Source organism: Streptomyces sp. NPDC003635, assembly GCF_053587635.1.
The window spans coordinates 1-54803 of sequence record NZ_JBSFOK010000047.1 but is presented as its reverse complement, the minus strand read 5'-3'; the positions used below and the strand labels follow the sequence as shown (position 1 = coordinate 54803).

The window sequence follows — 54803 nt, the reverse complement described above, 5'->3', positions numbered from 1 at the left end:
ACATGACTTCAGCGCAAAAAGGCCTAACTGCGCCCATATGAACCAGCACAGTCGCCCGGAGGGCCGCGCCGCATGACCACCGCACCGCCGTCGGGCTGCGCACGTTCACCACTCACGGCACCGCGTGTGCGTCAGCTGAGTTCGGAGAATCCCTAGGGTTGGTCCACTCCAGTAGGCAGGTCAGCACCGTTCCGGTGATGAGCAGACGGCGGTGGTGATCAGGGTGAGCTTGGCGTGCAGGCTCCAGGTGCGGCGTCCCGTCGTACGGCGCCGGTGGCGGTGGCGCAGAACTTCCAGCAGCACCGGGAAGCCGATTCCGCCCAGGATGACGGCCACGGCGATCGGCAGAGTGACCCAGGGGTCCTGGGCGTAGCGGGTGAGGCTGTCTGCGTGCAGCCCGAAACCGGCGTTGTTGAACGCCGAAACGGCGTGGAAGTAGCCGAGGTACACGGCGCTGCCGATGTCTTCGCCGTAGTCGTACCGGAAGCGCAGGGACAGCACTGCGCCCACCGCCACCTCGACGATCAGCGTGGTTCCGGCGACGCCCAGCAGGACGCGCCGCACGTCGCCGATACCGAGGCTCTTGGTCTCGGCCTGCGCGGTGAGCTGCATGCGCAGACGCAGTCGGCCCGAGATCAGCACCGCCAGCAGGGACGCCATGGTCATGATGCCGAAGCCACCGATCTGGATCAGTGCCAGGATCACGCCCTCACCGAAGCCGCTCCAGAACGTTGCCGTGTCCACCACGGCGAGACCGGTCACGCACACCGCTGAGGTCGCCGTGAACAGCGCGGTCACGAAACCGGGAGGTACCCCTGCTCGGCGGCCAAGGGCAGAGACAGCAGTCCCGCGCCCATCAGGACCACCACCGCGAATGCCAGGACGACTGCACGGGCCGGATGCGCGCCGAGCAGCGACCACCGTGACCGCCGGTGCCACCACCACTGCCCCCTCCCCGTCTGCCGACGGCATGTGTCCCCTGGTCGCCAAGGGCGACTACTGGTCAAGATCCCGGCCGCACGCCCTACCCACAAGTCCGAACGACAGCACACTTGCGCGACTCGGTCAGGCCGCGCGGGCTGTCAGGGGCGTCGGCCCCACGTCATCAGCAGCCCGGGACCCAGTTCCGCGAGCCCGGGTGAGGTCAGGTAGTTCAAGGCCTCCGCCACGGTCGCGGCGTCCACCCGGCCCGTCTCCTCGATCGCGGGGCGCATCCGTTGCCACGTCTGGGACCAGAAGCGGGCCAGTGGGCCGTCGGGGATCAGGGGCGGGCAGTACAGTTCCGCGGCTACGTCTGTCAGGCCCTCCTCCCGCAGCGCGTGGGGGTAGGCCGGTACGCCGGAGATGTCCGTGCCGATCGTCGTGCGGAGCGCTTCCCACATCGCGTCCATCGTGCGCCGGTAGGGGGAGGAACCGTCGCGGCTGTCGGGCAGTTCCGCCGCGTCACCCAGCAGGATCCGGCCGCCCGGGTTCAGCAGGCCCGCCAGCCGCGAGATCAGGCGACGGCGCTCAGGCAGGTGCATCAGGACGAACCGGGCGTGGATGACGTCGAAAGTGCCCAGGTCCAGGGTCTCGTCCGTGAGGTCCGCCGTGACCACCCGCAGGCCGGGTTCCGTGAGTCCGGTCAGCGCGCTGGTGTCGCGGTCCAGGGCGACCACTTCCGCCACCCCCGCCTCCCGCAGCAGCCAGTGCGCAACCGTTCCCGTGCCCGCTCCCACCTCCAGGCAGCGCAGGCCCGGTCCGGCGCCCAGCGCCCGCAGGCGGTGGGTGGTGACGGGGTCGTAGACCAGCGCGGCATCGTCGATCCGCTCCGCCTCGCGCGGGTGCCCGGCGTCGAACAGCGCCTCGCCGTACCGGCCGTGCCCGGCGGTCGCGTCATCGTGGGCCGAACTCGGCTCGCCCTGTCCTGCGTCCGTGCCACCGTGGGCGGAGCTCAGCGTGCCGTGTCCTGGGTTCGCGCCACCGTGAGCCGAGGGATCCGTCGAGTGCATGATCCGACGCTAGAGGCGCTGTCCCGGCCCGGCCATCCGGGGCCGTACGGGGTGCGGCCGACTGCCCGGTCCGGCAGGGCCGCCTCAGCGACCTGGGCGGCTCCGATTGAGTGGACTCCCCTGAGCGGGTGCTGCATCCGGGCTCCGGCCCGGTAACCGATGGGTGACATTCCCCTCGGATCCCCCTGCATCAAATCCCCCTGAACCAGAAGAGGTGCCCCCGCCGTGCGCCGTCCCCCCTCCCGCCGCCTGTTCGCAGCGGCCCTGCTCGTGGCCTCCATGCTCACGCCCCTCGCGGTCACCCCGGCCACCGCGGTTCCCGTGGCCAGTGCCGACCGGTACGACGACAACCCCTCGCAGCACGGTCTGGGGCCCGATCTCACCGCCCGGCTGGACAAGGCCATCGAGGACGTCCGCCGCAAGACCGGCATCCCCGGCCTGGTCGTCGGGCTGTGGATGCCGGGCAAGGGGCGGTACGTCCGCGCGACCGGCGTCGCCGACACCGCCACCGGACGGCCGATGACCAGCGACATGTACGTGCGCATCGGCAGCGAGACCAAGACCTTCACGGTCACCGCGCTGCTCAGGCTCGTCGACGACGGCCTGGTCGGACTGGACGACCCGATCTCGAAGTACGTCAAGGGCGTGCCGAACGGTCGCAAGATCACCCTGCGTCACCTCGCCGAGATGCGCAGCGGCCTGTACCCCTACACCTTCGACTCCGACTTCCAGTACGACCTGCTGAGCGACCCGAACAGCACGTACACGCCCCAAGAGCTGCTCGCCTACGGCTACAAGCACAAGAACACCTCCGCCCCGGGCAAGCAGTTCCAGTACTCCAACAGCAACCTCATCCTTCTCGGCCTGGTGATCGAGAAGGTCACCGGTCGTCCGCTCGCCGAAGTCATCGACCAGGGGGTGCTCCGTCCGGCCGACCTGCGACACACGATCTTCCCGGACAGTGGCGAGATCCCCGACCCGCACCCGCAGGGCTACACCAACCAGACGCTGACCGGCGAGGTCACCGACTCCACCCACTGGAACCCCAGTTGGGCCTGGGCGGCCGGCGCCATGATTTCGAACCTGCACGACCTGCGGCGCTGGGCGAAGGTCGTCGCCACCGGCACCCTGCTGAGCCCGAAGACCCAGGCGGAGCGGCTCAGGACGCTGCCCACGGGCATTCCGGGCACCAGCTACGGCCTGGGCATCATGAACAGCGGCGGCTGGATCGGGCACAACGGCTCCATCCCTGGCTACGAGACGGTGACCGTGTACCTCCCCTCGAAGAAGGCGACCTTGGTGCTGATGATGAACACGGACATCCTCTACCAGGGCCAGGAACCGTCCTCGCTGGTCGCGCGGGCGATCACCGAGATCGTCACGCCCAAGAACGTGTACGACCCCGTCCACACCCGGTAGTTGCACCCGTCTCGACGCCGACAGCTGGGTCGAGGAGTGGACGGCGACGGCGGCGATGGTGAAGGCGGTGGACGGAGGCGGGCGCGGAGACTGGAACCGCTTCCGCTACCACCAAGCGGGTGACGACCGGCTGGACGACGTACTCGCCTGACGTACCGTCAACAGGCATGCGTGGCATGCCTGATCGGGCCTGACGGGTGATCTTCGTGCGAGTCGGCGACGCCCGGTCCGCCGCGCGGACGGGCCCGGCAAATACTCCGGCCATGAGACGAGCCCGTTCGACAGCCCGGTCGCGCCTTGTCGCGGCCACCGCGTTCACCGCCCTCCTCGCCCTCCTCGCACTGGGCACCCCTGCCACCGCGGGCAGTGCGACGGCCCACGGCGAGCACCATCGTCGGCCCTGCGTCGGCTCGGACGTGCCCGACGACGGTCCGGCCCGCGAGATCCTGCGCATCGCCCAGCAGGCCAAGACCGAGTTGGACCTGAAGTCGGTGATCCTGCGGGTCGGCGTCGACGGCCACGAGGTCGTCACCACCGCGCTCGGCGAGTCGATGACCGGCGTTCCCGCCGAACCCGCCATGCACTTCCGGAACGGCAACATCGCCATCAGCTACATGGGCACCGCGCTCCTGCGGCTGGTCGACCAGGGCAAGGTGGACCTGGACGACCCCGTCGGGCGCTGGCTGCCCGGCCTGAAGGACGGCGACAAGATCACGCTCCGGATGCTCGCCGCGTCCACCACCGGCCTGCGCGACTACGTCCCCGACCCGGGCTTCCAGGAGGCCGTCGCCGCGAACCCGTTCCGGCAGTGGAAGGCCAAGGAACTCGTGAGCATCTCCACCCGCCAGGAGCGGTGGTACGAGCCGGGGACCAACTGGAGCTACTCCCACGCCAACTTCGTCCTGCTCGGCGCCGCCCTGGAGAAGATCACCCACACCAGGCTGGACCATCTGCTCCAGCGCGAGATCATGGGCCCGCTCGGCCTGCGCGAGACCCGCAACAGCTTCACGCCCGACATCCCGACGCCCGTACTGCACGCCTTCACCTCGGACCGCGGGACCTACGAGGAGTCCACGTTCTGGAACCCCTCGTGGACCACGGCACCCGGCGCCGTGCAGACCACCGACATCTGCGACCTGGCCCGCTCGGCCGCCGCGATCGGGTCGGGCGAGCTGATCTCCCCCTCCTCCTACCGGGAGTTGCTGAACCCGGGGACGGTAGGCCTCGGCCACGAGACGGCCAAGTGCCCGGCCCGGACCTGCATCGCGCAGACCGAAGCGACGCACTTCGGCCTGGGCGTGCTCGTCCTGGGCGACTGGATCGCCCAACACCCGCTCTTCTTCGGCTACTCCGCCTCCATGGCGTACCTGCCGTCCGAGCGCCTGTCGATCGCGGTCTCCACGACGGAGGACCGCAACGCCGCGGACGGCCACACGGCCCACACGATCGTCCAGCGCATCGCCGCCGTGCTCAGCCCGGACCACCCGATTCCCGACTTCGGCTGACCCCATGGTTCGGGGGGCCCGCGGACACCGCTGCCTCGGCGACCGTACGAGAACCGGCGCCGGTACCTCGCGGCCGCAGGCCCCCCACCAGGCCGACGACCACCACGGCGATGCCGAGCCACACCCACGGCCCCGGCAGGCCGGTGCCCGACACGGCGCCCACCGCGGCCGCCGCGAGCGGGGCGATGCCGGTGAGCAGTCCGGCGCGCCCGGCGCCGGCCGAGCGAACGGTCGAGTACCACAGGACGAAGGCGACCGCCGTCACCATCAGCGCCAGGTAGGCGGCGGCCGCCCACTGGGAGACGGACACCTCCCGCACGGAAGAAGGCCCTTCCGCCGTCACCCCGATGACGGTCAGCATCACCCCGCCCAGCCAGGTCGCGTGCAAGGACACCCCCCAGGGGCCGTGCCGTCGCAGCACCGGCACCGCGAGCAACGTGAACGCGGCCTCACAGCCCAGGGCCAGCGCCGCCCAGGCCACCCCGGCGGCGTCGGTCCGGCCGGTCCCCTGCACCAGCACCGCGCCCGCCATGACCACCGGCGCGGCCAGCAGGATCCGCCGACTGGGCCCACGCCGCTCCAGCAAGGGGCCCACCACCCCCAGCACCAGCGGTACGCACGCCACCGCCACGGCGATCACAGCGGGCTCGGCATGCGCGACGCCCCGGACCACGGCCACGTTGAACAGCACCAGACCGGTGACCGCGATCCCGGCCAGCCACAGCCACTCCCGACCGCGTGGCCGTACCGGACGCACCCCGGCGAGCCGGGCGATGAGCAGAAGAATCGCGGTCGCGGCCAGGTAGCGGACGGCCTGCGTGGTGAACAGCGGGGCGTCGACGAGCGCGTGCGAGACGGTGACGCTGCTGCCGACCAGCGCCATGCCGATCATGCCGGGGACGAGCGGGGCGAACGAAGCGGAAGGTCTGTCCATACGTTCCACCCTGGCCGCACAATGGATGCCATGGGCAGGTCCACAGAGCCCCCGCCCGAGGGGTCCAAAACCCCGCACGCGACGGACGCGGCCGCCGTCGGCTCGGACTTCCTCCAGCTGGACATCGGCGCGGCCCCGCCCGGCGGACGTACCGACTGGCTGGCCGAGCGGCTGCGGTCGGCCATCGCCGACGGCCGGCTGCCGGTCGGCGCACGGCTGCCCGCCACCCGTGTGCTCGCCGAGGAACTGCGGGTCACCCGGGGCGTGGTCACCGAGGCCTACCGGCGGCTCGCCGAGTCCGGTCAGATCGCGGGCCGCGGCCGACGCGGCACGGTGGTGGTAGCGGCTCCCGCCGCGCCGCGCGGGCATCCCGGCGGTGCGACGGAGCCGGGTCCCGCGCTCTTCGGCTCGGCCGACCGCGAGGGCGTCGTCGACGTACTGCGCGGCCTTCCCTGCCGTATCGACCTCTCGCCCGGCGTTCCCGACCTCGCCGCCTTCCCGCGCGCCGACTGGCTTCGTGCCGAACGGGCGGTCCTCGCAGGTCTCACCCCGGCGGACTTCGGCTACGGCGACTCCCAGGGTGCGCCCGCGCTCCGCGGGGCCGTCGTCGGTTGGTTGGCCCGCAACCGCGGCATCCGCGCCGACCCGGACGAGGTGGTGGTCGTCGCGGGGGTGGCCCAGGCACTGAGCCTGCTCGGGCGGTTGCTGACGCGCGACGGGATCCGCCGTATCGCCGTCGAGGACCCCGGATCCCTCGGAGCGCGCCAGCAGTTGGAGTACGGCGGCCATACGACCGTCCCCGTGCCCGTGGACGAGGGCGGACTCGACGTCGCGGCGCTGCGGGCCAGTGGCGCCCGCGCGGTGCTGCTGACCCCGGCCCATCAATTCCCCACCGGAGTCGTCCTCGACGGGGAGCGCCGACGTGAACTGCTGAGCTGGGCCGCCGAGGGCGGGCTGGTCATCGAGGACGACTACGACGCCGAGCACCGCTACGACCGGCCGCCGGTACCGGCGCTGCGCTCCCTGTTGCCCGACGGCGTCTGCTACGCGGGCAGCGTCTCCAAACTCCTCGCGCCGGCGCTCCGGGTGGGCTGGCTCCTCGTACCGCCGGACCGACGGGACGCCGTCGTGACCGCCAAGCGGTACTCGGACCTCGGCAACGGCATCCTCACCCAGCTGGTGCTGGCCCGGCTGATGGACTCGGGCGAGCTGGAACGGCATCTGCGCCACGTCCGCCGGCGCCACCGGCGACGCCGGGACGTGATGCTGCGCGCCATCCACACGCACCTGCCCGGCGCCCGGGTCCACGGGGCGGCCGCCGGACTGCACTTGACGGTCACGTTCGACGCCCCGCGCCCCGACACCGAGCTCGCGGCGGCGGCCCTCGCCAGGGGCGTCAAGGTGCACCCCTTGTCCTGGCACCGGATCCGCCCCGGCTCGCCGGGCCTGGTCCTCGGCTACGCGGCGGGCCCCGCCCACGAGATCGACGAGGGCATCGCCGTCATCGGCGAGGCACTGCGCGCCGTGAACTCCCGCGCGTGACCCCCGCGGTGTCAGCGCAGGGCGCGGCCGATGGGGCCGGCCACGCTCGCGTGGGAGAGGTACTGGGCGATGTTGTGCGCCTTGTCCTTGGCGTTGGTGACTTCGGGCTGGTCGACCTTGCCCCATCGCTTGTCCCGCAGCGGACAGCCGATGGCGACGGCGTCCGCCGGGCTGAAGGCGTTCACCCAGGCGCGGACGTCGGTGGGCCGGTGCGGTCCGCGGGCCAGCAGGCGGCTGTTGACCGCGTCCATGCCCAGTGGGCTGCCGACGGTGACGAGCATGACCTGGCCGATCCCGGACGGGAGCCGGCCGAGCAGATCCATGCCGACGACAGTGCCCAGGCTGTGCGTGACGAGGACGAGGTCGCCTCGATCGGGCAGGGTCGCGGCCACGGCGTCCAGTACCGCCTCCCGAACGCGCGGCTCGCTCAGGTACTTCGCCACGTCCTGGAACACCGTGTCGATGGTCCACTCGTCGACGTCCGATCTGGCCGCCACCCAGCCGAGTGCGCGCCGGAAGGTGCGGACCGCGCCGTCGAGGCTCTCGTCGGCCGTGTACCCGTCCTCCGGCATGCCGGCCCGGGTCGCCGCCTCGAGCAGCATCTCCTCGTACGCCTCCGCGTCCTGCGCCGGTGGGGTGTGGGCGACGGATTCCTCCGTGCCCATCAGTGCGGCCAGCCGGTCGCCGTAGTACGGGAACCAGGCGTCGGCCGGGTCGACGGTGGGCAGGCCGGCATGGGTGAGGCCCTGGTTGAGGCCTCCGGCCCACTCGCGGCGAAGCGCCTCGGGGTCCTTGCCCTGCTGGCTCCTGCCGTGCAGGAACACCAGAGCGCGGGTGCCGCCGAAGGCGGTGTCACGGCCGCGGAGTCCGGTGCGGGCCGTGCGTTCCGCCGCGCCGACGCCGACGGGTGGTGTCATCGCAGGGGCTTGGTGCGCGAGCCCCGCCGCATCCTGGGGGGCGGGGCCGCCGAGCCCGGACTCGGGCCCCATCTCCGCCAGCAGCGCGCGTTGTGCGGGCGTCGGTCGCAGGGACGCAAGATGACGCAGGACGGAGCTGATGCGTACGCCCTCGTTCGCCACCCAGGACAGGGTGTCCTCGCCGTCGCTCGGCTGCCACACCCCGCCGTCCTTGCGCAGCGGCTGCCCGTTCGCGTCCGTCTCGGGCACTCCCATGTGATGGAGGGCCACGATCTCCCACTGGTCGTTGAAGACAGGGGAGCCCGAGTTGCCTGGCTCCGTGTCCGTTCGGTAGTGCAGGAAGTCGTCCAGCCGCGTGATGAGCTTGTTGTCGCGCAGCGCGATCTCCTTCAGCCGTCCGCTGGGATGGCCGATGATGTTCACCAGCTCGCCGACGACCAGCTTTCCGGTGCGGACACTGAGCCGGTTCCAGCCGAACACCTCACCAGGTGGTACGTCCCCGTCGGCCGGGGCGAGCGCCACCAGGGCGAAGTCCAGCGGCTCATGGGCGAGGAACAGGTCGTCCGGGGCGAGTTCGACCCGGACGACGTCGTCGGGAGCGTTGTCGACGCCGATCTGGGCGTCGAACTCCGCGAAGCAGGACTTGGCGAAGTCCGCCTCCGGCAGAACGTGGTGATTGGTCATCAGCAACCGCGGGGAAACCAAGAAGCCCGTTCCGAGGGGTAGTTCGCGGCCACCGCGGCGAAGAGTGAGACGTGCGACCGTTCTGGCCGCGCGGGCGCCGCGGGGCAGGAAGTTCGCCGCCTGGAGGTCGTTGGACAGGCCGATGATCCGCTCATGGGCCTGCGGGAGGTCCAGCGGTTCGGCGTGGATCTGGGCGACGACGGCCGCCGCGGGCACGCCGCCCCGGCTGAGGATGCGCTCGGCCCGGGCGGCCAGTGCCTGTGGTGTGTCGGGGAAGTGCACACCTTCCGCGGTCCGGGCTTCGGCCCGCTGGCGGGCCGCCGCCGACTCGCGGTATCGCCGCGCGGCGTCGGCGACTTGACGACGCTGTTCCTCTGCGGCCCTGTCGAGTTCCGGCACGTCTATCGTGGGCATGTCTTCCCACCTCCGTGGGCGTACGGGGTGTGCGGCGACGGCACGGGGCCGGGGACTCCGGCGTCGTGCCGCCGCCTGGATCTCTCAGCCGCCTAGACCATGCCGAGCCACACGCACGGGCCCCCGGGCGTGCAGCTCCATCCGCGTGCGTCGCGGCCGGCCGAGGTGGCGGGGTCGGCGACGTGGTGGCCGGCGGGGAACTGAGACTCCATGTAGTGTCCTGTGACTCCTTCGGGCTGGTCGACGGGGTCGTACGTCCCCACGACCACCAGATAGGGCTCGTAGAGATCCCACCTGCGCTCGATGGTGGACGCCTGGATGGGAAGTTCGAGGCGGATGCCTGCCGAGCCGCGAGACGCGGACGGCCGACTCCTGTTGGGCTCCTCGTTCATCCTGATGTCCTTTCAGCCGCCGCACCGGCGGTGGGCCGTGGGGCGCGCCGCCGGGACACGGAGGTCAGTCGAACAGTGAGCCGATGGCCGAGCCGGCCAGACCGAGCAGCGGCAGGATGGGCAGATTGGGCTCGACGCCGTTGGCATCGTCCCGCGGCCCGTCGCAGTCGGTGGGGGTTCGGTTGACTGCGGGCGTCTGGAAGGGCGTCCGGAGCGCGGTGACCGGCCCGGTGGCGGGCCGCCGCGGTGTGAGCTCGTCGTTCATGGCGCTGTCCTTTCAGTGTATGGGAACGCCCGGCCTACAGCACGGCGTCCAGGGCACCCCGAGCGGCCTTGCCCAGGGCTGACCACGGGATGTCTCCCCAACCCCAGTTGGCCTCGACGCCGTCGGCGTCCCCTCGGGGGGCCGGGCCAACGGGAGCCCGGTCGATCGCGGGGGTCTGGTACGGGGTCCGCAGTGCGGTGGCGGGTGAGGGAGAGCCCTCACGCCACTTCTCGGTTGCGGTCATGATGCTGTCCTTTCCGATCCGGATGCACCGGTGAGCGGGACGCGCGGCCTCGCTCGCCGACGCGCTGGGCGCTTCCTCGAGCCCTCAGCCCAGGAGGCTCATTGCCGTCTTCAGGATGTTGCCGAAGCCGAAGTCGGCCTCGACGCCTCCCGCGTCGTCACCGTCGGCGCCGCGGGCCACGGTGGGGTTCCGGTCGATCGCGGGCGTCTGGAACGGGGTGCGCAGAGCCGTGGGCCGCGTGGGCCTCTCCTCGAGGGTGAACTGCGGGTCGTGCATGGTTCTCTCCTCTCACTGGTGGGTTGGTCCGGCGCGCGATCGCCGCCGGACGTCTTGCGGTGCTAGCCGCCCATGCCCCGGCACATGTCGCGGGCCGAACCGGTCAGGTCCGCGCACATCGACCTGGCGGCCGCTGCTCCGTGCTCCTCGGCACCGTCGGCCGGCGCCTGCCACCGGTCGCGGTGCACAGCCGGGCTCTGCGGGGGAACCGAGGGTTCGGGGCGAGGTGGTGTCTCGTGCATGGTGTCTCCCTGGTGGATGAGGTACGGCGGTCAGAAGCCGCCGATGAACTTGTGGACGGGAGCGAGACTCACCGGGAGCTCGTCGCTGACGTCGTAGGTGAACAGGAACGAGAGCTTCGCCCTGCGGTCGTTCTCGGGGTCGAAGAAGGTGATGACGACGTCCTGGCAGTCGGAACCCGGGCGGCAGAACGGGCTCTTGGTGACCGTGATGGTGTCCAGGGAGTAGAGGTGCTCGTCGTTGGCTCCGGGGACCTGGTTGGCCGCCAGCATGCCTTCGGCCATCTCCTTGCCGACCTCGAAGGCGTTGGTGCCGGCGAAGTTCATCGCCCGGTCCGCGGAACTCTGTCCGAGGTTGCGGAACTGCCAGTAGATCTTGTCCAGGAAGGCGCGGATGGTCTTCGCCGGGTCGGGCGGGTTCTCGCCTTCGACCCTGACCCTGCGCTGCTCCAGGTCCTTCTTCAGCGCTGCCGTCACCGCCTGGACGAACACGTGCTCGTTCCACGTGTACAGACCCCGGCTCTTGACCTCCACCACCGGGACGACCTGGCCGGAGAACAGGCGCACCGTTCGATCGGTCAGCACGCCCGGCACCGAGACCCGTGAGACGTGTGCGGGGCTTTCCCGATCCTCGACCTGCCCGACGATGGCGTCACGGAACGTCCGGTAGACCGTGGACACCGGGGGGTAGGACAGCGTGGCGAGCATGTCCGTCAGCTGGGCACCCACGTCGTTCACGGCCTTCTCGGCGTTGCCGCGCACCGTGTCGGGCTGTGCCTCGCGGTCCGCGATGATCGGCTGGGTCCAGTCCATCCCGACCGGGGACTCCGCCTCCAGGGCGTAGATCGGCGTGGCGTCCATGTTCAGGGTCCAGGTGAGCTTGTCGCACGCCCAGGGGTTCTTCGCCAGATAGTCGTGGAGCTGCCGGGGGTCGTAGACGTTCGGCGCGACTTCCTGTTCTGGGTGTTCGGAGGTGGCGGGCCTGAACACATCCGGCATCTGCTGCCGGAAGCTGTCCCTGCGGGCCTCGGTGCGGTAGTCGAAGCCGATCGTGCCGATCGCGAAGATGAGCTGGCGCCCGTTGCCATTGCCGCTGGCGACCGCGCCCGTGCTCGCCGCCGTACCCGCGCTCGCGTTGCCTCCGCAGGTGCCGCCGCAGTCGGGGCAGGAGGGGCGTACGCCGTGCTCGACCGGGACCGGGACCGGTTGCGGCGTCGGCGGTGTCTGGGGGGCGGCAGCCTGGGGGACGGGCGGTGCCGGCGGCTGCGCTGCCGCTTGGACTCCGGTCGGGGGCACCGCCTGCTGAAAGGCCGGCGCCGCGACCTGCTGGGGCGCCTGTGGCATCGCCCCGGGCCAGGTGGCGGGCGGCTGGGCTGTGGCCGGGGCCGTCTGCGGGACCGGCGGGAGCGCCGGTGCCTGGGGCGGCTCGGGAGGTGGTGTCGGCGTGGGGGCGGCGGCGGGGGCCGCTCCGGTGGCGGGAGGCGGTGCCGCGGCCGCGGACAGACCCTCGGCCCCCTCCCCGGCGTGCGCGTGTACGGCGTTCGTGTCCATGACGATGGCTGTTCCTTTCGGTTCGGCGTGAGTCGTCCGGGTCGTCGAGGGGCCGCCGATGATGTTCACGGAGTCGCCCCGCGCTGTCCGCGGGACGAGCGAGCCCCCTTCCCTGATCAGTTCGAAAGCGCGGGCGGCGGAGAGGCGGCCGCCCAGCAGACGACGGCACTGCGGCGCGTCGTCCGGGGCACAGGGCGGTCGGCCAGCGGAGGCGAGGATGGCCCGGCCGGCGGCGAGCGGGTCCGGTTCGCGGCCCTCCGCGATCTGCTGCGCGACGAGCAGAGCGGCCACACCGGTCACCGCCGGGGTGGCGAAGCTGCTGCCGGTCAGCGACGCGAGCCGGCCGCCGGGTGCCGCGCCCTCGATGTCCCGGCCGGGGGCGAGGACGCCGTTCGTCCGGTATGCGGGCCCCCAGTTGTTGAGGTCCAGTGGCTCGCCGGCCGCGTCGGTCGCGCCGACGGCGAGCACGGACGGCGTGGCGGCCGGAGCCTGGAGGCAGTCGCAGCCGTCGTTGCCGACCGCCGCGACCACCAACACCCCGTTCTCCGCGCACCGTCGCAGGGCCCGCTCCAGCATGGCTTCCGCCCTGCCGTCCGCGCTGCGCTCGCCGCCGCTGATGTTGATCACATGGGCTCCCGCCTCCACGGCCTGTTCCACCGCCCGTGCGAGGTCGAGTTGCGGAACCCGGGCCACACCTCCGTTCGGGGACTCACGGAACACCGGCAGGACCAAACCGCGGCATCGCGGTACGAGACCGGTCACCGGAGATCCGGGCTGTCCGAACAGAAGGCTGGCCACATGCGTGCCGTGCAGCGACATCAGTCCGGAACCGGCGGCATCCGGCACCAGCGTGGGGAGGCGCGTGAGATCCGCTCCCGCGAAACACGGATGCCCGAAGTCGACGGGGCCGTCGAGCACGGCGACGCGAACCGCCGGGGTGCCCACAAGCCCGGTCTCACCGGGAACCGCGCGAAGTACCGACCGGACGTCCATCCGACCCTCCGTTCCCCGACCTCGTGATCCTTTCGGTTACGCATCAGGTTTCCCACAAAGATGTTCCGCAGATATTCGACGGAATATGAAATATCTATTGGAGGTGCATCTCGGGTGCGTTCGAGGAGCGTTAAGGATCCGTTTTCGATGTGTCGCGAAATTATTTGACCGAAACCGTTTTGATGATTCTTGAAGTACTCGATGTGGCGGCCATGCCTGGTCCGAGGGGGTCACAGCGGTTGCAGCGGAAAAACGCGTCGAGCACAGTGTTAGCTGTGATGAACGCAGTCCAGCTCGAAATCCTGGGGCCATTTGAATTACTCCGCGACGGGCGTTCGGTCACCGTCCCGGCGGGGGCTCAGCGTCTGCTCGGCCTCCTCGCCGTGCGCGGTGAAGGGATTCACCGGCGGGCTGCCGCGGAGCAGCTCTGGCCGGAGTGCACCCCGCTGCGGGCCGCGGCGAACCTGAGGTCGGCCCTGTGTCAGAGCCGGAAGATCGGCCCGCAGACCGTCGTGGTCTGCGACGGTCACCGGCTCGCCCTGTCGCCGTGCATCTCGGTGGACCACTGGGAGGTTTGCGGGATCGCCCGTCAGCTCCTGGAACCCGGGGAAGGCCTCCAGGCCCTGCCCGGAGACCTCGACCGGCTGGTCGAGGATCTCGGCCGGCCCCTGCTCCTGGGGTGGGACGACGAGTGGCTGATACTCGAACGCGAACGCTGGGACCAGATGCGTCTGTACGCGCTGGAACACCTGGCGCAGCATTTCCTCGCCCTGGACCGGTTCCTTGCCGCGCACCAGGCGGCCCTCGCCGCCACCGCGGTCGACCCGTTCCGCGAGACCGCCCACCGCATCGCCATCGAGGTCCACGCGGCGGAGGGCAATGTCGCCTGCGCGGTCAAGCACTACCTGGACTACCGCAGACTCCTGCAACAGGAACTGAGGGTCTCGCCGTCCCAGCGGATGACCGAGCTGATCCGGGAGTTGACGACGGCCTAGCCGGAACGTTCGCGATGTGGCCCCGAACTGCCTCAATGGCTGAAGCTCCGGGCCGGGCGATACGGTGGCTCCCACTAGCGGTCGGTGGGGACGAAGGGACTTGGCACGTGGCCTTGAGGGCGCTTCGCGCGGGATTGGAAGCCCTGTACGTCAGGCGTCTGGCGCGCAAGCTGGAGGGCAAGCCGCGTCCACGGCACGTCGCCATCATGCTGGACGGCAATCGTCGTTGGGCCCGTGGCGCCGGGCACGACGACGTGCGGGAGGGCTACCGCGTCGGCGGTGCGAAGGTCGGTGACTTCCTGCGCTGGTGCGACGCCGCGGACATCGAGCACGTCACCCTCTGGATGCTCTCCGACGACAACCTCCACCGGCCGCCCGCCGAACTCGGCCCCCTCCTCGAGATCATCGAGGAGACCGTGGCCAGTATCTGCGCGGCCGAGGAGAACTGGCGGATCGAGGTCATCGGCGCGCTCGACCTGCTGCCCGGGGACACCGCGCGCGTGCTGAAGGACGCCGTCGCCCGCACCAGCGGCCGGATCGGGCTCAAGGTCGACGTCGCCGTCGGGTACGGCGGCCGCCGGGAGATCATCGACGCCGTCCGGTCCGCCTTCGACAAGCACATCTCCGGCGGCGGCGACCCGCGCGACCTGGCCGAGAACTTCGACCTCCAGCACATCTCCGACAACCTCTACTCCCCGGCCGGCCCCGACACCGACTTCATCATCCGCACCTCCGGCGAGCAGCGCCTGTCCGGCTTCCTGCTGTGGCAGTCCGCCTACGCCGAGGTGCACTTCGTCGAGGTCCTGTGGCCCGCCTTCCGCCAGATAGACCTGCTGCGCGCGCTGCGGTCGTACGCCGTCCGGGACCGTCGCTACGGCAGATGACCTGAGCCGCGGCCGGCCTGGAGAACTCTCGGGCAGGCGACGGGGGTTTCGATCATGATGAGGGCAATACGTCGTGATCCAAAGGGAGTTGTGATGTCCGTCCGCGCTCTGGTCGTCGATCCGTCCGCACCTGCCGCCGTCCGGCTCGCCGAAGTCGCCGATCCCGTCGCCGGGCCGGGGCAGGTGCTCGTGGACGTCTCCCACGCCTCCCTCAACTACGGCGATCTCAACGACGCCCGCTCCGGGCGCGTTCCCGAGGGCGCGGTGCTCGGGTCGGACGCCGTCGGGGTCGTGGTCGAGGCCGCCGCCGACGGGTCCGGGCCGGACGTGGGGACCCAGGTGGTGGCGATGACCCCGGGTGCGTTCGCCGAGCGCGTCGCCATCGACGTGGCAGCGCTCGCCGTCGTGCCCAAGTCCCTCGATCCGGCACGGGCGGTGGCGTTGCCCGTGGCCGGGATCGCCGCCCTGCGCTCGTTGCGTGCCGCCGGGCTCGGGTCGGGCAAGCGGGTGCTGGTCACCGGGGCCTCGGGCGGTGTCGGCCGGTTCGCCGTCCAGCTCGCGGCGCGGGCGGGGGCGCATGTCATCGCCTCGGTGGGCTCGGCGGCGAGGAGGGCGGGGCTTGTCCAGTCCGGCGCGGACGAGGTGCTGGTCGGCATCGAGGGGCTCGACCGGCCCGTCGACATCGTCATCGACAGCGTGGGCGGGCCGCAGATGGTCGCCGCCTGGGATCGCCTCGCCCCCGGCGGCAGCCTCCAGAGCGTCGGCTGGACCTCCGGGGAACCGGCGGTGTTCCCGCCGTACGCGACCGTCGGCCCGGCCAAGTCGCTCACCTCGTACGTCAATGACGGCCCGGCGGGCGCCGACCTGGCCGTGCTCGCCGACCTGGCCGCGGAGGGCACGTTGACGGTGGAGATCGGCTGGCGGGGATCCTGGGAACGGTTCGACGAGGCCGCCGACGCGCTGCGCGGACGCCGGGTGGCCGGCAAGGCCGTCCTCGACGTGTCCCGGGACTGACACCGTTATGTTCGCGGCATGCAGACGACTCGGGTCTCCCGGCATGTGAACGCACCACGCTCGGCCGTCTACCGGGCGCTCCTGGACGGCGAAGCGGTCGAGCGCTGGCGGGTTCCGGACGGGATGACCTCCCAGGTGCACACCTTCGAGGCCCGGGTGGGCGGTGCCTTCCGGGTGTCGCTCACGTACGACGTGCCGACCGGCACCGGGAAATCGGACGCACACACCGACACCTATCACGGGCACTTCGCCGAGCTGGTGCCCGACGAGAAGGTGGTGGAGGTGCTGGAGTTCGAGACCGCGGACCCCGCCCTGGGCGGCACGATGACCATGACGACCACGCTCACCGACGCGGACGGCGGCGGCACGGACGTACACGTGCTGCACGAGGGGCTGCCGGACGCGGTGCCCGCCGCGGACAACGAGACGGGCACGCGGATGGCCCTGGCCAGGCTGGCCGGGCTCGTGGAAGGGGCTCCATGAACCCTGGCTCAGCGGGCGCCGGTCCAGTTGTGGGCGACGTCCAGGACGATCTTGTCGGTGATCACCTGCACGCGGAACGGGAGCCGCGCCCGGACTCCGAGCCCGATGAGCGTCTCTCCTTCGAAGCTGCCGGCGAACCGGGTGTCCCGGAAGGTGCGGTAGCCGGTGAGGTCGACCCCCGGCAGGGGCTTGTTCACGCGGCCCGGGTAGGTGGGAGCACCGGTCTCGGGGTCGTAGGCGGGCGCGGCCACCCGGACCTCGAGAACGGCACCACCGCCGACGGATATCGGACGGCCGGAGCCGTCCTGGTACAGCTGTTTCACGTAGCGGACCGAGTAGCCGAGTCCGGCCCGGCCCGCGCCGGGGAGGTCGACGACCATCCGGTCGAAGCAGGTGTGGCGGCCGGTCCTGACGTTCTTCACGGGCGTCGTGGTGGAGGTCGACCGGACCTCGGGCAGACTGCCCCAGCCGGTCGGACACACCGTGGTCTGCGCGGTGGCGGCCGAGGCGGTGGCGGCGGGCAGCGCCGGCACCCCCAGGGCGGCTGTCATCGCGAGGGCAACCCAGGATGTTCTGATTCTTCGCATTGCGTCCCCCGACGTGTGCGTGGTTCTGATATCAGGGGAGACAGCCGTCTTGGGTGAATGGTTGCGGTAGATCCCGAATCCAGCGTGGGCGCCTCCCGGCCGGGCCGCCACCGGAGTCCGGGCCGATGAATGCTCCACTCCGGATCGGGTACGCGGCCCGCACGACCGCCGCCTCTACCAGGGGACCTGTGATGGAGACTCCCGAGAACCGCTACACCGCCACCCCGGCCCGTAAGGCGCTGGACGCCCTGGCCGACAACCACGAGGACATCGACGCGCTGGACACGCTCGCCGGGAGCGACGTGCTGGTGCCCGTCCCGGACGACGCGAACGAGGAGGACGCGACCGACCCGGCCGCCGTCGCCCTGCCCGTGCTGGAGCAGCCGGACGGCGACCCCGTCGTTCCGGTGTTCACCTCGGAGCCCGCGATGGCCGAGCTGTTGCCCTTCGTCGGCCGCTACCGCCTGGTGCCGCTGGGCGCGCTTGCCGCGCAGTGGCCCGCGGACGAGCTGTCCCTGACCATCGACGCGGGCTCCCCGCACCCCCTCACGCTCACCTCCGAGGGCGTGCGCACGCTGCTGGCCAGGCCCTGAGCCGGGCCGGGACGGACCCGGCCACCAAGCGTCGGAAGGGGAGCGGCCGGGCCTCCCGGCGATGCTTCGCGCAAGGGCCGAGTGGCACCGACTCCGCTCGGCCCGCGCGGCCACGATCGCCGACCTCATGACGATAGGACCACGTGGGGTCCGCGTCGCTCCGACTTGCGCGGCGGCTGTCCGCAAAACGCGGCCGATCAGGTAGGAGGTACGCGCGTCCGCGCGGCGCTCCTCCAGCCGTACGCGGCGGATCGGTCCGCCGGTTCGCAGCGCCTCAGCGCGACGCGCGTAGCCCATCCACGCGGCGCATGCGGCCGATCAGCGCGGCGCGCGCAGTGTCTGCGACGGCGACTCCCCGAACCGCTCCCGGTAGCGCCGCGCGAACCGGCCGAGATGGGCGAAGCCCCACTGGTACGCCACGTCCGCCACGGTCGTCGACCCCGGCGCGGACGCTCTGAGCTGGCCGTGGACGCGTTCCAGCCGCACTTCACTGACGTACGCCATCGGCGGCACCCCGACATGCTTGTGGAACGCCTCCTGCAGCGTGCGCACACTCACCTGCGCGATGGCGGCGAGCCGGGCGGCGTCGTACGGCTCGGCGGGCAGCTCCTGTACCGCGTCCATGACCCGTTTCACCGCGGCCGGCCGCATCGGTGGCGGCGGGCCCTCCAGCTCCGCCCGGTAGGAGTGCCCCGCGGCGAGCAACAGGCCTTCGAGGAGGGTCTGTTCGAGCCGGCCGCGGATCAGGGGGCGGTGCAGCAGTCCGTACGAGACGTCCTTGTCCAGGAGGAACCACCGCACGAGCCCGGCCCAGCTGCGGCCGGCTCCCCGGGTGACGTCGATGAACGGCTCGAAGAGCGGCGGGTGCCGCACCGGTCTGCCCAACAGGCTTTCCAGGCTGTGCAGTACGGCCTCTTTGTCGATCTTCACGGTCAGTGAGTGGCAGTCCGGCGACCACTCGTCGATGCGGATGTCGTACCCGGGATCGAACAGGACGGCCCGCTGTGCGGTGGCGAACAGGTCCTCGCCGCCGCCCTGTTGGACTCCGAAACCGCCGAGCAGCGGCACGGCCACGTGGTAGACGTCCGGTTCGCCGAAGCTCATCCGCATGCCGGTGCCGAAACTGACGTCACCGACGACGAGGGCGCCGAGGTCGACGACGCTGAGTCTGGTGCGGAACTCCCTTGCGGGGCCCGTCACTTCGAGGCGGAGGTCGTAGTAGTGGGCCGCTATCGCCTCGTGGCTCTCCTCCACTGAGCGCGTCGAGTACGTGATGAACTCGGCGCCACCGTCGTCGTCCACGGCCAAGGCGGTCACTCCCGGTCCCTCCACAGGACTTTTTGGGAGTGATGATGCCCCGGCGGTCGTGATCTCGAACGACCCGCCGGGCCGCGGATCATGAGGGGAGCATGCGGGCGAGCACGCCCCGCTGGAGCGGCAGCACCTCGGCGTGCAGTTCGCGGCCTTTGGCGGTGAGAGTGACGCGGACTCCGCGCCGGTCCTCTCTGCAGGCCGTGCGCCTCACCAGTCCGTCCTTTTCCAGCCGCCCGATCAGCCGGGACAAGGCGCTCTGGCTCAGATGCACCCGCCCGGCGAGGTTCTGCACCCGGTAGTGCTCCGCCTCCTCGGGCGCGGCGGTGGCGAGGATTTCGAGCACCTCGAAATCGCTCGCCCCGAGCCCGTGCGGGTGCAGTACGCGATCTAGTTCGCAAATAGTTCGCGCATGCACCGAAAGGATCTCCCGCCACTTCTCTTCGAGAGCGGCCCCCGATATCCCTGTTGCCATGAGGGCACGGTAACACCACCCTTCAGAGTGGTTGCCTGTGCAACTAGTGCATGTGCAATCGGAACCTGTGCGTCAGCTCTCGGTGTCCTGCACGAGACCGATCAGGTTCCCTTCCGCGTCCTTGAGCGAGGCGATCAGACGGCCGCCGCCCACGTCCTGTACGTCCTGCAACGATTCTGCGCCAGCCTCGAGCAGAGCGGAACGCGTCACGCGGATGTCGTCGACGTGCCAGTAGGGGACCGGTCCCGTCATGCCCTTGGCGTGGCCGTTGGGGTCGAGGCCGACGTCCTGTCCGGCGTCCTTGTACCCGACGTAGTACGGCTCGTCCGCGTACGGCTCGGTGCCGAGCAGCGCGCCGAACACGGCCTTCGCCCGGGCGAGGTCCTTCACAGGGTAGATGATCGTCTGAACACCGGCGGTCATGGCGTACTCCTCGAGAGGTCTGGTCCGACGCGTCTTCGTCGGTGCTCTCACGCTAGGCCGGAGGGCCGAACCGGGGCTTCTTCAAAACTGACCGCTTGCTCCATCGGTGATCGCCGCCGTGACGCGAGAGCGCGCGCCCGGCCGGACAGCCGGGCGCGCGCTCTCGCGGCGGAGGAGGCCGGTCAGGTCGACTCGCGCTTGACCAGCTCGGTGGGGAGGATGACGGCGGCCGGGTCCTCGCCCCCGATCTGCGCCAGCAGCACCCGGACCATCTCGGTGCTGATCCGGTCCCAGGGCTGGCGGATGGTGGTCAGCTCGGGACGGGCGGCCAGGGCCGCGGGGGAGTCGTCGAAGCCGCCGACCGCCACGTCCTGCGGCACCCGGCGCCCGGCCCGCTCCAGGGCCGTCAGCACACCCTGCGCCATCAGGTCGGAGGCGACGAACACGGCGTCCATGTCCGGCGCCTGCGCGAGCAGCCGCTCGGCGCCCTCCTCGCCGCTGGCCCGGCTGTAGTCGCCGGAGACGATCAGCCGGTCGTCGATCTCCACGCCCGCCTCGGCGAGCACCTCCTTGTAGCCGGCCAGGCGCTCCACGCCGCCGGGGGTGTCCAGCGGGCCGGTGACCACACCGATCCGGCGGCGGCCGATCGACAGCAGGTGGCGCACCATGTCCCGGGCGCCGTCCCGGTCGTCCGCCGCCACGTAACTCACCTTGGAGGCCAGGCCGATCGGCTTGCCGCAGGCCACCAGCGGCACCCCGGCCTCCCGCAACCGCTCGGCGACCGGGTCACCGGAGTGGCTGGAGACCAGCAGTACCCCGTCCACGTGGCCCGCGGTGATGTAGCGCGTTATGCGCCGCCGTTCGTCCTCGGTGCCCGCCAGCATCAGCAGCAGCGGGATGTCGTGCGCCGCCAGCGCCTGGGTACAACCACGCAGCAGGACATTGAAGTTGGGGTCCTCGAAGAACCGCTCCTGCGGCTCGGTCAGCAGGAAGCCGACCGAGTCGGAGCGGCCGGTGATCAGCGAACGGGCATGCCGGTTGACGACGTAACCCGTCTTGCGGATCGCGGCGTTGACCGCTTCCGCGGCCGCGGGGCTGACGTAGTGCCCGCCGTTGAGCACGCGCGAGACGGTGCCCCGCGAGACCCCGGCCTCGCGGGCCACGTCATGGATCGTCGGCGGTCTGCGCCGGCCCCCCGTGTTGCTCATGGTCATGACTTTACGGCCCCGGACAGCAGATCGAGAGACCAGAAACGCTGGATGACCAGGAACAGCGCGACCAGCGGGAACACCGCGAGGAAGGCTCCGGTGATCACCAGCGTGTACAGCGCCGGGGTGTTGGCACCCTGCTCCAGGAGCGTGTACAGGCCGAGCGTGATCGGGAACCTCTCGTCGTCGCTGAGCATGATGTACGGCAGCAGGAAATTGTTCCAGATCGCCACGAACTGGAACAGGAACACAGTGACCATGCCGGGCACCATCATCGGCAGCGCGACCCGGGTGAAGATCCGCCACTCACTCGCGCCGTCCATGCGCCCGGCCTCGACCACATCGGCGGGCACGGCGGCGGCCGCGTAGATGCGGGCCAGGTAGACGCCGTACGGCGAGAGGATCTGCGGCAGCAGCACGGACCAGTAGGAGTCCGTGAGGTCGGCCTCGGCCAGCAGCAGGTACTGCGGGATGGCGAGGATGACCGGCGGCATCAGCACGCCCGCCAGGAGGATGTTGAAGAAGGTCTCCCGGCCGCGGAAGCGGTAGATCGCGAGCGCGTAGCCGCTGAACGCCGAGACGCACGTCGACAGCAGGGCACCGAGACCGGCGTACAGGGCGGAGTTGCCCATCCACCGCCAGTAGACGCCGTCCCGGTAGGCGTTCAGCTCCGAGAGGTTGTCGGTGAAGCCCGTCCCCGGCAGGAAGGTGAAGGTGGAGAACAGCTCGCTGCCGGACTTGGTGGAGGCGATCACCACCCAGGCCACGGGCAGCAGCGTGTAGAGCGCGCCGATCAGCAGCGTGATCGTCGGCAGCAGCGCGATCCGACTGCGCCAGGGGGGTCCCTGGGCGGTGCCGGGCGTGGTGCCTGCCGCCGGCTCGGCCTTGCGGACGGCAAGAGAACTCATCGTGCTGCCTCCTGCTTCTGACGACGGTTCGCGGCCCGCAGGAAGCCGAAGGACAGCAGCAGCGTGGCGAGGGCGATGATCACGGCCTGGGCGGCGGCCGCGTAGATGTCACCTCTGCCGAAGGCGTCCTGGTACACCTTCATCAGCGGACTCCAGGTCGTGGACACGGAGTTGGTGAGCGGTTTGAGGGTGGTCGGCTCGTTGAACACCTGGAGCGTGGCGATGATCGAGAAGAAGAAGGTCAGCACCAGCGAGGGCGCCACCATCGGGATCTTGATCCTCAGGGCGATCTGCAGCGGGGTGGCGCCGTCCAGCTTCGCCGCCTCGTACACCTCGGCCGGGATCGCCTGCAACGAGGTGTAGATGACGATCATGTTGAAGCCGGTGCCGCCCCACACCGCGATGTTGGACAGGGCGAGATAGAGCGGACCGCCGTCCAGCAGGTCCGGCTGCGGCAGGCCGAGCCTGTCCAGTACGAAGTAGAAGGGGCTGACGTCCGGCAGGTACAGAAAGCCCCACAGCAACGCCGCCACCACACCGGGAATGGCGTACGGCAGGAAGATCGCGAGCCGGGTGAAGGGGGCGAGCCTGACCTTGTCGGAGTCGAGCATCAGCGCGAACAGCAGGGCGAGGCCGAGCATGAGCGGGACCACGATGCAGCCGTAGCCGAGCACGCGCAGCGCGCCGTCGACCAGCTCGCTGTCGGAGAGAGCGTCGGTGTAGTTCTCCAGGCCGGCCCAGACCTCGGTGCGGGCACCGGAGCCGAGACCGAGCCCGGAGACCTTCACCTTGCGGAAGCTGAGCCAGATCGCGTAGCCGATGGGCAGCGCGAAGAAGAGCAGGAACAGGAGCGTCGCGGGAATGAGGAAGGCGTACGGGGCCCCCTTGACCCCGTACGACCTCCGGCGTGCGGGGGTTGTCACTCCGCGACCTCGAAGCCCTGCTTCTTCATGTCGGCGACCGTGTCGTCCTGCATCGTGTTCAGGGCGGCGACGAAGTCCGACTTGTCCTTGGCGGCCTTGCCGAACGCGTCCTTGAAGGTCGTGTAGGCGACGTTCACGTTCGGGCCCCAGGCGGACGGGGCGGTGCTCTTGGCTATCTCGGCGGCCTGGGTGTAGAAGTCGGCCTGGTTCGAGAAGTACTCCGGCGGGTTGGCGAAGGCGCCGGAGGTCTGGGCGTTGGTGGCGGCCGGGTAGATGCCGCTCTCCTTGGCGAGCGCCTGCAGGGCCGCGTCGTCGGTGTTCAGCCAGGCGGCGAACTTCGCGGCGGCGGCCTGGTGCGCGGAGTCGGTGGTGACGGCGGTGGAGGAGCCGCCCCAGCTGCCGGTGGTGTTCTCGCCCTCGGACCACTGGGGGAGCGGTGCCATGGCCCACTTGCCCTTGGTGTCGGGCGCGGCGGTGGTCAGCGTGCCGGGGGCCCACACGGCGGAGACCCAGGCGATCTGCTTGCCGGTGTTGAGCGCCTTGTTCCAAGCCGGCGTGTACATCGGCTGGTTGTCGATGGCGCCCTCCTTGACGAGGTCACCCCAGAACGTGGCGACCTTCTGGGTCGCCGCGTCGTTGATGCCGACCTTCCACTGCTCTCCCTCGGTGGTCCACCACTGGGCGCCGGCCTGCTGGGCGAGACCCGCGAAGAGTCCGGAGTCGTTGGCGGAGAACGTGGTCAGGTCCGTCTCCGGGGAGGCCTTCTTCAGCTTTCGGGCCGTCTCGGCGAACTCGTCCCAGGTCTTCGGGACATCGAGCTCGTACTTCTTGAACAGGTCCTCGCGGTAGTAGAACATCATCGGGCCGATGTCCTGCGGGACCGCGTAGACGGCGTCCGTGCCCAGCGTGGTCTGCTGCCACACACCGTCGGCGAACTTGCTCTTCGCGTCGCCGGTCTCCTTCGAGATGTCCGCCAGCGCGTCATTGCTGACCAGGGTGGGCAGTGCCTGGTACTCGGCCTGGACCAGGTCGGGGGCCTTGCCCGCCTTGTGCGCGGTGAGGATCTTGGTGACCAGCGTGTCGCCGGACGCCTGCTTCTTCACCGTGACCTTGATCTGGTCCTTCTTGCCCGGCCCGTTGTTCCACAGGTCCACGACCTTGTCCATGCCGGGCGTCCAGGTCCAGTACGTCAGCGAGACCGGACCGGACTCGGCCTCGGTGTCGTCGTCGGACGAGCCACAAGCGGCGAGGGCGGTGGCGCCGAGGGCCACGGCGATCGTGGATGCCACAAGGCGCCGACGCTTGATGTTGGGCATGGATCTCTCCCCTGACCTGGGGTCCTCGCCCGTCGCGAGGACCTGCCATGCTTCTGTGAGCGTTCACAGTAGAGAAACATCCCGGACACTTGTCAATGGTTGTTGCTGTGCGGTTATGTTGGGCTCGCACCACCGAAGATGTGTGTGCACGTTCCCAAATGATCGATTACCCGGGAGAGATTCCATGCCGGAGACCACCCCCAAGGGCCTCGCCAGGCTCGCCTTCGGTGGGGACTACAACCCCGAGCAATGGCCGGAAGACGTCTGGCACGAGGACGTCCGGCTCATGCGGGAGGCGGGCGTCACGATGGTGAGCGCCGGGATCTTCTCCTGGGCGCTGCTGGAGCCCTCACGAGGGGTCTACGACTTCGGCTGGCTCGACCGCCTGCTGGACCTGCTGCACGACAACGGCATCCGTGTCGACCTCGGCACCCCCACCGTCGTCCCGCCGGTCTGGTTCTACCGCGAGCACCCCGACGCCCTGCCGGTCACCGCCGACGGCGTCCGCCTCGAGTTCGGCTCACGCGGCGCCATCTGTCACAGCAACTCCGACTACCGTGCCGCCGCCGCGAACATCACCACGAAGCTCGCCGGCCGCTACGCCGACCATCCCGCCCTGGCGATGTGGCACGTGCACAACGAGTACGGCGTCCCCGTCTCCGCCTGTTACTGCGAGTCCTGCGCCGCCCACTTCCGCCGCTGGCTGCGGACGGCGTACGGCAGTGTCGACGCGGTCAACGAGGCCTGGGGCACCGCCTTCTGGGGCCAGCGCTACACGGACTTCGAGCAGATCAACCCGCCGCGTACCACCCCTACCGTCGGCAACCCGGCCCAGGCGCTGGACTACCGGCGCTTCGCCGATGCCACCATGCGCGAGAACTTCGTGAGGGAACGCGACATCCTGCACCGCCTGACCCCCGGCGTCCCGGTCACGACCAACTTCATGACCGCCCTGAGCCAGTGCGACTCCGTCGACTACTGGGCCTGGGGCCGCGAGGTCGACATCGTCACCAACGACCACTACCTGATCACCGACGGCCGCCGCACCCATGTCAACCTCGCCATGGCCGCCGACCTGACCCGCTCGGTGGCCGGGGGAGCGCCCTGGATCCTGCTGGAGCACTCCACCTCGGGCGTCAACTGGCAGCCCCGCAACCCCGCCAAGGCCCCTGGCCAGATGGCTCGCAACTCCCTCGCCCACGTGGCACGCGGCTCCGAGGGCGCCATGTTCTTCCAGTGGCGCCAGTCCCGCCGCGGCGCCGAGAAGTTCCACTCGGCGATGGTCCCGCACGGCGGCACCGACACCCGCGTGTGGCGCGAGGTCGTCGAGCTCGGCGCGTCCCTCGACTCGCTGAGCCGGATCCGCGGCACCCGCACTCAGGCCGATGTGGCCGTGCTGTGGGACTGGCACTCCTGGTGGGCGCAGAACCTCGACTGGCGGCCCAGCGAGGACCACGACCCGCGTGAGCGCGCGGACGCCTTCTACGAGGCCCTCTACGACCGCCACCTCACCGTCGACTTCGCCCACCCCGAGGCCGACCTGTCGGGCTACCCCCTGGTCGTCGTCCCCGCCCTCTACCTGATGACGGAGGCGGCCGGGAACAACCTCAAGGAGTACGTCGAGAACGGCGGAACCGTCGTCGTGTCGTACTTCTCCGGCATCGTCGACGAACACGACGCCGTGCACGAGGGCGCCTACCCCGGCGCCCTGCGCGAGGTCCTCGGTCTGACCGTCGAGGAGTTCTCCCCGCTGTTGCGGGGTGACACCGTCCGCGTCACCGGACCCGACGGCTCCGAGCTGACCGGCGATGTGTGGACCGAGTTCGTGGTGCCCGGCGAGGCCGAGACGGTGTGGACGTACGCCGACGGACTCACCGCGGGCCACCCCGCGGTCACCCGGCACCGGCTCGGCGAGGGCACCGCCTGGTACGTGTCGACCCGCCTCGACCCGCACGGCCTGGACGCCCTGCTCGGCTGGGCCGCCGAGGACGCCCGGATCGCGCCGCGCGCCGACCTGCCGCACGACGTCGAAGTGGTGCGCCGGGCCGGCGAGTCGGGCACCTACCTCTTCGCGATCAACCACAGCCCGTCCGACGCCAAGGTGCCGCTGGAGGCGTCCGGCACCGAACTGCTCACGGGTGAACGAGCCGCGGGCCGCCTGGAAGTGCCCGCGGGGGCCGTCCGGGTCGTACGGCTCGACGGCTGAAACGAGTGGCGGGCCGCGAGGTGCTCGCAGGTGCCGTCCCGGTCGTACCGCTCGACGGCTGAACGAGCGTCGGGCCGTGACGGGCCCGCGGGGCCGTCCCGGTCGCACGGCTCGACGACTCCGTGAGCCGCCGACTGATTCGAGCGGCGGGGAGAGCCGCTCGAGTTCCACGCCGAACTGCCCGCGAGAGCCGTCAGGGTCCTGCCACTCCGACGGCTGACATCGACTCCCCTTCGCCCGCGCGTGCCACGAGAGCCGTGGGCGGAGGGGGCCCCTCGGAGCCTGTGCCACACAGGCTCGTACCGGCCGCTCGGCGAGGGGCACCCCATCCCCATTCATGTCGAAGGGACGACGGACGAAGATGTTCCATCCCAGACGCACCCTCAGGGCCCTGCTGCTGCCGCTCGCCGCCGGGCTCGCCCTCACCGCCCTGCCCGCGCAGACCGCTCAGGCCGCCAGCACCCTCACCAACGGCGGTTTCGAGTCCGACGGCGCGGGCTCCGCCACCCCGGCCGGCTGGTCCGAGTACGGTTCCACCGGCGCCTCGTTCAGCGAGGCCGGCGGGCACGGGGGCAGCTACCGGCTGAGCCACTGGGCCTCCGCCGCCTACAAGGTGGAGACGTACCAGTACCTTTCCGGGCTCACGAACGGCAACTACAAGCTCACCGCCTGGGTCCGATCGGGCGGCGGGCAGAACTCCGCCTACATATCCCTGAAGAACTGCGGCGGTGCCGAGCAGCGCACCGACCTGCCGGTCTCCGCCAGCGGGTGGATACGGATCGTCGTGCCGGTCAGCGTCACCAACAGCCAGTGCACGATCAGCGTCTACAGTGACGCCAACGCGGGCAACTGGATCAACGTCGACGACCTGACCTTCGCGTCCGGCACCGGCGGTACGACGATCAAGGGCTCCGACGTCTCCTCCATCGCCAAGAGCGAGGCCTACGGCGGGACTTACAAAACCAGTTCCGGCACGACCGCCGACCCGCTCGCCGTGCTCAGGTCCGCCGGACAGAACTACGCCCGCCTGAAGGTCTGGGTGAACCCGGCCGACGGCTACAACAACAAGGCCCGCGTCCTCGCCATGGCCAAACGGATCAAGGCGCAGGGCATGAAGCTGCTGGTCGACTTCCACTACTCCGACATCTGGGCCGACCCGGGTGCCCAGGCCAAGCCGGCCGCGTGGGCGGGCCACACCTACAGCCAGCTGAAGACCGACGTGTACAACCACACGTACGACGTCCTCAACGCGCTGAAGGCACAGGGGACGACGGCCGACATGGTCCAGGTGGGCAACGAGATCAACGGCGGCATGCTGTGGTCCGAGGGGTCCACCGACAACTGGTCGCAGCTGGCCGGGCTGCTCAACTCCGGCTACAACGCGGTCAAGGCGGTCAACTCCTCCACCTCCGTGGCGCTGCATCTCGCCAAGGGCGGTGACCTGTCCGGCACCCGCTGGTGGTTCGACAGCGCGGTCGCCAACGGCGTGAAGTTCGACGTCATCGGCCTGTCGTACTACGGCTACTGGCACGGCACGCTCCACGACTTCCAGACCACCCTGGACGACGCGGCCTCCCGTTACGGCAAGCCGGTCTTCGTCGCCGAGACGGCCTACCCCTTCCGTCTGGACAGCGAGGACTCGCACGAGAACATCATCGACCTCGACAGCGAGCTGGTCTCCGGCTACCCGGCCACCACGGCGGGCCAGACGCGGTGGATGAACGACATCGCGAGCATCGTCGAGGCCGTCCCGAACGGCCGTGGACTCGGTGTCTTCTACTGGGAGTCGACCTGGACCGCGGTCACCGGCAACGGCTGGGACCCGACCGACGCCTCCTCCGGTAACGGCTGGGAGAACCAGGCCCTGTTCGGCTACGACGACAAGGCCCTCCCGGCGATGGCGTGGTTCCGCCACCGGTAGGCCGACCCCGCCTGTGACACAGGGTCCGGCCGCACGAGGTGCGGCCGGACCCGTGCTCGTTCAGGCGCAACAAGTACTGCCCTGCTGCTTGGCCAGTACGTCCGCGTCGGCCTTGACGACATAGACCTCCCAGGGTTCCTGACCGGGGCCATGGACCCAGACCTTGTCCTGGAGGGCGTAACAGCAGGTGGTGTCGGTCTCCTCGGCCGTGGCCAGGCCCGCCTCGCTCAACCGGGCGGTGGCGGCGTGCACGGCCTCGGTCGACTCGACCTCCACGCCGAGATGGTCCATGCGGGTGGCCTCGCCCGCCACCCCCTCGATCAGGACGAGCTTCAGCGGGGGCTCACTGACGGCGAAGTTGGCGTAGCCGTCGCGGAGTTTGGCGGGTTCGGTGCCGAAGAGCCTGCTGTAGAAGGCGACGGACGCGGCGAGGTCGGGAACGCGGAGTGCGAGCTGTACCCGAGATGACATGGCGAACCTCCTTGATTGGGTGGGGAGTTCAGCAGCCGCCGGAGGATGTGGCCGGGGCTCCGGCGCCGATCTGGAGGGTGGTCGGAGCGGCGCAGCAGCCGTCCCCGGACTGCTCGGCGTTCTCCGGCTCGTCGAAGAGGCCCGCGCCGCCGCATACGCCGGTCTCCGGCAGGGTGAGTTCGACGCGTCCGGCGGCCTCCTGGTCGCCGGCGAGGGCGGCGGCGATGGAGCGGACCTGCTCGTAGCCGGTCATGGCGAGGAACGTGGGGGCGCGGCCGTAGGACTTCATGCCCACCAGGTGGATGTCCCGCTCCGGGTGCGAGAGCTCCCTCACGCCGTGCGGATAGACGGTGCCGCAGGAGTGGACGTTGGGGTCGATGAGCGGGGCGAGCGCGGTCGGGGCCTGGAGGCGTTCGTCGAGGCCGAGGCGGATCTCGGAGAGGAAGGACAGGTCCGGGCGCAGGCCGGTCAGTACGACGACCTGGTCGACCGGGTCGAGGCGACGGCCGTCCGCGGAGACGAGTACGAGCTGGTCGCCCTCGCGCTCCACGGCCTGGATGCGGAAGCCGGTGACCGCGCCGACGTGGCCGGCCTCGACGGCCGCCTTGGCGCGCAGGCCGAGCGCGCCGCGTGCGGGGAGCTGGTCGGCCTCGCCGCCGCCGTACGTCGAGCCCGTGATCCCCCGGCGCAGGATCCACAGCGCGTGCGTCCCTTCCTCCTCCTCGGCCAGGTCGGCGAGAAGGGCGAGGGCGGTGAAGGCGGAGGCACCGGAGCCGACGACGGCGGTGCGCCTGCCCGCGTAACGGGAGCGCACGGACGGGTCCTTGAGATCGGGGACGCGGTGGGTGATGCGGTCGGCGGCGGCCTTCTCGCCGAGCGCGGGCAGGCCGTCGGCGCCCATCGGCCCGGGGGTGGACCAGGTGCCGGAGGCGTCGAGGACGGCGCGGGCGGTGATTCTCTCCTCGCGGCCGTCGCCGAGCCGGACATGAACGCTGAAGGGCTGACCCTCACGGCCGGAGTCGACCATGCGGTCGCGGCCCGCGCGGGCGACGCCGGTGACGGTGGTGCCGTAGCGGATCCTGTCACCCAGGGCGTCGGCGAGCGGCTGGAGGTACCGCTCGGCCCAGTCGCCGCCGGTGGGGTACGCGGCCCCGTCGGGGCGGACCCAGCCGGTGGGGGCGAGGAGCTTCTCGGCGGCCGGGTCGGTGACCTCGGCCCAGGGGGAGAACAGCCGCACGTGCGCCCAGTCGCGGACGGCCGTGCCGGCGGACGGTCCGGCCTCCAGGACCAGCGGTTCGAGACCGCGCTGTACGAGATGGGCGGCGGCGGCCAGGCCGACGGGACCTGCTCCGATGATCACGACGGGCGGTTGGCCGGTGGTGGGCGCGCTCACGGGACTCCCCTTTGTTTCGACGTTCGTCGATGTCTTGTGGGGCCAGCATGGCACCTGATTAGATAATCGTCAACATAGACATCTATCGAAGTGGCGCCCCTGGGTGCATTGCTTCGATGTGTGTCAACATAGACGCATGTCGAACATGAAGGTGCTGCCGCTCCTGGAGCCCGCAGTGTCCGCGAACCCGGAGCCGTGCTGCCCGCCGCTCACCGAGCGCCCGTTCACCGCCGACGAGGCCGAGACGGCCGCGCGGATGTTCAAGGCGCTCGGCGACCCCGTGCGACTGCGCCTGTTCTCGCTCGTCGCCTCGCACGAGGGCGGCGAGGCGTGCGTGTGCGACATCTCCGACGTGGGCGTCTCGCAGCCGACCGTCAGCCACCATCTGAAGAAGCTGAAGGAGGCCGGTCTGCTCACCTCCGAGCGGCGCGGCACCTGGGTCTACTACCGCGTCGAGCCGTCCGTGCTGGCCGCGATGGGCAGGCTGCTGACCAGCGCACCTGCACCGGCCTGACCGTCACCCTCCCCAGAAAGGCGCCCCGTGCCCAGCTCTGCCGCCGCGTCCCGTGTGACCGTCGCGCCCATGGTGGGCGCGCACGCCGACGCCGTCCTGGCCATCTACCAGTCAGGCATCGACGAGGGCGACGCCACGTTCGAGACCGCCGCACCGACGTGGGAGGCGTTCGACGCCGCGAAGCTGCCCGAGCACCGCTTCGTCGCCCTCGACGAGGGTGGGACGGTGATCGGTTGGGTCGCCGCCTCGGCGGTCTCGGACCGCTGCGCCTACACCGGTGTCGTGGAGCACTCCGTGTACGTGGACCCCGGCGCCCGGGGGCGCGGGGTGGCCTCCACGCTGCTCGAGGCGCTGATCGACTCCACGGAGGCCGCCGGTGTCTGGACCGTCCAGTCCGGGATCTTCCCTGAGAACACCGCCAGCCTCGTACTGCACCAGCGCCACGGGTTCCGGGTCATCGGCACCCGGGAACGCATCGGCCGCCATCACGGTCGCTGGCGCGACGTCGTCCTGGTCGAGCGCCGCAGCCCCGTCGTCGGCTGAACGCCGCCGAGCGCGGGCGGACGTACGCCACCGGATGTGACGGCGGAGCTCATGTCACCCGGCGGATTTCCGCCCGGGCATGAAGATGAGCGCGACCAGAGCCAGTCCGACCGCGCCGCCGACGAGTTGCATGCCGACGAAGCCCGGCACCGAGCCCGGCGCGATGCCCGCGAAGGTGTCGGTGAAGGCGCGGCCGACGGTCACCGCCGGGTTGGCGAAGGACGTGGACGAGGTGAACCAGTAGGCGGCGCCGATGTAGGAGGCGACGGCGGCCGGGGCGAACCGGAGCCGGTCGACGCGGGCCAGACCGAAGATCAGCAGGATCAGGCCGGCGGTGGCTACGGCCTCGCCGAGCAGCAGATGGCCCGCGGACCGGTCGTGGGTGGACCACTGCACCAACGGCTCGCCGAACATCGCGTCGGCCAGGATCGCGCCCGCGATCGCGCCCACGACCTGGGCGGGCAGGTACACGGCCACCTCGCGTGCGGTGACCCCGGCGCCACCGCGGCGCGCCGTCCACCACTCGGCCAGTGTGACGACCGGGTTGAAGTGCGCCCCGGAGACCGGGCCGAGCAGGAGGATGAGGATGCCGAGGCCGAACACGGTGGCCGTGGAGTTGGCGAGCAGTTGCAGACCGACGTCCCGGGTCAGGTCGGTCGCCTGGATGCCGGAGCCGACCACGACCGCCACGAGCAGGGCGGTGCCTACGAGTTCGGCGGACGCCCGGGCTACCAGGGGCGTACGAGGTGGGGTCGCGCCCGGCGCGGGAGCGGGGGCCGTTGACGCGGGCGGCGCGGTCGGGGCGGCTTCGGTGGGGGTCACGGGCAGGCCCTCTTGTTCTGTGCGGCGGCGCGAGCGGACTCGGCCAGGTCGGCGAACTGACCGGCGAGCGTGGCGATGACGTCGGGCTTGAGCCGGTAGTAGGTGAACCGCCCGCACGGCTCCGTCTCGACGACCCCGGCCTCGCGCAGCACCCGCAGATGGTTGGAGAGGTTGGTCTGCCGGGCGCCGGTCTCCTCCACCAAATGAGTCGTGCACAGCGTCTCTTCGGCGAGCAGGGTCACGATCCGGAGCCTGAGCGGGTCGGCCAGTACCCGGATCAGATCAGTGTCGACTGACGTCATCATGTGCTGATACTGTCACATCAGTGGTGGCTGACACCACCGGTGGCTGATGTCATTCACGCCTGCTGCCGTCGTGAGAGACGAGAGAGACCTCCGATGTCCGACAAGCCCTCCGTGCTGTTCGTCTGCGTCCACAACGCCGGACGGTCCCAGATGGCCGCCGCGTGGCTGACCCACTTGGCCGGCGACCGCGTCGAGGTCCGCTCCGCCGGCTCCAACCCCGGTGAGCACGTCAACCCGGCCGCTGTCGAGGCCATGGCCGAGGTCGGCATCGACATCTCCGCCGAGGTACCGAAGATGCTCACCGTCGACGCCGTCAAGGAGTCCGACGTCTGCATCACCATGGGCTGCGGCGACACCTGCCCCGTCTTTCCCGGCAAGCGCTACCTGGACTGGCGGCTGGAGGATCCGGCGGGCCAGGGCGTCGAGGCGGTCCGCCCGATCCGGGACGAGATCAAGGTGCTGGTCGAGGGCCTGATCAAGGAGATCGCGCCGGAGCCCGGGGCCTGAGCGGCGCCGGGAGCGGCGTTCGCTGCGGCGGCGCTTGCCCGGTCTGTCCCGGCGGGCGGTGTCTCGGCCTGGCTCCGCAGGACACCGCGGACAGGGGCGGCGGCGACATCCGGCCCCTCCGCGACACCGTCGAGCACCGCGCCCGCGGGCCTCTCGACGAGCTCGGCGGGTCGGCGCGGGCCTGTAACGGCCGCGCTGAACCGCCTCGCCGCCGTCCCCGGACGAAGGGGCAGCGGCTGTCGCAAGCCCGTTCGGTATCGGACAAGCCCGGCGAAGGCCCCGCACCGCGGCCTCGGCTGCGGGACAGTGGGAACACGCGAAACGAGGAGGCCGGTCCGGAGGGGGACGCCATGCTGAGGACTCCCGTCAGTGAACGACGGCTGGACATTCTGGAGTGGCTGAAGGACCCGGCCGCGCACTTCCAACCCCAGCGCCACGGCGACCTCGTCGAGGACGGGGTCACCTCCGACGCCGTCGCCGAGAAACTCGGAGTGCCCCGCCCGGTCGCCGACACTCACCTGAACCTGCTCGTCGGCATCGGTCTGCTCCGCACCCGCCGCATCCGGCGCCGCACCTACTACCGGCGCGACGAAGTGCGCATCGCCGAGGTGGCCCGCTTGTTCGAGAAGGGCTGGTAGGAACGGATGCAGACGAACCGCCCCCAACCGCTCGTCCCGTACCGGTGCGTGGCGATCGGCGGCCGCGGCCCCGAGGACGTGGTCGCGGACGCCCGCGGCCGGGTGCTCACCGGCGTCGCGGACGGCCGAATCCTGCGTCTGGACGGCCTGACGGATCCCGACGACGCCCGTGTCGAGACCCTCGCCCGCACCGGCGGCCGTCCGCTGGGCCTGGAACTCCTTCCCGACGACGCCCTGTTGGTCTGCGACGCCGAACGGGGCCTGCTGCGCGTCGACCTCGCGGACGGCACCGTCCGCGTCCTCGCCGACTCGGTGGCGGGGGAGCGGCTGCGGTTCTGCAGCAATGCCGTGGCCCTCGCCGACGGCAGCGTCTGCTTCACCATGTCCAGCCGCCGCTACCCCTTGGAGCAGTGGATCGGGGACATCGCCGAACACGCCGGCACAGGGCGCCTGTTGCGTCTGGCGCCCGGCGAGGACACTCCCGAAGTCCTCCTGGAGGGACTGCACTTCGCCAACGGTCTCGCCCCGAGCGCCGACGAGTCCTTCCTGGTCGTCGCCGAGACCGGCGCGTACCGCCTCACTCGCTACTGGCTCACCGGACCGAAGGCGGGACGGTCGGAACCCTTCGCCGAGAACCTCCCCGGCATGCCCGACAACCTGTGGCGCGGCGCCCCCGACGCCCCCTTCTGGGTCGCCCTGGCCGGCCCCCGCGTCCCACCCCTGGACCTGCTGCACCGCGCCACCCCCGCCGTCCGCCGCGCCGCCGCCCGCGTCGCGGTCCACGCCCCCTTCCGCCCGACCGGCACGATCGGCGCCCTGGCGTTCGACGACTCCGGCGCCACCGTCCACCACCTTGCCCACCAGCGCTCCCCGTTCCGCATGGTCACCAGCGTCTGCGAGGCGGCCGGCCACCTGGTCCTGGGCAGTCTGTGGGAGCGCGGTGTGGCCCTGTGCGAGCCGCCCGCTCCGAAGTGACCCGGCGTTACCCTGTTGACCGGCCGTGATCAGGCCGTCCCGGCAGGAGACGTACGACCATGACAGCCTCGGACACCGAACCGCCCCGTGTCCGCACCCCGAGAGCGCCCGTTCTGCGCGGCCAGGCGCCCGTCCTCGCCGTGGTCGCGCTCGGGGGAGCCCTCGGCGCCACCGCCCGCTACGGGCTGGCCCTGTGGTGGCCCCTCCAGCCGGGCGGGTTCCCCTGGGCGACCTTCTGGACCAACGTCGTCGGCTGCGCCGTGATCGGCGTGTTCATGGTCGTCATCACCGACGTGTGGGCCGCCCACCGCCTGGTCCGCCCCTTCTTCGGCACCGGCGTCCTCGGCGGCTTCACGACCTTCTCGACGTACGCCGTCGACATCCGGGCACTGATCGGCTCCGGCCACCCCGGCACCGGCCTGGCCTACCTCGCCGCGACCCTCCTCGCCGCCCTCACGGCGGTATGGCTCGCGGCCGCGGCCACCCGCCGCGCCCTGAAGTGGAGGCAGTGATGACGCGACTGACCGGCCGCGCGCTGCGCCTGACGGTCTTCGTCGGCGAGCACGACACCTGGCACCGCAAGCCCCTCTACAGCGAGATCGTGCACCGCGCCCACGCGGCGGGGCTGGCCGGTGCCAGCGTCTTCCGCGGGGTCGAGGGCTTCGGCGCATCCTCCCTGATCCACACCTCCCGTCTGCTGTCCCTGAGCGAGGACCTGCCGGTGGCGATCGTGATCGTCGACACCGAGGAACGAGTACGGGCCTTCCTCCCGCAGCTCGACGCACTCGTCACCGAGGGGCTGGTGGTCCTCGACGCGTGCGAGGTCATCAGATACGTCGGCCGAGGCGGCGCGGAAGGTGAGAACTCGTCGTGAACTGGCTGCTGGTGGTCGCGGGCGCCATGGTCGGCGCCCCGCTGCGCTATCTCACGGACCGCGCGGTGCAGTCCCGGCACGACTCGGTCTTCCCCTGGGGCACCTTCGCCGTGAACATCACCGGCTGCCTGGTCCTCGGCCTGCTCACCGGAACCGCGAGTGCCGACCTCCGACTGCTGCTCGGCACCGGTCTGTGCGGAGCGCTGACGACGTACTCGACGTTCTCCTACGAGACCCTGCGGCTGGCCGAGACCGGGGCGGGGCTGTACGCCGTCGCCAATGTCGCTTTGAGCGCGACGGCGGGCCTGGGCGCCGCTTTCGCGGGGGTCTGGCTCGCCGGGGCGTTGTGAGGTGAGGGCGGCGCACAGGTCCGACTGGCGGTGAATCGGCTTTCATCATTGCCCAGCTCTGAAACTTTCCTTTCAACCGTCTTGACACCGGCCTCCCGCCCCCCGGAGTATCACTCCCGTGAACCTGTCAGACAGCCGGACAGCCGGACAGCCTCCGCGGCGCGTCAGCGCCATGGAGGCCGTGCTCGCCCACCTGCGCGCCGCCATCGAACGCGGTGAGTACGCCGTGGGCGACAAGCTCCCCTCCGAGGCGGAGCTGTGCCGCACTCTGGAGATCAGCCGCCCGGTGCTGCGCGAGGCCCTGCGGGCCCTGCAGACCATGGGCCTGACCGTCTCCAAGACCGGCAAGGGCACCTTCGTGGTCGCCAACACCGTCGAGGACCCCACCTTCGGCGACTACGCGGCCAGCGACCTGCTGGAGGTGCGCCGGCACGTCGAGATCCCGGTCGCCGGATACGCGGCGGTGCGCCGCACCCCGGAGAACCTCGACCACATGGCCCATCTGCTCGACCGTATGGAACGCGAGACGGACACCACGGCGTGGGTCGCGATGGACACGCTGTTCCATCTCGCCGTGGCCGAGGCCGCCCAGAACCCGGTCTTCCGCCGGGTCATCGAGGAGATCCGGGACGCACTGGCGCGTCAGTCGGCCTTCCTCAACGAACTGGGCGGTCGCCGTGAGCAGTCCAACCGCGAGCACCGGGCCATCGTCGAGGCGCTGATCGACGGTTCCGAGCACGACGCGGTGGAGGCCATGTCCCATCACCTCGACCGCGTCGAGAACACTCTCACCGACATCGTGCGCCCGCCGCGCACGAGCACCACCACGGAAGGCGGAGGCGAGCGTTGAGCGAGCAGTCCCTGCACGAAGGCGTGCAGAAACGTTCCGGCCATGTCGACGCCGGAGACGCGGGCTACAGCAAGTCCCTCAAGTCCCGGCACGTCAACATGATCGCCATCGGCGGCGCCATCGGCACCGGCCTCTTCCTCGGAGCCGGCGGCCGCCTCGCCGACGCGGGGCCGTCCCTCTTCATCGCCTACGCCGTCTGCGGCGTCTTCGCCTTCCTCGTCGTGCGAGCCCTCGGCGAACTCGTGCTGTACCGCCCGTCCTCCGGCGCCTTCGTGTCCTACGCCCGTGAGTTCATGGGCGAGAAGGGCGCCTACACCGCGGGCTGGATGTACTTCCTCAACTGGGCCACCACCGGCATCGCCGACATCACCGCGGTGGCGACGTACACCCACTACTGGGGCATGTTCTCCGACATCCCGCAGTGGGTGATCGCGCTCATCGCCCTGGCCGTCGTCCTCACCGTGAACCTGATCTCGGTGAAGATCTTCGGCGAACTGGAGTTCTGGTTCGCCATCGTCAAGGTCGGCGCGCTCGTCGTCTTCATGTGCATCGGCATCTTCCTGCTGGTCACCCAGCAGCCGGTCGACGGCCACACCCCCGGCCCCTCGCTCATCACCGACAACGGCGGTCTCTTCCCCAGCGGCCTGCTGCCCATGCTGCTGATCATCCAGGGCGTCGTCTTCGCCTACGCCTCCGTCGAACTCGTCGGCGTCGCCGCGGGCGAGACCGAGAACCCCGAGAAGATCATGCCGAAGGCGATCAACTCGATCATGTGGCGCGTCGGTCTGTTCTACGTCGGCTCCGTCGTCCTGCTGTCGATGCTGCTGCCCTGGTCGTCCTACAAGGCGGGCGAGAGCCCCTTCGTCACCGTGCTCTCCAACATCGGCGTCCCGGCGGCCGGCGGCGTGATGAACCTCGTCGTCCTCACCGCGGCCATGTCCTCGCTCAACTCCGGCCTGTACTCCACCGGCCGCATCCTGCGCTCCATGGCGATGTCCGGCTCCGCCCCGAAGTTCACCGGCGTGATGAGCCGCAGCCAGGTTCCGTACGGCGGCATCCTGCTCACCAGCGGTATCTGTGTCCTCGGCGTCGGCCTCAACTTCGTCGTCCCCGCCGACGCGTTCGAGATCGTCCTCAACTTCGCGGCGATCGGCATCCTCGCGACCTGGGGCATGATCATGATCTGTCACCTGCTCTTCTGGCAGAAGACGCAGAAGGGCGAGCTCGACCGCCCCGGCTACCGGCTGCCCGGCTCCCCCTGGACCGAACTCGTGACGCTGGCCTTCCTCGCCTCCGTCCTGGTCCTCATGTACGCCGACGGAGGTGCCGGCCGCACCACCGTGCTGTGCCTGCCCCTGATCGCCGCCGCGCTCGTCGCCGGCTGGTACGGCATCCGCAGCCGTGGCGCGCGCACCGACGTTCCCAAGGCCGACGCGTGATCCGCCCCCCGGCCACCACCCACCCGAGAATCAGGCAGTGATGCACAGCAGTTCCCTCGCGGCCGCACCCCTCGTCCGTGAACCCCTCCACGCCCCCGTCGCCCACCTCGTCCGCGGCGGGGTCGTGGAAGGGATCCACTACGGTTCGGTCGTCGTCCTCGGAACCGAGGGCGAGGTCCGCTTCCAGCTCGGCGACATCGAGGCCGCGTTCTATCCGCGGTCGGCGCTGAAGCCCGTCCAGGCCGTCGCCATGGTCCGCGCCGGGCTGCCGCTCGACGGTGAGCTGCTCTCGCTCGCCGCCGCCAGCCACTCCGGCGAGGAGCGGCACCTGGAGGGCACCCGGCGGATCCTGGAGCTCGCCGGCGTCCGCGAGGGCGACCTGCGCAACGTGCCCGACATGCCGTTCGACCCGGTCGTACGGGACGCGTGGGTGCGGGAGGGGCGGCTGCCGTCGCGGCTGGCCCAGAACTGCTCCGGCAAGCACGCGGCGATGCTCTACACCTGCCGGTTGAACGGGTGGCCGCTGGAGGGGTATCTCGACCCCGGCCATCCGCTGCAGCAGGCGATCGCCGAGATCGTCGAGGACCTCACGGGGCAGCGGATCGCGCGGGTGACCGTCGATGGCTGCGGCGCGCCGTTGTTCTCCGTCTCGCTGCACGGGCTGGCGCGCGCGGCGGCTCGTATCACCACCGCGGCGCCGGGGACCCCCGAGGCGCGGGTCGCCGACGCGATGCGGGAGCACGCCGAGATGGCCTCCGGATCCGGGCGGGACGTGGCCGCGCTGATGCGGGCCGTGCCGGGGCTGTTGGCCAAGGACGGGTTCGAGGGTGTGCAGGTCGCCGCGCTGCCCGACGGGCGAGCTGTTGCCGTGAAGATCGCCGACGGGGCCGGTCGGGCACGGGTCCCCGTCGGGGCGGCGGCGCTCGCATGGGCCGGGGTCGATCCGTCCCTGCTCACCGAGTTCCGGGGAGAGGCGGTTCTCGGGGGCGGTCGGGCGGTCGGATGCGTACGGCCTGTTCGTTCGCTGGAGCCCGTCGCTGTTCCGGGCTGCGCCTGAGGGTTCGCCGGATCCGCTGTTCGGCGACTGCGGGCCCGTTGTGGCCGGTCGCGCGGTCTTTCGCGCCCCCAGGTATGCCTCCCTTCACCTTTCCAGAAAGTAGAGCTCTCTCATGACTGCCGCCGTCACCCGTAGCGAACACGATCTGCTCGGCGACCGTGCTGTTCCCGCCGACGCCTACTGGGGTGTTCACACCCTGCGCGCCACCGAGAACTTCCCCATTACCGGTACGGCCATTTCCGCCTACCCGCACCTCATCGACGCGCTCGCCGCGGTGAAGGAGGCCGCCGCTCTCGCCAATGAGGAGCTGGGGCTGCTGGAGGCGAGGAAGGCCGCCGCGATTGTCGCCGCCTGCCGGGAGATCCGTGGCGGCAAGCTGCACGACCAGTTCGTCGTCGACGTCGTTCAGGGCGGGGCCGGCACCTCGACCAACATGAACGCCAACGAGGTCGTGGCGAACCGGGCGTTGGAGCTGCTGGGGCACGAGAAGGGGCAGTACCGCTATCTGCACCCCAATGAGGACGTGAACCTCGGCCAGTCGACCAATGACGTCTACCCCACCGCCGTGAAGATCGCGACGGTGTTCGCGGTCCGCGGGCTGCTCAAGGCGATGGGGGTCTTGCAGGACTCCTTCGCCCGCAAGGCCGTCGAGTTCCGCGATGTGCTCAAGATGGGCCGGACGCAGTTGCAGGACGCGGTTCCCATGACGCTGGGGCAGGAGTTCTCGGCCTACGCCGTCATGATCGACGAGGACCGGCACCGTCTGGACGAGGCGGTCCAGTTGATCCATGAGATCAACCTGGGAGCCACCGCCATCGGTACGGGACTCAACGCCCCCGCCGGATACGCCGAGGCGGCCCGTCGCCACCTCGCTTCGATCACCGGGCTGCCGCTGGTGACCGCCGCCAACCTGGTCGAGGCGACCCAGGACTGCGGCGCGTTCGTGCAGATGTCGGGCGTGCTGAAGCGGATCGCGGTCAAGCTCTCGAAGAGCTGCAACGACCTGCGGCTGCTGTCCTCCGGGCCGCGTGCCGGACTCGGTGAGATCAACCTGCCGCCGGTGCAGGCCGGTTCGTCGATCATGCCGGGCAAGGTCAACCCGGTGATCCCGGAGGTCGTCAACCAGGTCGCCTTCGAGGTGATCGGCAACGACGTCACCATCACCATGGCGGCGGAGGCCGGCCAGCTCCAGCTGAACGCCTTCGAGCCGATCATCCTGCACTCCTTGTCGGAGTCCGTCACGCATCTGCGCACCGCCTGCCTCACCCTCGCCGAGCGCTGCGTGGACGGGATCACCGCCAACACCGAGGAGCTGCGCCGGACGGTGGAGAACTCCATCGGTTTGGTCACCGCACTCAACCCGCACATCGGGTACACGGCCGCCACGGACATCGCCAAGGAGGCTCTCGCCTCCGGCCGAGGGGTCGCCGAACTCGTCCTGGAGAAGGGCTTGTTGCCCGCCGAGAGGCTCGCCGACCTGCTGCGCCCGGAGATCCTCGCGGGCCGTGGCCGCTCGTCCGACCTGCCCTGACCTGCTGAGGCGCGCCAGGACCGGCCCGGAGGCACAATGGTGATCATGAGTGTTCCACCGTCGTCCCAGACCTTCCTGCCGGTCCTGGAACGCATCGCCGACGAGATCGGGCGCACCCCGGGCCGGGGCCGGGCCGCCGACTACATCCCGGCGCTCGCGGCCTGCGACCCGCGCAGCTTCGGCATGGCCGTCGCCGAGCTGGACGGGACGGTGTACGGGGTGGGTGAGTGGCGCGAGCCCTTCTCCACCCAGTCCATCACCAAGGTCTTCACCCTCGCTCTGGACCTGGCCCGCGAGGGCGACGAACTGTGGGAGCACGTGGGCCGCGAACCCTCCGGCAACCCCTTCAACTCGCTGGTGCAGCTGGAGTACGAGAACGGCATCCCGCGCAACCCGTTCATCAACGCCGGCGCCCTCGTCGTCACCGACCGCCTCCAGACCCGTACCGAGGACGCGGCGGGCGAACTCCTCGCGTTCCTGCGGGCGGAGAGCGGCAACCGGGGCCTCGACTTCGACCAGGATGTCGCCGCCTCCGAGTCCGCGCACGGCGACCGTAACGCCGCCCTCGCCCACTTCATGGCGTCGTACGGCAACATCGACAACGACGTGCCGGCCCTGCTGGACCAGTACTTCCGGCAGTGCTCGATCCGCGCCTCCTGTGCCGACCTGGCTCTGGCCACCGGTTTCCTGGCCCGCCACGGAGTCCGGGCCGACGGCTCCCGCCTGCTCACCCGCAGCCAGGCCAAGCAGGTCAACGCGGTCATGCTGACCTGCGGCACCTACGACGCGGCGGGCGACTTCGCCTACCGCGTGGGCCTGCCCGGCAAGAGCGGCGTGGGCGGCGGCATCATCGCGGTGGTCCCCGGCCGCTGCACACTCTGCGTCTGGAGCCCCGGCCTGGACGAACGCGGCAACTCGGTGGCAGGGGTGGCGGCCCTGGACCGCTTCACGACGCTCACGGGCCTGTCGGTGTTCTGAGACGGCCGCCGACGCGGTTCCAGCGATCCGGTGCGCGGGCGGTGTACGGGTGACGGCTCTGCCGCGCCTCTGTCAGAGATGTGCCCCTTTTCTGAGACTCTGTCACTAAATCTGCTCAAATTGGCACGAGTACGTCCTTAAGGGGTGCGCTTGAACGCGGTGAAGCGGAGCCGGGTGACGAGTACTGCCGCAGGAATCTCGGCGGTGGTGCTTCTGCTGCTGACGGGGTGTGAGATGCCGGGGGTCTACCGGCCCGCGCGCCCGGCCTCGGGCGGTCCATACACCTTCTACGTGAGTCCCGACGGCGACGACGACAACGACGGCATGTCCCCGGAGAAACCATGGCGGACCCTGGACCACGCCAACAGCGTGCGCTACCGGCCCGGTGACCGGCTGCGGCTGAAGGGAGGCGAGCGGTTCCGCGGCAGTATCACACTGGGCGAGGACGAGGCGGGCAACGCCAGGAACGCGGTCGTCATCGAAGCGTACGGCACCGGCCGCGCGACCGTCCTGCCGCGCGGGAGGTCCGCCATCACCGTGCACGACACCGCCGGCGTGGAGATCAGGAACCTCTCCCTCGTGGGAGACCGCAAGGCGCGGCGCGAGGGCGTCGGGATCGACGTCCGCACCACGCTTCCGGGCAGTCGCAGGCTCAGCCACGTCACGATCTCGAACGTCGAGGCCAGGGGATTCCAGAACGGCATCAGCTTCGGAGCTGAGGAGGGAGCCGTCGCGGGCTTCGACGACGTACGGATCTCCGATGTGTCGGTGCACCACAACCTCGAGAGCGGACTCGCCTTCTACGGCCCTGAGTTCGATGCCGACCGCCCCGCCTACGCACACGAAGGGCTGCGCATCGAGCGGGTCAAGGCGTACGCCAACTCCGGGAACCCCAAGAGCGACGACCGCAACACGGGCAGCGGCATCACGCTCGGCAGCGTCGAGAACGCCCGGGTGAGGCACTCGGTGGCCCACCACAACGGATCGCGGTCGGCCGCCGACGCCGAAGAGGGCCCCGAGGGCATGTGGGTGTACGACTCCACCGAAGTGGTGCTGGAGAACAACAGGTCGTACCGCAACCGCACCGGGTCGAGAGTCGACGGCGGTGGCTTCGGCCTCGACAACAACGTGTCCTCCTCCGTCATGCAGTACAACCTCGCCTACGGCAACGACGGGCCCGGGTTCCTCGTCTACTCCGGGCAGTCGACCGGCGCCCACCGGGACAACGTCGTCCGCTTCAACATGAGCTGGGACGACGCCCGGAAGCTGCCCGAGTACGGCGGCATCGTCGCCTACGGCACCCGGATGAAGGACCTGGAGATCTACCACAACACGGTGGTGATGCGCTCGACGGGCCTGGCCTCCGCGGAGGCGGCCGGGAGCCGGCCTCCGGCGCTGCGGCTGCGCGACGGCATGCGGGGCGTGCGCGTCCGGAACAACATCCTCGCCACCGACGGCGGCCCTGTCGTGGTGACGGAGTCGGCGTACGAGCCGGGCACGATCCTGCTCCAGGGCAACAACTACTACAGCACGGGCCCCTGGTCGCTGGAGTGGGGTCCGCAGAGCTTCGCCTCGCTGGAGGACTGGCGCGACTCCTCCCAGCAGGAGTTCCTCGCCGGGGAGCCGGTCGGCACCAGTGACGACCCGTGCCTGACCGGTCTCGCGGTCCCGGTCACCGATCGGGTGCGCGCCGGGAACCTGGTGCCCCGCTGCGAGGTCGAGGCGCCGGCGGCCGTGGGTCCGCAGACACTGGGCCCCGAGCTCGGTGGCGCCGACTACTTCGGCAAGGCCCTCCCGAAGTCGTTGACGGCCGGCGCCGCGCAGCCCGGCACCGCTCCCTGAGCGGAGCGCGCGGACTCCGCACGACTCTGCCCTGCTCTCACGGTCGAAGATCGTGCGAGCAGGGCAGAGGAGTTTTCCGGGGCGGGGCTAGGGTCTGCCCGCCGGCAGCGCCGGGGCCGCCGCGGCGCGGGCCGCCGGTGCGGTCTGCGCCGCGATCGTGGTCCGCAGCGGCTCCGCGACGGGGGCGCACGGCAGGCGGTCCGCCGGGGTGGGCCGGCCCAGCGCCCGCACCGTCCAGCCGGCGGTCCGCCACTCGTCGTGCGGGAGGGCGTTGCGCGCGTCGATGAGGAGCGGCCGGCCCACTACTCGGGCCAGCTCGGCCGGGTCCAGCGCGCCGTAGTGGTCCCACTCGGTCAGGTGCAGCACGATGTCGGCGCCCTGGCAGGTCTCCTCCAGCTCGGAGCCGCAGTGCAGTTGAGGGTGGGCGAGCCGAGCGTTGGCGGCGCCCACCGGGTCGTGCACGCGGACCTCGGCACCCTCACGGTGCAGCGCCGCCGCGACGGCCAGTGCCGGGGAATCGCGTACGTCGTCGCTGTTCGGCTTGAAGGTGGCGCCCAAGACGGCGACCCTGCGTCCCTCGAGGTCGCCGCCGACCATCTCACGGGCGAGCCCGACGGTCCGGGCCCGCTGCCGTTCGTTGATCTCGTCCACCTGGAGGAGGAACGAGACCGCCGGGCCGACGCCCAGCTCCTGGGCGCGGGCGGTGAACGCCCGGATGTCCTTGGGTAGGCAGCCCCCGCCGAAGCCCAGGCCCGCCCTGAGGAAACGCCGACCGATCCGGGGGTCGTGGCCGAGGGCGTCGGCGAGGGTGACGACGTCCGCGCCCGCGGCGTCGCAGACTTCCGCCATCGCGTTGATGAAGGAGATCTTCGTGGCCAGGAAGGAGTTGGCCGCGACCTTGACGAGTTCGGCGGTGTTCGGGTCGGTGCTGATGTACGGCACGCCCGCTTCCAGCATCGGCGCGTACACATCGCGCAGCATGGCGTCCGCGCCCGGGCTGGTCACTCCGACCACGAGACGGTCCGGACGCAGCGTGTCCTCGACCGCGAAACCCTCCCGCAGGAACTCGGGGTTCCAGGCCACCTCCGCCCGCACCCCCGGCGGGATCAGTCCCGCGATGCGGTCGGCCAGGCGTGAGGTCGTGCCCACCGGGACCGTGGACTTGCCGACCACCAGACACCGCGTGGTCAGGTGCGGCGCCAGCCCGTCGACGACGGCGTCCACATGGCGAAGGTCCGCCGCCCGGCCGTCGGCCCGCTGCGGAGTGCCTACGCACAGGAAGTGGACCTCGCCGTGCGCCGCTGCCTCGCGCAGGCTGGTGGTGAAGCGCAGGCGACCCGAGGCCAGCGCCCGGGTCAGTACCTCGTCGAAGCCCGGTTCGTAGAAGGGGGCCCGGCCCTCGGCGAGAGCCTTGATCTTCTCGGCGTCGACGTCCACTCCGAGGACGTCGTGCCCGATGTCGGCCATGCACGCGGCGTGCACAGCTCCCAGGTATCCCGTACCGATGACGGTCAACCGCATGCGTAGTTCTCCTGTCTGGAGCAGAGATGTGGGTGAGAAGGCGTACGGGACGTGTCAGGGGCCGTAGCCGTACGGGTTGTGCTGCTGGAAGTTCCAGGCGTCGCGGCACATCGCGGCCAGGTCTCGCTGTGCGGTCCACCCCCACTTCGCGGTGACCTTCGCCGGATCGGCGACGAGTTCCGCCACGTCGCCGGGGCGGCGCTCGGTGACGCGGTAGGGGATCGGCTTTCCGGAGACCTCCTCGAAGACGCGCACGAGGTCGAGGACGGACGCGCCGTACCCGGTGCCGAGGTTGAAGACCCGCATGCCGGGCTCGTCGTCGATGTGGTCCAGGGCGACCCGGTGTCCTTCGGCGACGTCGACGACATGCAGGTAGTCGCGGACCCCGGTGCCGTCCGGCGTCGGGTAGTCGTCGCCGAAGACGCTGAGCTCCTCACGGCGTCCCACGGCGATCTGGGTGAGGAACGGCATGATGTTGTTGGGCACACCGCGCGGGTCCTCGCCGAGCAGGCCGGTGGGGTGTGCGCCCGCCGGGTTGAAGTACCGCAGCGCCAGCACGCGCAGTTCGGGCACGTGCCGGCACTGGTCCGCGAGGATCTGCTCGCAGGTCCACTTGGTGGTGGCGTAGGGGTTGGTGGGCGCGGCCGGGGACTCCTCGGTCAGCGGGACGGTCGTCGCGTCGCCGTAGATCGAGCAGGACGACGAGAACACCAGCCGGTGCACGCCGTGGTCGTGCATCGCCGACACCAGTGCCGTGGTGCCGCCCACGTTGATGTCGTAGTACGTGAGGGGGATCCGGACCGACTCGCCGACGGCCTTCTTCGCGGCGAAGTGGATCACCGCGTCGATCCGGTGGCGGGAGAAGACGGCGTCCAGGGACCGCCGGTCCCGTACGTCCGCGACGTGGACCGAGGCGAGCGGGCGGCCCGCGATCTTCTCGACGCGTTCGAGGGCTACGGGCGAGCTGTTGGAGTGGTCGTCGAGGACGACCACCTCGTGGCCGGAGCGGAGGAGTTCGACGCAGGTGTGACTGCCGATGAACCCGGCGCCCCCGGTGACCAGGACCGTCTGGGACACGTGGAACCTCATTTCTTGATCGGCCGAGAGGCCGTCACCAGGCGAAGAAGCCGGTGAGATAGGTGGGGAAGACGAAGGACGCCAGCGCCAGGGGAAGCAGGGACACCAGGCCGGCGCAGAGGGGGAGGGCGGCTGTGCCCACCGCACGGAAGAAGGAGGCGCCCGTCGCCCGCTTGGTCTCCCTCACGTGCAGAGCGCCGATGGCGAGCGTCGTGGCGGCGTAGGAGGCGGCACCGAGGAGACACAGGAAGACGTAGCCGACGGCCGGGCCGGTGAACTGGCCGACGAGAGCGGAGCCCGACAGGAAGAGCGTGATCAGCAGGTACGGAGCGACCGTGCGCAACGGCAGCGGCTCCAGTCCGTCCCGCTTCTTCGGGGTGACCTTGAAGGTGATCTGGCGGGGGCGCAACTTCTGCATGAGGGCGGCCAGCACACCCCAGGCGACGTAGGGCCAGCGGGAGAGCCCGAAGAGCCAGATCTCCCAGCTGAAGATCGGTGCGTCCTTGGGACGCAGCAGTCCGCGCCGGCGGCACAGCAGGGTCAGCAGGATCAGCCAGACGGACATGCTCCAGAAGTGCCCCAGGAACTCGACGTAGTTGACGTCGATCCAGGGAGCACCCGTGACGGCGGCGATCGGCGGCAGGAGGATGCCCATGATGGTCGCCACGGCCAGCAGCGGGTAGTACATCAGCGCGGCGCAGAAGCGCACCCGCAGCTTGAACGACATCCGCCCGAGGTGGCGCGGCAGCATCCCGAGCAGCATGACGGCGAGACTGCGGGACCACTGGAACTCCTGCGTGATCATCGCGCCGAAGGTGAGCGGACCCTCGCCGTGGGCCTCGGCGTCGATCGCGAAGGCGCCCTGCCAGCCGGCCGAGTTGAGCAGGAACGTGGTGGAGAAGTCCTCCGCCAGTTCCGGGCCGAGGCCACCGATGTCCCGCAGCGCCTGTGTGCGTACGGCGTAGTGCGAGCCGATGCAGACCGGGGCGAGCCCGGCGGAGTGGCCCAGTTGCACCGGGCCGTGGAACATCGCCTCGCGGTGCAGCCGGCCGCGGGCGGCCCAGGACTCGTCGGCGTTGGAGTCGCAGATGCTGGGAGCCGCGACGTAGCCGATGCCCGGATCGGCGAAGGGACGGACGACCTCGGTGAGGTACCCGGGGCCGGGAACGTGATCGCAGTCGAGCTGGGCGACCACGTCGTAGTGGGCGTAGCCCCAGTGGTCGTAGAAGAAGGCGAGGTTGCCCTCCTTGCACCGGGTGCGACGCGGCCACTGGGCGCGGTGGTAGTCGGCGCGGCCGCGGCGGCAGGAGACCTGTACACCGTGGGCCCGGCACCACTGGAGGATGTCCTCGGAGGGGTCCTCGTCGCACAGCCAGACGTCGTAGGCGTACGGGAAGTTCTGGTCGAGCATCGCCTCCAGCGTGGTGCGGGCGATGTCCCAGCCCTCCGACGGAGCGCGGGTGACCACGAACGCGGTGCGCAGGGCCGGCACCTCGACGGCCGGACTGACCCGCCGGATGCGGAGCATCGCCACGAGGAAGTGCATCGGCAGGTAGGTCAGGTACAGCAGCAGCGCGCTGTTGATGACGAGGCCCGGCCAGCCGATGCGGTGGGAGGGCTGGAGCCACCAGATCCAGAACCAGACGAAGCAGGCGCTCCAGCCGAGGGACAGGAACACGACGAGCAGGCGGTCGAGGCGCGAGAACGCCCGCAGGTAGCTCGAGGGGCGGACTCCGAGACCGCGCGTCGGCCGCGCGAGGACCGGGCCGTCCGGGCCGATGGACGCCACGGCGCCGCCGGACAGGTAGCGGATCTGTTCGCCCAGCTCGGCCCATTCGGCGGGGGTGCCGGGAGCGGGTGCGGGATGCGGGGGGCTCGGGACGGTACGGGTCCCCTGGACGGGACCCTGCTCCAACGACGTCATGACAGCGACTTCTCCGGGCGGCGCGACAGCGGGCCGTTGCGTGTGGGGGACGGGGAGGGAGGCGACGGGCCGCGTCGGGTCGGGTGCACCCGCGCGGCCCGGTGTGCGTCAGTTGTCGGAAAGGGAGGGCGGCACGGACACGGCGCCGGACGGCAGGCCGGCGGCGGCGGTCGCCGGGCCGGGGATCGTCTGGGCCGCGCCCACGGGGATCACCGCGGTGGTCAGCGGGACCGTCTCGTCCTGGCCGCCGCGGATCGCGGCGGCCGACGCGCCGAGCCGGTCGGGGCGGGCGCTGAAGTAGGCGACGGTCCGGCGCAGGCCCTCGGTGATGTCGACCTCCGGCTGCCAGCCGAGTGTCTCCTGGGCCCGGGTGATCACCGGACGGCGGCGGACGGGGTCGTCGACGGGCAGCGGGTGGTATTTCACCGGGGAGGAGGATCCCGTCATCTCCCGCACGATCTGGGCGAGTTCGGCGACCGTGCGCTCGACCGGGTTGCCGAGGTTGAAGGGTCCCAGCTCCGCCGAGTCGAGGAGCGCGACGAGACCGCGGACGAGGTCGTCGACGTAGCAGAAGCTGCGGGTCTGCGTGCCGTCACCGTAGATGGTGAGCGGTTCGCCGGTCAGTGCCTGGGTGATGAAACTGGACACCACCCGGCCGTCGTGCGGTCGCATCCGCGGGCCGTAGGTGTTGAAGATCCGGGCGATGCCCACGTTGACGCCGTGGGTGCGGCGGTAGGCGGCGGACACCGCTTCCGCGTAGCGCTTCGCCTCGTCGTACACGCTGCGGGGCCCGATGGAGTTGACGTTGCCCCAGTAGTCCTCCTGTTGCGGGTGGACCAGCGGATCGCCGTAGATCTCGCTGGTCGACGCGAGGATGAAGCGGCAGTTGTGGCGCCGGGCCAGGCGCAGGGCGTTCTCGGTGCCTCGGCTGCCGACCGCGAGGGTCTCCAGCGGCTGGCGCAGATAGTCCGGCGGGGAGGCGGGGGACGCCAGGTGGGCGACGGCGTCGACGCGGCCGTGGATCTCCACGGAGACGCTGACGTCGGCGTGGTGGAACTCGAAGTGGGGGTCGGACAGCAGATGTGTGATGTTCTCGGGATCACCCGTCGAGAAATTGTCGAGGCACACCACCGAGTCTCCGCGCCGCAAGAGCGCTTCGCACAGGTGCGACCCAAGGAAACCACCGCCACCGGTTACGGCAACGCGCATCTGTTTCTCCCGGATTGAGATAGCGAAATGGCCGTACGGCTGTCTCGCGACGAACGATGGACGACAGAGGACGACAGACTGGAAAAGGGCCGCCGGACGAGCTCGGCGAGTGCGGTTCTCTCCGATGGCGCAGGGCGAGCATATGGACATATGGTGTGTTTTTGGTGATGCAATACCGGGAGTAGGCCATTTGGCCGACGCATTCCGAGAACACTCACCGATTCCGGCGAAACACCGGGCGCGCAGCGGCGTCTGAGCGGCCGTCAAATGCGGTTGATCGTGTGCTCGGCCCCGGGAGAGGATCGCCGCATGTTCTCGCGCAAGCCTCGCCGCCCCTCGTCCCCCGCACTCCTCAAGGCCTGGGAGGCGCTGGACTCCGGGGACATACCCGGCGCGCTGCGGCAACTGCGGTCCGGCACCGATGATCTGCCGCTCGGGGAAGTGGCCCTCGTGGTCGCCCGGGCCGCCGGGGCCGCCGGATTCGACGACCTGAAGAGCGCCGCCGACGCGGTCGCCGCCCGCCCCGACAGGCCCCAGGAGCTCTACGACTTCGGGTACGCGTGCGTGGAGCGAGGCGTCGCCCATCTGGCGATCCCCGCGCTGCGGGAGGCGCTCCGGCTGGTGCCGGGGTCGAAGGCCGCGCTGCGCGAACTGGTCTCCGCGTACGAGCGCGAGGAGCGGCACGGCGAGGCCGTGGAGGTGCTGGCCGCGCACGAGGGCGAACTGGCCGACTGGCCCGACCGGTATCTGCTCGTCCACAACGCCCTCATGGCCGGTGACCTCGAACTCGCCCGTCGTCAGCACGCCCTGCTGACCGACCCGGAGGACCCGCAGTGGGCGCCCGCGCGGGCCCGTCAGAACCGCATGCTGCGGCGGGCGGCGCGTGCGGTCGGTCCGCTGGACCGCACCGATCTGCGCGGGTGGCAGTACGTCCTGGGCGGCACCGTCCTCGGCACCCTGTCCCCGTACGGCTTCGGGGCGGGCATGAGCGGGCGGTACGCGTGGCTGCAGGACACCTACGACCAGTGCCTGCGCGGACTGTCGCGCCTGAAGGTGGTGCTCGACGCGGCGGCGGTACGGCCGACGTCCGTCTCGCTTCTGCCCGACCGGAGCAGCCGCGTTCTCGGCCTGGCCGCGGCCGAGGTGCTCGGACTTCCCGCGCTGGACTTCGCGCCCGAGCGGACGGACACCGTGGTCGTGGCGTACGACCTGAACGACGTGGCCCCCGAAATCATCGGTCAGCTCTTCGACCGTACGCCCGGCCAGGTGCTGCACGAGCACGCCGGCTGCTGGACCGACACCCCGGCCGTCACCGCCGACAGCGTCACGCTGCTCCACCAGTCGGCGACGGCGCCCTGGGAGGGCGTGCTGCGCCAGTCGGAAGACGGCGGGGTGGAGCGCTCGGCGCCGGACGACCGCCCCGAGGCCGAGATCGCCGCGGACATCGTCGCCGCCAACCCCACCCCGGACGAGGGCGACGGCGAGACCCCTGCGGACCCGGACGAGCGACTGGCGGAGTTCGTCGCGGCCGTACGCGACACCTGGCTCCAGGGCGACCGCGCCCGCCTGCCGTCCTCGGGGCCGGTGCCCAGCTCCCGCTTCATGTGAGCGGCACCCAGCCGAAACCCCTCGCGGCGGAGGGCGGATCTGCCACAGTCGAACGGCACGGACACCACCACCATCCCGACTTTGGGGGACGAATGATCGCGCGAGTGGCGGTTTGGGAGCCAATGCCGGACGACGACCGGGACTGGGTGCTGGACGCGGCGGCCGGTGTCCCGGGGGTCCACGGGGCGTACCACCTCGTCGACCCGGCCACCGGCAACGGTCTGTCCGTAGCCTTCTTCGAGGACGAGACCGCCGCCGCGGCCGCGCGGGAGGCGATCGTGCGGCGGGCGGAGGAGATCGGCTGGCACGACAGCCCCCACCCCGCGCCGGTCTCCGAGACGATGTACCAGGTCATGCGGCACGTCTAGGGCCCGAGCCACGCCTCGGCGGCCTTGACCCGCCGCTGTCGCGGGCCGTCGGCGTCGCCCCACTCGTCCACCACCACCTCGTCGCCCACGGACAGCCTCCCCGACCGCACCACCGAGAACTTCGTGCCGAACACGACGCCTCCGCTCGCCGCGCACCGGTGGCTCGCGAGCGTGCGCAGGGGCTCCTTGCCCGTCCGTGTCCCGGTCTCCTGGTCGACCAGGGTCACCGCGCAGCGCACCGCGAGTTTGGCGTAGGCCAGTTCCGTCGCGCCGATCCTGATGCGGCGGGCGCGGTCAGCAGGTGTACGGCGCTGCTGTCGGCGTAGCCGGACGGGCCGGGAGTCCAGCCGTCGGCGATGCGGTCGTGTTCCGGGGGGACGCGGACCAGGCGGCTGGGGGTGGCGAGGACGTCTGAGAGCCAGGCTGCGGCTTCCTCGCCCTGGTCGATGCCGAGTAACGCTTCGCCGAAGAGGTCGACACCGCGGCGCGGTGCTGTCGTGGTGACGTCGATGGTCAGCGTCGCACCGGCCGCCGAGAGGGTGAGGCTGCTGCCGTCGCGGCTCACCGTGGGGTGGATCAGGGCCAGTCGGGGGTGGCGGCGCCGGGTGCGGCAGACGCCGTCCTCGCCTACGACCATGAAGACGCGGTCGTGCGCCAGGCCCGCCGGAGTGAGCAGTGCGTCGCTCGCCCCCGTACCCGCGCATCCCTTCACGGGGTAGCAGCCCGCACCAGCCACGCACCGGTCACACTCAGGCTTCCCTCCGGAGGTTCTCGCGTCGATTTCCGGCCACCCGGGGTTGACACGCTGACCGCGTGCTGGCCATGGCCTTTCCCGTCGATCTCCGCCGCTGCCAGGTGCTCGGCCTTGCCGGTACCGCCGTCCTCGCGGCAGGCGGCGGAACCGCAGGAGCGCTCCCGGTCCGGGACCTCCTCGCCCCGTCCTCGGCCGAGGCGGCCCTCGGGCTGATCGGCGTGTACTTCGGCGTCGTCCTGCTGATAGCGGCGTGGGCGCTCCTGGGCCGCCTGCTGCTCGGCAGCGAGCCGCCGACACCGCGCGCCCTGCTGGTCACGCTCGCCGTGTGGGCGGTCCCGCTCCTGCTCGCACCCCCGCTGTTCAGCCGGGACGTCTACAGCTACCTCGCGCAGGGCGCCATGGTCGACGCCCACATGGACGTGTACGCCCACGGCCCCGCCCGACTCGGCGGCCCCCTCGCGGAGGAGGTCGCCCCGCTCTGGCAGCACACCGGAGCGCCGTACGGACCGGTCTTCCTCGCCCTCGCCTCCGCGCTGTCCGCGCTCACCAGCGGTGAACTGCCCGCCGGACTCCTCGGGATGCGCGTGGTCGCCCTGCTCGGTGTCGCCCTGATGGCGGCAGCGCTGCCCCGGCTGGCCCGGCACAGCGGCGCCGACCCGGGCGCAGCGCTGTGGCTGGGCGCCCTGAACCCGCTCGTGCTGCTGCACCTGGTCGCGGGCGCCCACAACGACGCCGTCATGCTCGGCCTGCTCGGCCTCGGCCTGGTCGCCGCCCTGGGCCGTCGGCCGGTCCTGGGCGCCGTACTCGTCACCCTCGCCGCCCTGGTCAAGGCGCCCGCCGTGCTCGGCCTGGCCGCGGTGATCGTGCTCCAGGTCCGGGCGGGCCACCGCCCGGCCAGGGCCGTCCCGACGACCACGGCCGCGGCCGTCGCCACGACGGTCGCCGCGACCACGGTCGCCGGTACCGGATACGGCTGGATCGGCGCCCTCAACACCCCGGTCTCCCCGCAGAACTGGGCGCTCACCAGCCTCCTCGGCCGGGCCACCCGCGCGCTGCTGGAGGGCCTCGGCAGCGACCTGGCGCCGCTCGCGGTCCCCGCCTGGCACGCGTTCGGGATCGTCATCGCCGTGGTCGCCATCGCCGTCATATGGCTACGGCTCAGGCTGCGCCCGGTGTACGCGCTCGGTCTCAGCCTCGCCGCCGTGGCCGCCTTCGGCCCGGCGGTCCGGCCCTGGTACGCCCTGTGGGGCCTGTTCCTCATCGCCGCCGCGGCGCCCAGCGCCTCGGTACGGCACCGGGTGGCGGCCGTGACGGGCGCACTGGCGCTGGCCACGCTGCCCAGCGGCGGCCCGGCGGACGCGGGGCAGTTGGTGCTCGCGGTCTCCGGCGGGGTGCTGGCCGTGGTCGTGCTGTGGCAGGCCCACCAGGCGGAACTCGCCCCGGCCTGGGGGCGTACCGCATGAGACCGCCCTCGACCGACCGCGGCCGACTGCTGCTGGTGCTCGTCCTCGCCGCCGCGGTGACGGCGTTCACCGCGACCGTGCCGCTGCTGCGTGACTGGTTCGACCTGCGCGTCTACCACGGCACCGTGGACTCCTGGGTCCATCACGGCGGCCGTATCTACGACTATCTCGTGCCCGGCACGACCTACGGCTTCACCTACCCGCCGTTCGCCGCCGTCGCGATGCTGCCGATGGCCCTGCTGGGTTTGCCCGCCGCCATCGCCGTCGCCCTGCTGCTCAATCTCGCCGCGCTGGCGGTGGTGCTGCGCATCCTCGCCGGACGGGACTGGCGGCGCTACGGCTGGTTCGGCGTCGCCCTGGGGGCCTGTGCGCTGGCGCTGTTCGAGCCGCTGCGCGACACCTTCAGCTTCGGTCAGGTGAACATCCTGCTGCTGGCGCTGGTGCTGACGGACGCGTGGTTGCTGGCCACCGGCCGGGAACGCCGGGCCGGGGTCGGGATCGGCCTCGCCGCCGCGATCAAGCTCACGCCCGCCGTCTTCATCGGGCTGCTCCTGCTCTCCCGCCGCTGGCGGGCCGCGGGTGTCGCGACGGCCGTGGCCCTCGCGGCCACCGCCCTGGCGGCCTGGGTGACTCCGGGTGCCTCCCGGTTCTACTGGACGGAGGCGCTGTGGGACACGACCCGGATCGGCCGCCTGGAGTACGTCTCGAACCAGTCCCTGCAAGGGGTCCTGGCCCGGCTGGGTGAGACGGGCCGCCCGCTGTGGGCGGTCGCCGTGCTGCTGGTGCTGTGCGTGTGGGCGTGGCGGACGAGCCGGGCGGTGGCAGTGGGGGAGTGGATCGCGGCCTTCGCCCTGACCGGCCTGACCGCGTGTCTGATCAGTCCGATCACCTGGGTGCACCACCTGGTGTGGCTGCTGCCCGCCTTCGCGGTGCTCCTGCGCGCCGGGCACCCGCGCGTCGCGGGCGCCCTGTACGCGGTGCTGTGCACGAGCGTGGTGTGGCTGTGGTTCGACAACTCCTCCGGCATCGACGGCTTCCTCGGCTCCAACGTCTACGTCTGGATCACGCTCGGCCTGCTGCTGACGATGGCGGGCAGGGTCTCGGACTGGTCGAACGCCTCGCGTTCGTCGAGCACTTGGGTGGACTCGGCACTCCGCGGCAGGAACGCCGCCTGGTC

At 70.9% G+C, this 54803-nt stretch carries 54 protein-coding genes and 1 pseudogene; 28 read left to right on the top strand and 27 right to left on the bottom strand.

Annotated features, from left to right (window positions below; genetic code table 11):
- Positions 1 to 180: 180 nt before the first annotated feature.
- The gene (locus tag ACWDRW_RS32615; protein WP_451729595.1) at positions 181 to 798 is read right to left on the bottom strand and encodes a potassium transporter TrkG; all 618 of its coding nucleotides are present in this window, start codon (positions 796 to 798) and stop codon (positions 181 to 183) included.
- 284 nt (positions 799 to 1082) lie between these two features.
- Positions 1083 to 1991, bottom strand: coding sequence for a class I SAM-dependent methyltransferase (locus ACWDRW_RS32610; protein ID WP_451729593.1), 909 nt, complete (start codon positions 1989 to 1991; stop codon positions 1083 to 1085).
- 225 nt (positions 1992 to 2216) lie between these two features.
- On the opposite strand from ACWDRW_RS32610, the gene ACWDRW_RS32605 reads away from it, so the two are divergent.
- Both ACWDRW_RS32605 and ACWDRW_RS32600 read left to right on the top strand, forming a co-directional pair.
- Positions 2217 to 3410 (top strand): serine hydrolase domain-containing protein, encoded by a 1194-nt coding sequence (locus ACWDRW_RS32605; protein ID WP_451729591.1) that lies wholly within the window; start codon positions 2217 to 2219, stop codon positions 3408 to 3410.
- Positions 3411 to 3673: 263 nt separating this feature from the next.
- Complete coding sequence (locus ACWDRW_RS32600) at positions 3674 to 4915, top strand: serine hydrolase domain-containing protein (RefSeq protein ID WP_451729589.1); 1242 nt, start codon at positions 3674 to 3676, stop codon at positions 4913 to 4915.
- On the opposite strand, the gene ACWDRW_RS32595 is transcribed toward ACWDRW_RS32600, so the two are convergent.
- Positions 4881 to 5849, bottom strand: a complete 969-nt coding sequence (locus ACWDRW_RS32595; RefSeq protein WP_451729586.1) for a DMT family transporter — start codon at positions 5847 to 5849, stop codon at positions 4881 to 4883. The two genes, ACWDRW_RS32600 and ACWDRW_RS32595, sit on opposite strands and share 35 nt — an antisense overlap.
- A 21-nt stretch (positions 5850 to 5870) precedes the next feature.
- On the opposite strand from ACWDRW_RS32595, the gene pdxR reads away from it, so the two are divergent.
- Complete coding sequence (pdxR, locus tag ACWDRW_RS32590) at positions 5871 to 7391, top strand: MocR-like pyridoxine biosynthesis transcription factor PdxR (protein ID WP_451729583.1); 1521 nt, start codon at positions 5871 to 5873, stop codon at positions 7389 to 7391.
- An 11-nt stretch (positions 7392 to 7402) separates the two neighbouring features.
- Here the strand turns inward: pdxR and ACWDRW_RS32585 are convergent, their stop codons facing one another.
- The 7 genes from ACWDRW_RS32585 to ACWDRW_RS32555 form a co-directional block, all read right to left on the bottom strand.
- Positions 7403 to 9406 carry a trypsin-like serine peptidase gene (locus ACWDRW_RS32585; protein ID WP_451729580.1) on the bottom strand — a complete coding sequence of 668 codons (2004 nt, stop codon included), beginning with the start codon at positions 9404 to 9406 and terminating at the stop codon, positions 7403 to 7405.
- Between the two features lie 92 nt (positions 9407 to 9498).
- A complete protein-coding gene (locus ACWDRW_RS32580; RefSeq protein ID WP_451729577.1) occupies positions 9499 to 9798 on the bottom strand; it encodes a hypothetical protein in 300 nt (99 codons plus the stop codon).
- Positions 9799 to 9862: 64 nt separating this feature from the next.
- Entirely contained in the window at positions 9863 to 10063 is a 201-nt protein-coding gene (locus tag ACWDRW_RS32575; RefSeq protein WP_451729574.1) for a hypothetical protein, read from the bottom strand.
- 34 nt (positions 10064 to 10097) lie between these two features.
- Positions 10098 to 10307: a hypothetical protein gene (locus ACWDRW_RS32570; RefSeq protein WP_451729571.1), complete on the bottom strand. Its 210-nt coding sequence runs from the start codon at positions 10305 to 10307 to the stop codon at positions 10098 to 10100.
- An 84-nt stretch (positions 10308 to 10391) separates the two neighbouring features.
- Positions 10392 to 10583, bottom strand: a complete 192-nt coding sequence (locus ACWDRW_RS32565) for a hypothetical protein (RefSeq protein WP_451729569.1) — start codon at positions 10581 to 10583, stop codon at positions 10392 to 10394.
- 62 nt (positions 10584 to 10645) lie between these two features.
- Positions 10646 to 10825: a hypothetical protein gene (locus ACWDRW_RS32560; RefSeq protein WP_451729566.1), complete on the bottom strand. Its 180-nt coding sequence runs from the start codon at positions 10823 to 10825 to the stop codon at positions 10646 to 10648.
- 30 nt (positions 10826 to 10855) lie between these two features.
- Entirely contained in the window at positions 10856 to 13366 is a 2511-nt protein-coding gene (locus ACWDRW_RS32555; RefSeq protein ID WP_451729563.1) for a cyanobactin maturation protease PatG family protein, read from the bottom strand.
- Between the two features lie 278 nt (positions 13367 to 13644).
- On the opposite strand from ACWDRW_RS32555, the gene ACWDRW_RS32550 reads away from it, so the two are divergent.
- The 4 genes from ACWDRW_RS32550 (at position 13645) to ACWDRW_RS32535 (ending at position 16742) form a co-directional block, all read left to right on the top strand.
- Positions 13645 to 14361, top strand: coding sequence for an AfsR/SARP family transcriptional regulator (locus tag ACWDRW_RS32550; protein ID WP_451729560.1), 717 nt, complete (start codon positions 13645 to 13647; stop codon positions 14359 to 14361).
- 113 nt (positions 14362 to 14474) lie between these two features.
- Positions 14475 to 15245 carry an isoprenyl transferase gene (locus tag ACWDRW_RS32545; protein ID WP_451729630.1) on the top strand — a complete coding sequence of 257 codons (771 nt, stop codon included), beginning with the start codon at positions 14475 to 14477 and terminating at the stop codon, positions 15243 to 15245.
- A 93-nt stretch (positions 15246 to 15338) separates the two neighbouring features.
- Positions 15339 to 16259, top strand: a complete 921-nt coding sequence (locus ACWDRW_RS32540) for a zinc-binding dehydrogenase (RefSeq protein ID WP_451729557.1) — start codon at positions 15339 to 15341, stop codon at positions 16257 to 16259.
- An 18-nt stretch (positions 16260 to 16277) separates the two neighbouring features.
- A complete protein-coding gene (locus ACWDRW_RS32535) occupies positions 16278 to 16742 on the top strand; it encodes an SRPBCC domain-containing protein (RefSeq protein WP_451729555.1) in 465 nt (154 codons plus the stop codon).
- A gap of 8 nt (positions 16743 to 16750) precedes the next feature.
- On the opposite strand, the gene ACWDRW_RS32530 is transcribed toward ACWDRW_RS32535, so the two are convergent.
- Positions 16751 to 17329, bottom strand: coding sequence for an AMIN-like domain-containing (lipo)protein (locus ACWDRW_RS32530; RefSeq protein WP_451729552.1), 579 nt, complete (start codon positions 17327 to 17329; stop codon positions 16751 to 16753).
- A 191-nt stretch (positions 17330 to 17520) separates the two neighbouring features.
- On the opposite strand from ACWDRW_RS32530, the gene ACWDRW_RS32525 reads away from it, so the two are divergent.
- Positions 17521 to 17922: an SseB family protein gene (locus ACWDRW_RS32525; RefSeq protein WP_451729550.1), complete on the top strand. Its 402-nt coding sequence runs from the start codon at positions 17521 to 17523 to the stop codon at positions 17920 to 17922.
- Between the two features lie 318 nt (positions 17923 to 18240).
- On the opposite strand, the gene ACWDRW_RS32520 is transcribed toward ACWDRW_RS32525, so the two are convergent.
- From ACWDRW_RS32520 to ACWDRW_RS32490, 7 genes are all read right to left on the bottom strand, one after another.
- Entirely contained in the window at positions 18241 to 19239 is a 999-nt protein-coding gene (locus tag ACWDRW_RS32520) for an AraC family transcriptional regulator (protein WP_451729547.1), read from the bottom strand.
- 79 nt (positions 19240 to 19318) lie between these two features.
- Entirely contained in the window at positions 19319 to 19708 is a 390-nt protein-coding gene (locus ACWDRW_RS32515; protein WP_451729544.1) for a MarR family winged helix-turn-helix transcriptional regulator, read from the bottom strand.
- A 72-nt stretch (positions 19709 to 19780) separates the two neighbouring features.
- The gene (locus tag ACWDRW_RS32510; protein WP_451729542.1) at positions 19781 to 20131 is read right to left on the bottom strand and encodes a VOC family protein; all 351 of its coding nucleotides are present in this window, start codon (positions 20129 to 20131) and stop codon (positions 19781 to 19783) included.
- A gap of 182 nt (positions 20132 to 20313) precedes the next feature.
- Complete coding sequence (locus tag ACWDRW_RS32505) at positions 20314 to 21345, bottom strand: LacI family DNA-binding transcriptional regulator (RefSeq protein ID WP_451729539.1); 1032 nt, start codon at positions 21343 to 21345, stop codon at positions 20314 to 20316.
- Positions 21342 to 22247, bottom strand: a complete 906-nt coding sequence (locus ACWDRW_RS32500) for a carbohydrate ABC transporter permease (protein ID WP_451729536.1) — start codon at positions 22245 to 22247, stop codon at positions 21342 to 21344. Before ACWDRW_RS32500 ends, ACWDRW_RS32505 begins: the two co-directional genes overlap by 4 nt.
- The gene (locus tag ACWDRW_RS32495; RefSeq protein WP_451729534.1) at positions 22244 to 23170 is read right to left on the bottom strand and encodes a carbohydrate ABC transporter permease; all 927 of its coding nucleotides are present in this window, start codon (positions 23168 to 23170) and stop codon (positions 22244 to 22246) included. The genes ACWDRW_RS32500 and ACWDRW_RS32495 overlap by 4 nt, the downstream gene beginning before the upstream one ends.
- Positions 23167 to 24486: an ABC transporter substrate-binding protein gene (locus tag ACWDRW_RS32490; protein WP_451729531.1), complete on the bottom strand. Its 1320-nt coding sequence runs from the start codon at positions 24484 to 24486 to the stop codon at positions 23167 to 23169. Before ACWDRW_RS32490 ends, ACWDRW_RS32495 begins: the two co-directional genes overlap by 4 nt.
- A 184-nt stretch (positions 24487 to 24670) precedes the next feature.
- Between ACWDRW_RS32490 and ACWDRW_RS32485 the strand changes: the two genes are divergently transcribed.
- Both ACWDRW_RS32485 and ACWDRW_RS32480 read left to right on the top strand, forming a co-directional pair.
- Positions 24671 to 26692: a beta-galactosidase gene (locus ACWDRW_RS32485; RefSeq protein WP_451729528.1), complete on the top strand. Its 2022-nt coding sequence runs from the start codon at positions 24671 to 24673 to the stop codon at positions 26690 to 26692.
- A 361-nt stretch (positions 26693 to 27053) separates the two neighbouring features.
- The gene (locus tag ACWDRW_RS32480; RefSeq protein ID WP_451729526.1) at positions 27054 to 28613 is read left to right on the top strand and encodes a glycoside hydrolase family 53 protein; all 1560 of its coding nucleotides are present in this window, start codon (positions 27054 to 27056) and stop codon (positions 28611 to 28613) included.
- Between the two features lie 60 nt (positions 28614 to 28673).
- Here ACWDRW_RS32480 and ACWDRW_RS32475 read toward each other — a convergent pair whose 3' ends face one another.
- Both ACWDRW_RS32475 and ACWDRW_RS32470 read right to left on the bottom strand, forming a co-directional pair.
- Entirely contained in the window at positions 28674 to 29084 is a 411-nt protein-coding gene (locus tag ACWDRW_RS32475) for an ArsI/CadI family heavy metal resistance metalloenzyme (RefSeq protein WP_451729523.1), read from the bottom strand.
- A gap of 28 nt (positions 29085 to 29112) precedes the next feature.
- A complete protein-coding gene (locus tag ACWDRW_RS32470) occupies positions 29113 to 30477 on the bottom strand; it encodes an FAD-dependent oxidoreductase (RefSeq protein WP_451729520.1) in 1365 nt (454 codons plus the stop codon).
- A 136-nt stretch (positions 30478 to 30613) separates the two neighbouring features.
- Between ACWDRW_RS32470 and ACWDRW_RS32465 the strand changes: the two genes are divergently transcribed.
- The gene (locus ACWDRW_RS32465) at positions 30614 to 30991 is read left to right on the top strand and encodes an ArsR/SmtB family transcription factor (protein WP_451729517.1); all 378 of its coding nucleotides are present in this window, start codon (positions 30614 to 30616) and stop codon (positions 30989 to 30991) included.
- A gap of 69 nt (positions 30992 to 31060) precedes the next feature.
- A complete protein-coding gene (locus ACWDRW_RS32460) occupies positions 31061 to 31534 on the top strand; it encodes an N-acetyltransferase family protein (protein ID WP_451729514.1) in 474 nt (157 codons plus the stop codon).
- Positions 31535 to 31588: 54 nt separating this feature from the next.
- Here the strand turns inward: ACWDRW_RS32460 and ACWDRW_RS32455 are convergent, their stop codons facing one another.
- Complete coding sequence (locus ACWDRW_RS32455; RefSeq protein ID WP_451729512.1) at positions 31589 to 32356, bottom strand: aquaporin; 768 nt, start codon at positions 32354 to 32356, stop codon at positions 31589 to 31591.
- Entirely contained in the window at positions 32353 to 32661 is a 309-nt protein-coding gene (locus tag ACWDRW_RS32450) for an ArsR/SmtB family transcription factor (protein WP_451729509.1), read from the bottom strand. The genes ACWDRW_RS32455 and ACWDRW_RS32450 overlap by 4 nt, the downstream gene beginning before the upstream one ends.
- Positions 32662 to 32754: 93 nt before the next feature.
- On the opposite strand from ACWDRW_RS32450, the gene ACWDRW_RS32445 reads away from it, so the two are divergent.
- From ACWDRW_RS32445 to ACWDRW_RS32390, 12 genes are all read left to right on the top strand, one after another.
- Positions 32755 to 33168 carry an arsenate reductase ArsC gene (locus tag ACWDRW_RS32445; RefSeq protein WP_451729506.1) on the top strand — a complete coding sequence of 138 codons (414 nt, stop codon included), beginning with the start codon at positions 32755 to 32757 and terminating at the stop codon, positions 33166 to 33168.
- 350 nt (positions 33169 to 33518) lie between these two features.
- Entirely contained in the window at positions 33519 to 33806 is a 288-nt protein-coding gene (locus ACWDRW_RS32440; RefSeq protein ID WP_451729503.1) for an ArsR family transcriptional regulator, read from the top strand.
- A gap of 6 nt (positions 33807 to 33812) precedes the next feature.
- Positions 33813 to 34781 (top strand): SMP-30/gluconolactonase/LRE family protein, encoded by a 969-nt coding sequence (locus ACWDRW_RS32435; RefSeq protein WP_451729501.1) that lies wholly within the window; start codon positions 33813 to 33815, stop codon positions 34779 to 34781.
- 59 nt (positions 34782 to 34840) lie between these two features.
- Entirely contained in the window at positions 34841 to 35293 is a 453-nt protein-coding gene (locus ACWDRW_RS32430) for a fluoride efflux transporter FluC (protein WP_451729498.1), read from the top strand.
- A complete protein-coding gene (locus tag ACWDRW_RS32425; RefSeq protein ID WP_451729495.1) occupies positions 35293 to 35655 on the top strand; it encodes a DUF190 domain-containing protein in 363 nt (120 codons plus the stop codon). Before ACWDRW_RS32430 ends, ACWDRW_RS32425 begins: the two co-directional genes overlap by 1 nt.
- Positions 35652 to 36005, top strand: a complete 354-nt coding sequence (gene crcB / locus ACWDRW_RS32420) for a fluoride efflux transporter CrcB (RefSeq protein WP_451729492.1) — start codon at positions 35652 to 35654, stop codon at positions 36003 to 36005. Before ACWDRW_RS32425 ends, crcB begins: the two co-directional genes overlap by 4 nt.
- A 172-nt stretch (positions 36006 to 36177) precedes the next feature.
- Positions 36178 to 36855, top strand: a complete 678-nt coding sequence (locus tag ACWDRW_RS32415; protein ID WP_451729627.1) for a FadR/GntR family transcriptional regulator — start codon at positions 36178 to 36180, stop codon at positions 36853 to 36855.
- Positions 36852 to 38294: an amino acid permease gene (locus ACWDRW_RS32410; protein ID WP_451729489.1), complete on the top strand. Its 1443-nt coding sequence runs from the start codon at positions 36852 to 36854 to the stop codon at positions 38292 to 38294. The genes ACWDRW_RS32415 and ACWDRW_RS32410 overlap by 4 nt, the downstream gene beginning before the upstream one ends.
- A 40-nt stretch (positions 38295 to 38334) precedes the next feature.
- Positions 38335 to 39351, top strand: a complete 1017-nt coding sequence (locus tag ACWDRW_RS32405; RefSeq protein ID WP_451729486.1) for an asparaginase — start codon at positions 38335 to 38337, stop codon at positions 39349 to 39351.
- 112 nt (positions 39352 to 39463) lie between these two features.
- The gene (aspA, locus tag ACWDRW_RS32400; RefSeq protein ID WP_451729483.1) at positions 39464 to 40882 is read left to right on the top strand and encodes an aspartate ammonia-lyase; all 1419 of its coding nucleotides are present in this window, start codon (positions 39464 to 39466) and stop codon (positions 40880 to 40882) included.
- Between the two features lie 36 nt (positions 40883 to 40918).
- Positions 40919 to 41860 (top strand): glutaminase, encoded by a 942-nt coding sequence (locus ACWDRW_RS32395; RefSeq protein WP_451729480.1) that lies wholly within the window; start codon positions 40919 to 40921, stop codon positions 41858 to 41860.
- 291 nt (positions 41861 to 42151) lie between these two features.
- Positions 42152 to 43702 (top strand): right-handed parallel beta-helix repeat-containing protein, encoded by a 1551-nt coding sequence (locus ACWDRW_RS32390; protein WP_451729477.1) that lies wholly within the window; start codon positions 42152 to 42154, stop codon positions 43700 to 43702.
- An 87-nt stretch (positions 43703 to 43789) separates the two neighbouring features.
- Here the strand turns inward: ACWDRW_RS32390 and ACWDRW_RS32385 are convergent, their stop codons facing one another.
- The 4 genes from ACWDRW_RS32385 to ACWDRW_RS32370 all read right to left on the bottom strand — a co-directional run bounded on the left by ACWDRW_RS32385 (position 43790) and on the right by ACWDRW_RS32370 (position 49433).
- On the bottom strand, positions 43790 to 45223 hold the full coding sequence (locus ACWDRW_RS32385; RefSeq protein WP_451729474.1) for a UDP-glucose dehydrogenase family protein: 1434 nt from the start codon (positions 45221 to 45223) through the stop codon (positions 43790 to 43792).
- A gap of 54 nt (positions 45224 to 45277) precedes the next feature.
- Positions 45278 to 46300, bottom strand: coding sequence for a UDP-glucose 4-epimerase GalE (galE, locus tag ACWDRW_RS32380; protein WP_451729471.1), 1023 nt, complete (start codon positions 46298 to 46300; stop codon positions 45278 to 45280).
- Positions 46301 to 46334: 34 nt separating this feature from the next.
- Positions 46335 to 48224, bottom strand: coding sequence for a glycosyltransferase family 2 protein (locus ACWDRW_RS32375; protein WP_451729468.1), 1890 nt, complete (start codon positions 48222 to 48224; stop codon positions 46335 to 46337).
- Positions 48225 to 48332: 108 nt separating this feature from the next.
- Entirely contained in the window at positions 48333 to 49433 is a 1101-nt protein-coding gene (locus tag ACWDRW_RS32370) for a UDP-glucuronic acid decarboxylase family protein (protein WP_451729465.1), read from the bottom strand.
- A 309-nt stretch (positions 49434 to 49742) separates the two neighbouring features.
- On the opposite strand from ACWDRW_RS32370, the gene ACWDRW_RS32365 reads away from it, so the two are divergent.
- Complete coding sequence (locus tag ACWDRW_RS32365) at positions 49743 to 51041, top strand: tetratricopeptide repeat protein (protein WP_451729462.1); 1299 nt, start codon at positions 49743 to 49745, stop codon at positions 51039 to 51041.
- A 122-nt stretch (positions 51042 to 51163) separates the two neighbouring features.
- Complete coding sequence (locus ACWDRW_RS32360; protein ID WP_451729459.1) at positions 51164 to 51409, top strand: hypothetical protein; 246 nt, start codon at positions 51164 to 51166, stop codon at positions 51407 to 51409.
- Here ACWDRW_RS32360 and ACWDRW_RS32355 read toward each other — a convergent pair.
- Positions 51406 to 52145 (bottom strand): annotated as a pseudogene (locus ACWDRW_RS32355) (MOSC domain-containing protein). The gene ACWDRW_RS32360 and the pseudogene ACWDRW_RS32355 sit on opposite strands and share 4 nt — an antisense overlap.
- 86 nt (positions 52146 to 52231) lie before the next feature.
- Here ACWDRW_RS32355 and mptB point away from each other — a divergent pair.
- Both mptB and ACWDRW_RS32345 read left to right on the top strand, forming a co-directional pair.
- Positions 52232 to 53626 carry a polyprenol phosphomannose-dependent alpha 1,6 mannosyltransferase MptB gene (gene mptB / locus ACWDRW_RS32350; protein ID WP_451729624.1) on the top strand — a complete coding sequence of 465 codons (1395 nt, stop codon included), beginning with the start codon at positions 52232 to 52234 and terminating at the stop codon, positions 53624 to 53626.
- On the top strand, positions 53623 to 54803 hold a 1181-nt coding region (locus ACWDRW_RS32345; RefSeq protein WP_451729457.1), incomplete at its 3' end, for a glycosyltransferase 87 family protein. The genes mptB and ACWDRW_RS32345, both read left to right, overlap by 4 nt.

Excerpts from the sequence above, each read along its gene's own strand:
- ACWDRW_RS32610 (WP_451729593.1), bottom strand. The coding sequence starts at position 1,991 with ATGCACTCGACGGATCCCTCGGCTCACGGTGGCGCGAACCCAGGACAC.
- ACWDRW_RS32600 (WP_451729589.1), top strand. The coding sequence starts at position 3,674 with ATGAGACGAGCCCGTTCGACAGCCCGGTCGCGCCTTGTCGCGGCCACC.
- ACWDRW_RS32595 (WP_451729586.1), bottom strand. The coding sequence starts at position 5,849 with ATGGACAGACCTTCCGCTTCGTTCGCCCCGCTCGTCCCCGGCATGATC.
- pdxR (WP_451729583.1), top strand. The coding sequence starts at position 5,871 with ATGGATGCCATGGGCAGGTCCACAGAGCCCCCGCCCGAGGGGTCCAAA.
- ACWDRW_RS32585 (WP_451729580.1), bottom strand. The coding sequence starts at position 9,406 with ATGCCCACGATAGACGTGCCGGAACTCGACAGGGCCGCAGAGGAACAG.
- ACWDRW_RS32580 (WP_451729577.1), bottom strand. The coding sequence starts at position 9,798 with ATGAACGAGGAGCCCAACAGGAGTCGGCCGTCCGCGTCTCGCGGCTCG.
- ACWDRW_RS32575 (WP_451729574.1), bottom strand. The coding sequence starts at position 10,063 with ATGAACGACGAGCTCACACCGCGGCGGCCCGCCACCGGGCCGGTCACC.
- ACWDRW_RS32570 (WP_451729571.1), bottom strand. The coding sequence starts at position 10,307 with ATGACCGCAACCGAGAAGTGGCGTGAGGGCTCTCCCTCACCCGCCACC.
- ACWDRW_RS32565 (WP_451729569.1), bottom strand. The coding sequence starts at position 10,583 with ATGCACGACCCGCAGTTCACCCTCGAGGAGAGGCCCACGCGGCCCACG.
- ACWDRW_RS32560 (WP_451729566.1), bottom strand. The coding sequence starts at position 10,825 with ATGCACGAGACACCACCTCGCCCCGAACCCTCGGTTCCCCCGCAGAGC.
- ACWDRW_RS32555 (WP_451729563.1), bottom strand. The coding sequence starts at position 13,366 with ATGGACGTCCGGTCGGTACTTCGCGCGGTTCCCGGTGAGACCGGGCTT.
- ACWDRW_RS32550 (WP_451729560.1), top strand. The coding sequence starts at position 13,645 with ATGAACGCAGTCCAGCTCGAAATCCTGGGGCCATTTGAATTACTCCGC.
- ACWDRW_RS32540 (WP_451729557.1), top strand. The coding sequence starts at position 15,339 with ATGTCCGTCCGCGCTCTGGTCGTCGATCCGTCCGCACCTGCCGCCGTC.
- ACWDRW_RS32535 (WP_451729555.1), top strand. The coding sequence starts at position 16,278 with ATGCAGACGACTCGGGTCTCCCGGCATGTGAACGCACCACGCTCGGCC.
- ACWDRW_RS32530 (WP_451729552.1), bottom strand. The coding sequence starts at position 17,329 with ATGCGAAGAATCAGAACATCCTGGGTTGCCCTCGCGATGACAGCCGCC.
- ACWDRW_RS32525 (WP_451729550.1), top strand. The coding sequence starts at position 17,521 with ATGGAGACTCCCGAGAACCGCTACACCGCCACCCCGGCCCGTAAGGCG.
- ACWDRW_RS32515 (WP_451729544.1), bottom strand. The coding sequence starts at position 19,708 with ATGGCAACAGGGATATCGGGGGCCGCTCTCGAAGAGAAGTGGCGGGAG.
- ACWDRW_RS32510 (WP_451729542.1), bottom strand. The coding sequence starts at position 20,131 with ATGACCGCCGGTGTTCAGACGATCATCTACCCTGTGAAGGACCTCGCC.
- ACWDRW_RS32505 (WP_451729539.1), bottom strand. The coding sequence starts at position 21,345 with ATGACCATGAGCAACACGGGGGGCCGGCGCAGACCGCCGACGATCCAT.
- ACWDRW_RS32500 (WP_451729536.1), bottom strand. The coding sequence starts at position 22,247 with ATGAGTTCTCTTGCCGTCCGCAAGGCCGAGCCGGCGGCAGGCACCACG.
- ACWDRW_RS32490 (WP_451729531.1), bottom strand. The coding sequence starts at position 24,486 with ATGCCCAACATCAAGCGTCGGCGCCTTGTGGCATCCACGATCGCCGTG.
- ACWDRW_RS32485 (WP_451729528.1), top strand. The coding sequence starts at position 24,671 with ATGCCGGAGACCACCCCCAAGGGCCTCGCCAGGCTCGCCTTCGGTGGG.
- ACWDRW_RS32480 (WP_451729526.1), top strand. The coding sequence starts at position 27,054 with ATGTTCCATCCCAGACGCACCCTCAGGGCCCTGCTGCTGCCGCTCGCC.
- ACWDRW_RS32475 (WP_451729523.1), bottom strand. The coding sequence starts at position 29,084 with ATGTCATCTCGGGTACAGCTCGCACTCCGCGTTCCCGACCTCGCCGCG.
- ACWDRW_RS32465 (WP_451729517.1), top strand. The coding sequence starts at position 30,614 with ATGTCGAACATGAAGGTGCTGCCGCTCCTGGAGCCCGCAGTGTCCGCG.
- ACWDRW_RS32460 (WP_451729514.1), top strand. The coding sequence starts at position 31,061 with ATGGTGGGCGCGCACGCCGACGCCGTCCTGGCCATCTACCAGTCAGGC.
- ACWDRW_RS32450 (WP_451729509.1), bottom strand. The coding sequence starts at position 32,661 with ATGATGACGTCAGTCGACACTGATCTGATCCGGGTACTGGCCGACCCG.
- ACWDRW_RS32445 (WP_451729506.1), top strand. The coding sequence starts at position 32,755 with ATGTCCGACAAGCCCTCCGTGCTGTTCGTCTGCGTCCACAACGCCGGA.
- ACWDRW_RS32440 (WP_451729503.1), top strand. The coding sequence starts at position 33,519 with ATGCTGAGGACTCCCGTCAGTGAACGACGGCTGGACATTCTGGAGTGG.
- ACWDRW_RS32435 (WP_451729501.1), top strand. The coding sequence starts at position 33,813 with ATGCAGACGAACCGCCCCCAACCGCTCGTCCCGTACCGGTGCGTGGCG.
- ACWDRW_RS32430 (WP_451729498.1), top strand. The coding sequence starts at position 34,841 with ATGACAGCCTCGGACACCGAACCGCCCCGTGTCCGCACCCCGAGAGCG.
- ACWDRW_RS32425 (WP_451729495.1), top strand. The coding sequence starts at position 35,293 with ATGACGCGACTGACCGGCCGCGCGCTGCGCCTGACGGTCTTCGTCGGC.
- ACWDRW_RS32415 (WP_451729627.1), top strand. The coding sequence starts at position 36,178 with ATGGAGGCCGTGCTCGCCCACCTGCGCGCCGCCATCGAACGCGGTGAG.
- ACWDRW_RS32405 (WP_451729486.1), top strand. The coding sequence starts at position 38,335 with ATGCACAGCAGTTCCCTCGCGGCCGCACCCCTCGTCCGTGAACCCCTC.
- aspA (WP_451729483.1), top strand. The coding sequence starts at position 39,464 with ATGACTGCCGCCGTCACCCGTAGCGAACACGATCTGCTCGGCGACCGT.
- ACWDRW_RS32395 (WP_451729480.1), top strand. The coding sequence starts at position 40,919 with ATGGTGATCATGAGTGTTCCACCGTCGTCCCAGACCTTCCTGCCGGTC.
- ACWDRW_RS32385 (WP_451729474.1), bottom strand. The coding sequence starts at position 45,223 with ATGCGGTTGACCGTCATCGGTACGGGATACCTGGGAGCTGTGCACGCC.
- ACWDRW_RS32375 (WP_451729468.1), bottom strand. The coding sequence starts at position 48,224 with ATGACGTCGTTGGAGCAGGGTCCCGTCCAGGGGACCCGTACCGTCCCG.
- ACWDRW_RS32370 (WP_451729465.1), bottom strand. The coding sequence starts at position 49,433 with ATGCGCGTTGCCGTAACCGGTGGCGGTGGTTTCCTTGGGTCGCACCTG.
- ACWDRW_RS32365 (WP_451729462.1), top strand. The coding sequence starts at position 49,743 with ATGTTCTCGCGCAAGCCTCGCCGCCCCTCGTCCCCCGCACTCCTCAAG.
- ACWDRW_RS32360 (WP_451729459.1), top strand. The coding sequence starts at position 51,164 with ATGCCGGACGACGACCGGGACTGGGTGCTGGACGCGGCGGCCGGTGTC.
- mptB (WP_451729624.1), top strand. The coding sequence starts at position 52,232 with ATGGCCTTTCCCGTCGATCTCCGCCGCTGCCAGGTGCTCGGCCTTGCC.